Source organism: Sharpea porci (assembly GCF_009695655.1).
Taxonomy (GTDB): domain Bacteria; phylum Bacillota_I; class Bacilli_A; order Erysipelotrichales; family Coprobacillaceae; genus Sharpea; species Sharpea porci.
Map to the genome: position 1 here is coordinate 1 of NZ_VUNM01000022.1, position 43,524 is coordinate 43,524.

The 43,524-nt window shown below is 35.6% G+C and carries 36 protein-coding genes, 1 pseudogene, 1 riboswitch and 1 other annotated feature; of the genes and pseudogenes, 8 read left to right on the forward strand and 29 right to left on the reverse strand.

The annotated features are described in order from the left end of the window. Positions 1–195 precede the first annotated feature (195 nt). The 3 genes and pseudogenes from FYJ79_RS08955 to metG form a co-directional block, all read right to left on the reverse strand. Positions 196–2,565, reverse strand: a complete 2,370-nt coding sequence (locus tag FYJ79_RS08955) for a ribonucleoside triphosphate reductase (RefSeq protein ID WP_154517122.1) — start codon at positions 2,563–2,565, stop codon at positions 196–198. Between the two features lie 10 nt (positions 2,566–2,575). Then, on the reverse strand, positions 2,576–3,715 hold the full coding sequence (locus tag FYJ79_RS08960; RefSeq protein WP_154517125.1) for an anaerobic ribonucleoside-triphosphate reductase activating protein: 1,140 nt from the start codon (positions 3,713–3,715) through the stop codon (positions 2,576–2,578). Positions 3,716–3,833: 118 nt separating this feature from the next. Then, positions 3,834–5,831: pseudogene (gene metG, locus FYJ79_RS08965) on the reverse strand (methionine--tRNA ligase); the annotation flags it as partial. Next, positions 5,794–5,983, reverse strand: a binding site (T-box leader). (Overlaps the previous pseudogene by 38 nt.) Before the next feature lie 93 nt (positions 5,984–6,076). After that, positions 6,077–6,179, forward strand: a riboswitch (TPP riboswitch). A gap of 61 nt (positions 6,180–6,240) precedes the next feature. On the opposite strand from metG, the gene FYJ79_RS08970 reads away from it, so the two are divergent. The 7 genes from FYJ79_RS08970 to FYJ79_RS08995 all read left to right on the forward strand — a co-directional run bounded on the left by FYJ79_RS08970 (position 6,241) and on the right by FYJ79_RS08995 (position 11,833). Further along, positions 6,241–6,585: a hydroxyethylthiazole kinase gene (locus FYJ79_RS08970; protein ID WP_229771438.1), complete on the forward strand. Its 345-nt coding sequence runs from the start codon at positions 6,241–6,243 to the stop codon at positions 6,583–6,585. Then, entirely contained in the window at positions 6,582–6,764 is a 183-nt protein-coding gene (locus tag FYJ79_RS12620) for a hydroxyethylthiazole kinase (protein WP_229771439.1), read from the forward strand. Before FYJ79_RS08970 ends, FYJ79_RS12620 begins: the two co-directional genes overlap by 4 nt. Continuing rightward, positions 6,742–6,972 carry a thiamine phosphate synthase gene (locus tag FYJ79_RS08975; RefSeq protein WP_229771440.1) on the forward strand — a complete coding sequence of 77 codons (231 nt, stop codon included), beginning with the start codon at positions 6,742–6,744 and terminating at the stop codon, positions 6,970–6,972. The genes FYJ79_RS12620 and FYJ79_RS08975 overlap by 23 nt, the downstream gene beginning before the upstream one ends. A 31-nt stretch (positions 6,973–7,003) precedes the next feature. Next, the gene (locus FYJ79_RS08980) at positions 7,004–7,486 is read left to right on the forward strand and encodes an SLC5/6 family protein (protein WP_195837060.1); all 483 of its coding nucleotides are present in this window, start codon (positions 7,004–7,006) and stop codon (positions 7,484–7,486) included. 155 nt (positions 7,487–7,641) lie between these two features. Then, positions 7,642–9,012: an aldehyde dehydrogenase gene (locus tag FYJ79_RS08985; protein ID WP_154517134.1), complete on the forward strand. Its 1,371-nt coding sequence runs from the start codon at positions 7,642–7,644 to the stop codon at positions 9,010–9,012. Between the two features lie 53 nt (positions 9,013–9,065). Next, complete coding sequence (locus FYJ79_RS08990) at positions 9,066–9,851, forward strand: Mrp/NBP35 family ATP-binding protein (protein ID WP_154517137.1); 786 nt, start codon at positions 9,066–9,068, stop codon at positions 9,849–9,851. Between the two features lie 71 nt (positions 9,852–9,922). After that, entirely contained in the window at positions 9,923–11,833 is a 1,911-nt protein-coding gene (locus FYJ79_RS08995) for an EAL domain-containing protein (RefSeq protein WP_154517140.1), read from the forward strand. Positions 11,834–11,844: 11 nt separating this feature from the next. Here the strand turns inward: FYJ79_RS08995 and FYJ79_RS09000 are convergent, their stop codons facing one another. The 15 genes from FYJ79_RS09000 to FYJ79_RS09070 all read right to left on the reverse strand — a co-directional run bounded on the left by FYJ79_RS09000 (position 11,845) and on the right by FYJ79_RS09070 (position 22,185). Then, positions 11,845–12,231 (reverse strand): hypothetical protein, encoded by a 387-nt coding sequence (locus FYJ79_RS09000; protein ID WP_154517143.1) that lies wholly within the window; start codon positions 12,229–12,231, stop codon positions 11,845–11,847. Positions 12,232–12,299: 68 nt separating this feature from the next. After that, positions 12,300–12,704, reverse strand: a complete 405-nt coding sequence (gene atpC / locus FYJ79_RS09005; protein WP_154517146.1) for an ATP synthase F1 subunit epsilon — start codon at positions 12,702–12,704, stop codon at positions 12,300–12,302. After that, positions 12,697–14,100 (reverse strand): F0F1 ATP synthase subunit beta, encoded by a 1,404-nt coding sequence (atpD, locus tag FYJ79_RS09010; protein ID WP_033161927.1) that lies wholly within the window; start codon positions 14,098–14,100, stop codon positions 12,697–12,699. Before atpD ends, atpC begins: the two co-directional genes overlap by 8 nt. Before the next feature lie 11 nt (positions 14,101–14,111). Then, positions 14,112–14,975 (reverse strand): ATP synthase F1 subunit gamma, encoded by an 864-nt coding sequence (gene atpG / locus FYJ79_RS09015; RefSeq protein WP_154517149.1) that lies wholly within the window; start codon positions 14,973–14,975, stop codon positions 14,112–14,114. A 6-nt stretch (positions 14,976–14,981) separates the two neighbouring features. Then, positions 14,982–16,505 carry a F0F1 ATP synthase subunit alpha gene (gene atpA, locus FYJ79_RS09020; RefSeq protein WP_321043086.1) on the reverse strand — a complete coding sequence of 508 codons (1,524 nt, stop codon included), beginning with the start codon at positions 16,503–16,505 and terminating at the stop codon, positions 14,982–14,984. A gap of 5 nt (positions 16,506–16,510) precedes the next feature. Next, positions 16,511–17,047: a F0F1 ATP synthase subunit delta gene (locus FYJ79_RS09025; RefSeq protein WP_154517153.1), complete on the reverse strand. Its 537-nt coding sequence runs from the start codon at positions 17,045–17,047 to the stop codon at positions 16,511–16,513. Beyond that, positions 17,047–17,562, reverse strand: a complete 516-nt coding sequence (gene atpF / locus FYJ79_RS09030; protein WP_154517156.1) for a F0F1 ATP synthase subunit B — start codon at positions 17,560–17,562, stop codon at positions 17,047–17,049. Before atpF ends, FYJ79_RS09025 begins: the two co-directional genes overlap by 1 nt. Before the next feature lie 22 nt (positions 17,563–17,584). After that, on the reverse strand, positions 17,585–17,809 hold the full coding sequence (gene atpE, locus FYJ79_RS09035; RefSeq protein ID WP_154517159.1) for an ATP synthase F0 subunit C: 225 nt from the start codon (positions 17,807–17,809) through the stop codon (positions 17,585–17,587). A 34-nt stretch (positions 17,810–17,843) separates the two neighbouring features. Further along, a complete protein-coding gene (locus FYJ79_RS09040; protein WP_326803673.1) occupies positions 17,844–18,521 on the reverse strand; it encodes a F0F1 ATP synthase subunit A in 678 nt (225 codons plus the stop codon). Then, the gene (locus FYJ79_RS09045; protein ID WP_154517162.1) at positions 18,511–18,894 is read right to left on the reverse strand and encodes an ATP synthase subunit I; all 384 of its coding nucleotides are present in this window, start codon (positions 18,892–18,894) and stop codon (positions 18,511–18,513) included. The genes FYJ79_RS09040 and FYJ79_RS09045 overlap by 11 nt, the downstream gene beginning before the upstream one ends. After that, positions 18,894–19,517: a uracil phosphoribosyltransferase gene (gene upp / locus FYJ79_RS09050; RefSeq protein WP_033161920.1), complete on the reverse strand. Its 624-nt coding sequence runs from the start codon at positions 19,515–19,517 to the stop codon at positions 18,894–18,896. Before upp ends, FYJ79_RS09045 begins: the two co-directional genes overlap by 1 nt. 2 nt (positions 19,518–19,519) lie before the next feature. Further along, positions 19,520–20,770, reverse strand: a complete 1,251-nt coding sequence (gene glyA, locus FYJ79_RS09055; protein WP_154517165.1) for a serine hydroxymethyltransferase — start codon at positions 20,768–20,770, stop codon at positions 19,520–19,522. A 13-nt stretch (positions 20,771–20,783) separates the two neighbouring features. After that, on the reverse strand, positions 20,784–21,227 hold the full coding sequence (rpiB, locus tag FYJ79_RS09060; protein ID WP_154517168.1) for a ribose 5-phosphate isomerase B: 444 nt from the start codon (positions 21,225–21,227) through the stop codon (positions 20,784–20,786). Further along, positions 21,224–21,829 (reverse strand): L-threonylcarbamoyladenylate synthase, encoded by a 606-nt coding sequence (locus FYJ79_RS09065; protein ID WP_154517171.1) that lies wholly within the window; start codon positions 21,827–21,829, stop codon positions 21,224–21,226. Before FYJ79_RS09065 ends, rpiB begins: the two co-directional genes overlap by 4 nt. 203 nt (positions 21,830–22,032) lie before the next feature. Further along, positions 22,033–22,185 (reverse strand): hypothetical protein, encoded by a 153-nt coding sequence (locus FYJ79_RS09070; protein WP_154517174.1) that lies wholly within the window; start codon positions 22,183–22,185, stop codon positions 22,033–22,035. Positions 22,186–22,802: 617 nt separating this feature from the next. On the opposite strand from FYJ79_RS09070, the gene FYJ79_RS09075 reads away from it, so the two are divergent. Continuing rightward, positions 22,803–23,750: an alpha/beta hydrolase gene (locus FYJ79_RS09075; protein ID WP_154517177.1), complete on the forward strand. Its 948-nt coding sequence runs from the start codon at positions 22,803–22,805 to the stop codon at positions 23,748–23,750. 19 nt (positions 23,751–23,769) lie between these two features. On the opposite strand, the gene FYJ79_RS09080 is transcribed toward FYJ79_RS09075, so the two are convergent. From FYJ79_RS09080 to FYJ79_RS12440, 11 genes are all read right to left on the reverse strand, one after another. Continuing rightward, the gene (locus tag FYJ79_RS09080) at positions 23,770–25,596 is read right to left on the reverse strand and encodes a sensor histidine kinase (RefSeq protein ID WP_154517180.1); all 1,827 of its coding nucleotides are present in this window, start codon (positions 25,594–25,596) and stop codon (positions 23,770–23,772) included. After that, complete coding sequence (locus tag FYJ79_RS09085) at positions 25,593–26,303, reverse strand: LytR/AlgR family response regulator transcription factor (RefSeq protein ID WP_195837061.1); 711 nt, start codon at positions 26,301–26,303, stop codon at positions 25,593–25,595. Before FYJ79_RS09085 ends, FYJ79_RS09080 begins: the two co-directional genes overlap by 4 nt. Before the next feature lie 184 nt (positions 26,304–26,487). Continuing rightward, positions 26,488–27,483: a hypothetical protein gene (locus FYJ79_RS09090; RefSeq protein ID WP_154517186.1), complete on the reverse strand. Its 996-nt coding sequence runs from the start codon at positions 27,481–27,483 to the stop codon at positions 26,488–26,490. Positions 27,484–27,687: 204 nt separating this feature from the next. After that, positions 27,688–28,611 (reverse strand): hypothetical protein, encoded by a 924-nt coding sequence (locus tag FYJ79_RS09095; protein ID WP_154517189.1) that lies wholly within the window; start codon positions 28,609–28,611, stop codon positions 27,688–27,690. Next, positions 28,604–29,782, reverse strand: a complete 1,179-nt coding sequence (locus FYJ79_RS09100) for an AfsR/SARP family transcriptional regulator (RefSeq protein WP_154517192.1) — start codon at positions 29,780–29,782, stop codon at positions 28,604–28,606. The genes FYJ79_RS09095 and FYJ79_RS09100 overlap by 8 nt, the downstream gene beginning before the upstream one ends. Before the next feature lie 138 nt (positions 29,783–29,920). Beyond that, complete coding sequence (locus tag FYJ79_RS09105) at positions 29,921–38,287, reverse strand: BspA family leucine-rich repeat surface protein (protein ID WP_154517195.1); 8,367 nt, start codon at positions 38,285–38,287, stop codon at positions 29,921–29,923. Positions 38,288–38,311: 24 nt separating this feature from the next. Beyond that, the gene (locus tag FYJ79_RS09110; RefSeq protein ID WP_154517198.1) at positions 38,312–38,830 is read right to left on the reverse strand and encodes an LPXTG cell wall anchor domain-containing protein; all 519 of its coding nucleotides are present in this window, start codon (positions 38,828–38,830) and stop codon (positions 38,312–38,314) included. A gap of 29 nt (positions 38,831–38,859) precedes the next feature. Continuing rightward, positions 38,860–39,537, reverse strand: coding sequence for a class B sortase (locus FYJ79_RS09115; RefSeq protein ID WP_154517201.1), 678 nt, complete (start codon positions 39,535–39,537; stop codon positions 38,860–38,862). After that, positions 39,534–40,019 carry a signal peptidase I gene (lepB, locus tag FYJ79_RS09120; RefSeq protein ID WP_154517204.1) on the reverse strand — a complete coding sequence of 162 codons (486 nt, stop codon included), beginning with the start codon at positions 40,017–40,019 and terminating at the stop codon, positions 39,534–39,536. Before lepB ends, FYJ79_RS09115 begins: the two co-directional genes overlap by 4 nt. Then, a complete protein-coding gene (locus tag FYJ79_RS09125) occupies positions 40,003–41,340 on the reverse strand; it encodes a DUF7601 domain-containing protein (protein ID WP_154517207.1) in 1,338 nt (445 codons plus the stop codon). The genes lepB and FYJ79_RS09125 overlap by 17 nt, the downstream gene beginning before the upstream one ends. A 1,069-nt stretch (positions 41,341–42,409) precedes the next feature. Continuing rightward, positions 42,410–43,524, reverse strand: a 1,115-nt coding sequence (locus tag FYJ79_RS12440; protein ID WP_229771441.1) for a hypothetical protein, incomplete at its 5' end; no start/stop codon positions are given.

The window sequence follows — 43,524 nt, forward strand, 5'->3', positions numbered from 1 at the left end:
GGAGAGCATCTAGCTCTCTTATGCTTTCATTCTTCCGAATGTCAATTCTTGTTTTATCTGACGTGTTTCTGTTCAGTTATCAGTGTTCGGCTTGCGTCCCTCTCGGGACTGCTCGCCTATAGTACCATGCATATTTACATAATGCAAGCATAAAATTAAAAAAATATAAAATAATAGTTCCAGGGCATTCTGGAACTATTTAAGTGTTTCGATATACTTCTTGATATCTGATGCATTTGTGTATTTTCTATACTGTTTGTCTGTCACTGCAACAAGTGTTGGTGCTTGCATAATTGAGAATCGACGCGTTAATTCCACTTCTTCCTCAGCATCAATGCATTCATATGGAATATTTGCTTTAGCAAGCATCTTTTTCACTATACGACAGTTTGGACATGTTTTTGTAGTAAAGAGATAAAGCTTTTCCTTAACTTGTGGCATAACTTGCTCTTCTTTTATTTCTTTTTCTACTTTTAAGTCTCTCCCTTTTAAAACGGAATGCCCCATATCATATGTTTTTCTTTCATGCCATTCCTGTGTTTTACCAGCATTCCAGTTCTTTACAGGACGATAATATCCGGTAATACGACTCCATACTTCTGTAGGTTTTCCACATATAGGACACACTGGTTGTTCTCCTGCAAGATAACCATGTTCTTCACAAATAGAATAAGTAGGAGATATTGTGTAGTAAGGAAGGCGATAGTTCTCCGCAATTTTTCTTACAAGCATCATTGCTCCACGCCAATCGGGCAACTTTTCTCCTAGAAATGCATGGAAGACCGTTCCTGATGTATAGAGTGTTTGAAGTTCATCCTGGATATCTAAAGCTTCAAAAATATCATCCGTATAACCTACTGGTAAATGTGATGAATTTGTATAGTATGGTGTGTCACTTTCTGTTGCCGTAATGATATCCGGATATTTCTCTTGATCATGTTTCGCAAGACGATAAGCTGTTGATTCGGCTGGTGTTGCTTCAAGATTGTAGAGATCACCATACCGCTCCTGATACTGCACTAATCTTTCTCGCATATGATTCAAAACATTCTTGGCAAAGACTTGTGTTTCCTTATGTGTTAAGTCTGCTCTTAACCATTTCGCGTTCAATCCAGCTTCATTCATACCAACTAACCCTATTGTTGAAAAGTGATTATTGAAACTTCCAAGATAACGCTTTGTATAAGGATAAAGTCCTTCTTCTAGTAATTTTGTAATAACATCACGTTTGATTTTTAATGAACGTGCTGCTAAATCCATCATATGATCAAGACGTTTATAGAAATCCTCTTCATCTTCTGCCAGATAAGCAATTCTTGGTAAATTAATTGTCACAACACCAACAGATCCAGTCGATTCACCACTCCCAAAGAAGCCACCAGATTTCCTTCTTAATTCACGTAAATCTAAGCGTAAACGACAACACATACTGCGCACATCACTAGGTTCCATATCGCTATTAATATAGTTGGAGAAATAAGGTGTGCCATACTTTGCTGTCATCTCAAATAACAATTTATTATTCTCTGTTTCTGACCAGTCGAAGTCTTTTGTAATAGAGTAGTTTGGAATAGGGTACTGAAAGCCTCTACCATTGGCATCTCCTTCAACCATAACTTCAATAAAGGCCTTATTGATCATGTCCATTTCAGCCTGACAATCTTTATACCGAAAATCCATTTCTTTTCCACCAACAATAGCATTTAGTTCAGCTAAATCATTTGGGACAACCCAATCCAATGTAATATTGGAGAAAGGAGCTTGAGTTCCCCATCTTGATGGTGTATTCACACCATATATGAACGATTCAATACATTTCTTGACCTGATCATAAGTTAAATGATCTGTTTTCACAAATGGTGCTAAATAAGTATCAAAAGAACTAAAAGCCTGTGCCCCAGCCCATTCATTCTGCATGATGCCCAAGAAATTCACCATTTGATTACATAATGTCGCAAGATGTTTAGCTGGCTTAGACGTGATTTTGCCAGGTATCCCACCTAGCCCTTCAACAATAAGCTGTTTAAGTGACCAGCCTGCACAATAGCCTGTCAACATCGATAAATCATGAATATGAAAATCACCGGAACGATGGGCATTCGCAATCTCATCATCATAGATTTCACTCAGCCAGTAGTTAGCTGTAATAGCCCCACTATTTGAAAGAATCAACCCACCAACTGAATATGTTACTGTTGAATTTTCTTTAACCCGCCAATCAGTTGCTTTGACATAGCTATCGACAAGATCTTTATAATCAAGAATTGTTGATTTCATATTTCTGACTTTTTCTCTTTGTTTACGATAAAGAATATAGCTTTTAGCTACATCACCATATCCTGATTGTGACAACACAGCTTCTACTGAATCCTGAATATCTTCAACTGCAATCAAGTCATTCTTAATCTTCTTTTCAAAATCACTTGTCACTCTTAATGCCAACATATCAATAACAGAAGGATGCGTATGTTTGCTTAATGACTGAAAAGCTTTTTCAATTGCCCGAGATATCTTATTGATATCAAAGTCAGTCACACTGCCATCTCTCTTCACAACTTTATACATCTAATCACCCCTATTCAATTCCTCTTATTTCAACATGATCAACATATTGTAAAAGGATATTTTTATAGTCTTCTAATATTTCTTTTCTTACCGCATGTAATCTATTATCAATGACATGTTCGTTATTTTCAAAGCTTTGTAGAAAATAGGACTGGGCTCCTTTAATCCATTGTCCAATCGCTTCAATATCTTCTTTTTCATGAAATTCTTGTACGATTGTAGTACGGAATTCATAAGGAATATGATTTTCCATAAGATAATGCATACTCTCTTCAATAGCTTCAAGATTAAGCTGTTCAACACCTGCTGTTAGGGCATATTTAGCTGGCGCATTCTTGATATCCATAGCCACATAGTCCACAAGCCCTTCCTCGACAAGTTCTTTCAAATAGCCAGGATAAGTCCCATTGGTATCCAGCTTGATTTTATAACCCTTAGCTTTCATCTTTTTAATCGCATTTTTCAATCCTGGATGAATGAGTGGTTCACCTCCAGTAATACATATTCCTTCAAGCAATCCTTTGCGCTTATCAAGAAACTGATCAATATCATCCTGATTGATTTCCATCATACTTTCAGGTAAAAAAACCAATTCCGAATTATGACAAAAAGGGCATTTCATATTACATCCACCCGTAAAAAGTGTACAAGCCATTTTCCCAGGATAATCCAACAACGATAATTTCTGTAAACCAAAGAAATGCACCGCTTCACTTTCAATATCCATATAGCTCTGTGCTCGGTCTACAACTTCCTGCATCACTTTAGCGAATAATTCACTGCTTTCAACATCTAATCCACTATTAAGATGTTCCCACCACTCTTTTCTCACTAAGTAGATTTTTGTTATCAATTCTTTCGCTTGATCCGTTGTATAAAGAAGTTTTGAACGCTTATCCTTCTCATTCTCTTCTAAACGCACATAATGAAGCTTTTCAAGCTTGCTGATGGCTTTAGTGATTGTGCCCTTGTCGAAAGAGCCCATCTTGGCTAACTCTTTCATCGTAATGCCTTCATGCTCATAAATCATGATCAAATACACTACCTGACCATAACCAACATCATATTGTGCTAATTGTTGATCATAATATTTTTGTGTACAACGATAAAGAATAGAATTGTTCACCAGCAAATCCGTACTTTTATCCATGTGATGCCTCCATTAGTTGGACTTCCAACTAATATAAGTTTATCATTCACACTAACTCCCTTCAATCTTTTTCATGCAACCAAAAAAAGACCTATCACCAAAGTGATAGATCTCATCCTTAATGAATAATTGTACCAACAGGTAAATCAGCCGTAGCTACTTTTAGCTTCTTGCCTTTTCCACCCGCAAGAATCATACCCTGTGATTCCACACCTCTTAACTTAGCAGGCTTTAAGTTATTCACAACAATAACCTTTGTCCCTACAAAGTCTTCAGGCTTATAGGCATCGGCAATACCTGAAACAATCTGCTTTGTCTCCTCACCCACATTAATTTGTGAAACAAGTAGTTTATCGGCGTTAGGATGCTTTTCACATTTCACAACCTCACCAACAACCAATTCCATCTTTCCAAAGTCATCAATTGTAATCTCTGGAGTCTTTTTCTTTTCTACAACAGGTTTTGGTGGATTAAGTTTTTCCACCTTAGCCATGACTTCTTTTGGATCTAGACGGGCAAAGAGCACTTCTGGATGATCAGTGACTTTTGTACCTGACTGATAGAGACCAAAGGTATCAAGTTTGAGTAAGTCTCTTTGATCAGTATTGATCATGTCTAAGATTTTCTTGCTTGTAGAAGGCATGATGGATTCTAATGTAATAGCTGCAAAACGAATAGCTTCTGTCAAGTTATAGAGAACTGTCGCAAGACGGTCTTTCTGGCTTTCATCCTTGGCAAGTACCCATGGTGTTGTATCATCAATATACTTATTTGTACGTCTTAATAAGACAAAGATTTCATCAATTGCCTTAGCAAGCTTATATTCATCCATCAGCTTATTGAACTTAGGAACCATATTTAAGGCAGTCTGTTTAAGTTCTTCATCAACAGGTTCACTAACCCCACGATCTTCCACAATACCGCCAAAATACTTATTACTCATAGCTAACGTACGATTAACAAGGTTACCCAAAATATTAGCAAGATCACCATTTATACGTTCAATCAATAAATCCCAGGTAATTGAACCATCATTGTCATATGGAATTTCATGCAAGAGATAATATCTTACAGCATCCACACCAAACATTTCTACTAAGTCATCCGCATAAATCACATTACCAAGATGCTTACTCATCTTACTTTCACCCATCAACAACCATGGATGACCAAAGACCTGTTTAGGTAAAGGTAAATCTAAAGCCATTAAAAGAATAGGCCAATAAATTGTATGGAATCTCACAATATCCTTACCAATAACATGAACATCAGCAGGCCAGAATTCATTATAAAGTTCACCATTATGACCATCAACATCATAACCAATTCCCGTAATATAGTTAATCAACGCATCAATCCATACATAAACAACATGCTTAGGATTAAAATCAACAGGAATAGACCACTTAAATGATGTTCTTGATACACAAAGATCCTGTAAGCCTGGTTTTAAGAAGTTGTTGATCATCTCATTCTTTCTACTTTCAGGTTCAATGAATTCAGGATGATCATTATAATACTGTAATAAACGATCCTGGTATTTAGAGAGCTTGAAGAAATATGCTTCTTCTTTCGCTAAATGCACTTCACCACCACAATCCGGACACTTGCCATCCACTAACTGGCTTTCAGTAAAGAAAGATTCACAAGCATCACAATAATAACCTTCATAATAATCAAGATAAATATCACCCTGATCATAGAGTTTCTTGAAAACTTTCTGAACTTGTTTGACATGATATTCATCCGTTGTTCTGATGAAATGATCATAGCTTGTATCCATTAAATCCCAGATACGTTTAACTTCAGCCGATACCTTATCAACATAAGCTTTTGGTTCAAGACCTGCTTCTTTCGCTTTCTTTTCAATCTTGATACCATGTTCATCAGTACCTGTCTGGAAATATGTGTTATAGCCTTCTTGTCTCTTATGTCTTACAATTGCATCACTTAGGACAATCTCGTAGGTATTACCAATATGAGGTTTACCTGATGTGTATGTGATGGCTGTTGTAAGATAAAAATTCTTTTTGTCTTTCATTCTGTCATCCCCTTTTTTATATAAAAAAACGCCCTCACAAAAGGACGAATTGCTCGCGGTACCACCTTTATTTCCTTGCGGACTCTCATTCTCTTAACGCGAGTTAACGTCTACTCCTGTTAGAAGCAGCAGCTCCCAGTTCATCTTCATAAGCTTTCCCATCTATTTTCACCAGCCATAGACTCTCTAAAAGGATCCACTTACTCTCTTCTGTTCCTTGCTTTTACCTTCTCACTTTAACAAACTCATGCCCTCATGTCAATGAAATACCAATTTCAAGACACATTGACACCTATACCAATAAGATATTAAATAGAGTTGACAATTGATAGGGGAGCTATCTTGCTGAGAATAGACATATGTCTAAAAACCTTTGACCTAATTTGGATAATGCCAAAGTAGGGATAACACATGTTTTTTTAGCGTATCACTTATTTGGTGATGCGCTTTTTTTCATAAGGAGAGCTCTTGTAGGAGAAATTTTATGTTGAAAGATTGTCTAGAGAATGTCAGAAAGAAGAAACCACTTATTCACAATATCACAAACTATGTCACGGTAAATGATGTTGCGAAAGCTTTACTCGCCATTGGGGCAAGCCCAATTATGGCTGATGATGTTGATGAAGTCGCAGAAATCACAAGTATTTGTAATGGCCTCAATATCAATATTGGTACGCTCAACAAGCATACTATAGAAGCTATGAAAATAGCTGGTAAAAAGGCTAGTGAACTTCATCACGCCTTGCTTCTTAATCCCATAGGTGCTAGTACTTCTTCTTTGCGTACTAGAACAGCTGCTTTATTATATACAACGGGCGAAAAGAAATGAGTCAAATTACTATCACAGGATGTATGCTTTCAGGCATCATGACCGCCTTTCTTGCAGCTAATAATGACAATAAGCTTGAAGCTGCTGCAACAGCCATTTGTGTAATGGGCTTAGCTGGTGAAATCGGTTATCATCATTTAAATGAAGGGGAAGGTAATGCACGTTATGAATGGCGTTAAGGAATCTCTGATGCTCTATGGGGTTACAGATCATCATTGGCTTAATGGTCTTTCTTTACATGATGCAGTTGAAGAAGCAATCAAAGGGGGAACGACCTTCATTCAGTCAAGAGAAAAAGAGGATATGGCTTTAAGTCATGATGCTTTCTTACAGGAAGCCAAAGATCCCATTAAAGCCTCACTCATCAGTACCATAACCTATAAGTAGCTGAACGTTTCTTATTAGTATGATGGCAGCGATGATGACGGGTGAAAGTGATATTGCCCAGATTATGCTGAAGGCTGGTCTTGGCATTTCAGCACTCATTATCATTATTCTTTCAACCGTTACAACCACCTTCCTCGATGCCTTCTCTGCCGGTATTTCATTTCAGTCGATTATTTCTAAAGCTGATGGACTTATTATTGGTTTGTTGGTCACTTTTATTGGAACACTTTGTGCTCTTGTCTTTCCAATGGATGATATTACCAATTTCCTCTATTTCATTGGTTCAATCTTTCCTCCAATGATAGCAGTCATGATTGTTAGTTTCTTTGTCTTTCATGATCACAGTGAACATCAAGATTATCAATGGATGAATTTACTAATATGGCTTATTGGCTTTATATGTTATCGGTTGTTGATGCATTATGAATATACCTTGGGTTATACACTTGTAGATTTAATGATTACTGGCATCCTGACATATCTTGGCTATAAGCTTCATTTCAAGAAATCATAAATAAACAATCTCTTCAAAGATAGTATTTCGTTCATAAATATTTCAAAAAACTCTATTATCCTAACCTTAGATCATTTAGGCATTTTAGAAACAAACCATTTATTTCTTTTCATTTATTAATTAAAGTGTAGAATGATTGAAGGGAGTGATAATATATGTCAGAAATTAATGATTTATTCGCTAATCAAGTAAGTTATCATTGTACACATATTACCAATGATATTGAATTACGTATTTCCACACTGGATAACCTGAAAATATGGATTAAAGATCATGATGATCTTATCACAAATGCATTAAAAACTGATTTAGGGAAAACACCTACAGAAAGTTATATGACAGAAATTGGCTTAGTACTCGACGCTATCGACTATGCCAAGAAGCATATCAAGAAGTTTACGAAGAAACAGCGTGTTCATACACCATTACATGAATTCTTTTCACGCAGCTACTATATCAATGAAGCCTATGGCAATGTGCTCATTATGGCACCATGGAATTATCCATTCTTGCTTTCCGTTGAACCACTTGTAGGGGCTGTTGCAGCTGGTAACTGTGTCATTCTAAAGCCAAGTGAATTCGCCTTTGAAACAAGTGCTGTGATTAAACAAATGGTTGATACTGTCTTTGATGCTGGTCATGTTGCTGTTGTCGAAGGTGGGGCTGATGTAGCTGATGAGCTATTAAAACAAAACTTCGATTACATCTTCTTCACAGGATCAGAAGCTGTTGGCAAGAAAGTCTATGAAGCAGCTGCTAAGAACCTTACACCGGTGACACTAGAACTAGGTGGCAAGTCACCAGCTATTGTGACAGATATGATTCCAACAGATATTGCGGCTAAACGTATACTTTATGGCAAAGGACTCAATGCAGGACAGACTTGTGTAGCTCCTGATTATATCTTGGTCCATGAAAGTGTAAAAGATGCATTCATGGAAAATATCAAGAAATATATCACTGAATTCTATGGCAACAAGCCATTAAAATCCGTTAACCTTGGTAAGATTATCAATAAGAAACATTATGAACGTCTCAAAGGTTTATTAAAGAATCAAAAGATTCTTGTAGGTGGTGGTATTGATGAGCGTAGCTTAAAGATTGAACCTACATTTGTCGAAGCTGATTTTGATAATGTGTTGATGAAAGAAGAAATCTTTGGGCCGATCATGCCAGTCATTACTTATAAGACAATTGACGAAGTGATCAAATATATCAACAGTAAACCAAAACCTCTCGCTCTTTATCTTTTCTCTAATATGAAAGAGGAACAGGAAAGAGTAACAAGAGAATGTCATTTTGGTGGGGGCTGTATCAACGATACTGTTAACCATCTCTCTAACCACAATTTACCTTTTGGTGGTGTTGGCGCAAGTGGCATGGGTGCCTACCATGGCAAATATAGCCTCGAAACATTCTCTCATAAGAAAGCCATCATGCATAAGGGTACACGTATTGATACACCATATCGTTACTATCCTTTTGATGAAAAAAAGACAAAGATGATCAAAAGAAGTGTGAAATAGTTTTCATCTCCTTTCAATCTCCTTATAATAAGGAGAGCGAAAGGAGTTTTTTTATGGAGAATAAGAATGAATTTAATCCCTTCATGAAGCGTTTAAACAAAAAAGCCAAAGTGAAAAAGGTGATCGCTATCATGAGTGGTAAAGGAGGAGTAGGGAAGAGCTTTGTGACAAGTGCTCTTGCTGTCAACATGGCAAGAAAGGGCTATAATGTCGCAATCATGGATGCTGATATCACTGGTCCATCCATTCCCCAAGCCTTCAATATACACGGTCAGACATATGCCACTGAGGATCAGTTGATCATTCCTTCAAGAAGTAAGAGCGGTATTCAGGTGATGAGTTTAAATCTCTTGCTTGACGATGAAACTAAACCAGTAATCTGGCGTGGGCCTGTGCTTGCGGATATGATTGGGCAGTTCTGGAGTGATGTCTATTGGCAGGATGTGGATTATATGTTTGTCGATATGCCTCCAGGAACAGGTGATGTTCCATTAACCGTCTTCCAGTCGTTACCTGTCGATGGTGTTGTCATTGTTACAAGTCCACAGGATTTAGTCAGCATGATTGTTGGTAAAGCAGTTACGATGGTCAATGAAATGCATTTGCCGATCACTGGTATTGTTGAGAATATGAGTTATTTTAAATGTCCTGACTGTGGGCATATTCATCATATCTTTGGTGAAAGTCATATTGATGCACTCGCAAAGAAGTATGATATTGATACAATTGCTAAACTACCAATTGATCCTGAAATTGCGAAACTTGTTGATGAAGGGAAGATTGAAGCACTTAATCATGATGAACTAGATGGTTTATCTGAAAAGATCCTGAAGATGTAGTTTATCTACATCTTTTTCTTTATGTTACTTAGCGTTATAATGACAATAATGCAAAAAGGTGGTGAAGGGCATTGCAAACACTGAATTTAGGTTTTATGATTTCTTCTATTATCGTTGCATTTTTTTGTCTCTTCTTTGATGGTATTCGTTTACATCATACACAACATCATCGCATTTATAAGATGGGGACAATTATTGTTCTCATCAGTGCCATCATGGATTTTCTCGCCTCCTATATTTCCCTCACCAGCAAGAACACCTTTTGGCTCAATACAACCAATAATATCTACTTTCTCATACATTCTGCACTTCCCCCATTATTTGTCGCTTATATCTTTACTCTGAGTGGCAAAGGCTATTCTTTTACTCGCAAACAATACTATCTCTTCTTCCTTCCTTTCATTCTCTTAGAGTCATGTATTATTTGTAATATCATATCTCCTGGTAACCTTCTTTTTATGTATGATCATGATGGTAATTATATGCGTGGGCCATTGGCTTATCTCATATATGCCGATACAGTATTCTACTTCATAGCAATCATGATCACCATGTATAAAACTAAAGATCTCTTTTTAAAGAAGAATTTCAATGTATTGGTGAATGCAAGCATCATTTCGATCATTGGTTTAATCATACAGGCATTATTTGTATCCATTCGTATCGAATTACTTTCTGAAGCCATTGCCTGTATTGGTTTACTGCTCTCTATTGAGAATAGGGAAATGGATATTGATCAGGACACTGGCTTATTTAATCACAAAATTTTTCTCTACCGTATTAATAGCTTACTAAAACTTAATACCCATTTTGAACTTCTTTCTCTACGTATCAGTAATATCAAGGACTACGAAACCTTATTATCACGTGAAGAATACCAAAGCCTCATTATGCATATCGCAAGTTTCATTCAGTCTCTCTTACTTCATAATGAACTTGGCTATTACTATGATGATGGCCTCTTTGTCATCATACTCTTCCACAACAAAATTTATCGAGTAAGCGAAATCCTCCGTCTTATCCAAGAACGAATGAATAAACCTTTCTATACTGAACACAATGAAATTCTTGTCCAGTCACTCATTGGATCAGGAAGTTTCCCTAATAAAATCAAATCCCTAGAAGCCATTCAATATATCTTAGAGAACACCTATTCAACAACACATCTTGGTTGTCACTATATCAATTATAAAATCCTTCAAAATGTCTACCAGGAAGCAACACTAGCACCTTATATCGATCTCGCTCTTAAAGAACATCGCTTTGAAGTCTATTTTCAACCCATTATTGATCTGACAAAGAAACGGGCGATTGCGGGTGAAGCACTATTGCGTTTAAAAGATGAACAAGGGCATTATTTAAATACTGAACAAGTGATTAGAGTGGCGGAAAAACAAGGAAAGATTATTGCGATTGGACAACAGATCTTTGAAATCATTTGTCAGTTTATTAGTCATATTGATATGGATGCTCTTGGTCTAGAATATATTGAATTTAATCTTTCCCCAGCACAATTAACCTATGGACAATTAACACAGTCATTTTCATCCATTCTCAATAAATATCATATTGATGTGAAGTATCTTAATATGGAGATTACGGAAACTGAAAATATGGATAATAGTGAGATGCAAGAAAAGATGAATGATTTAAAGAATCTTGGTTTTAAATTCTCTCTTGATGATTTTGGTACAGGTTATTCTAATTTGACAAGAGTATTTAGTGGTTATTATAAGAATATAAAAATTGATAAAAGTCTTCTTTGGGAATCAGATGGCAATAAAGAGCAAGAGACAATACTCGTTAACCTCATCAAATCCATCTCCCAGACAGACATGTCCATTATTCAAGAAGGCGTAGAAACAACAGAACAACTTGAGCGTGTTCAACAAGCTGGTGCAAAAATGATACAGGGCTATTACTTCTCTAAACCACTAACAGCTAACGAATTCATCGACTACCTAAAAAGGAACTTGCATTAAACAAGTTCCTTTTAACGTGCTTCTAAACCAACAAGAAAAGCCAAATAAAGCCCAAAATCACCAATACGCTTTCGATAATACTTTCCATTAGCCTCATAACCAATCGCATCACGCCAGTCTGCTTCACGATTATGTGCTTCCTGATAATCCGCTAAATTATCAAAAGCCTCAATAACCGCATTATGGGCTATTGTACGTTGATCATTATCACGTTCTTCTTTGTAGATATTCCATCTTGTACGAATAGCCATATAATGAACACTTGCCTTAATAATAGCATCATACATTTCATACTCCACACCATCCATCAAGCTATCAATAAGTTCACGGTGCATCTTATTCGCTTCTTCCATCGTAAAAGACTGTTCTGCTTCTAAATAATCATCCAGTGTATACATTTTATCACCTCTAGCATTATTATACCTTAAAGTAAAAGAAAACTGTAACAAACGTTACAGCTTTCACTTTATTGACCATTCTTAACAGCAATACGAATAAGAGCTTTCTTTAATGCGATTTCTGCTCTTTTTGTATCAATGTTCTGATCTCTTTTCTTTAATCTGCTTTCAGCACGCTGTTTGGCTTCTTCAGCACGTCTCAAGTCAATCTCTTCAGGCGATTCAACAGCATTACCTATAACAGTTACAGTATTATCCGCATCCACATACATGAAGCCACCAGCAATCGCAAAGCGATATGTCTTGCCATCAACCTCATAATGCATCTCGGAAATTGTCACCCCAGTAGCAAGAGGAATATGATGAGGAAGAATACCTAGGTCACCACCTGTCGTCGAAATACCTAGATAATCGACATCAGTATCCTTGTAGGTCCCATGTGGAGTAACAATATGCAAACGCATCTTACTCATTCTTTAAAGTTTCTGCTTTCTGCACAGCTTCTTCGATTGTACCTACATTGTGGAATGCCTGTTCTGGCAAGCTATCCCATTTGCCTTCTAGAATCTCTTTGAAGCCTTTTACTGTATCTTCTACATGAACATATTTACCATCCAAGCCTGTGAACTGTGAGGCAACTGAGAATGGCTGTGAGAGGAAGTTACGAATTCTTCTTGCACGAGCAACTGTCTTCTTATCTTCATCACTTAATTCATCCATACCTAAGATAGCAATGATATCCTGTAATTCCTGGAAACGCTGTAAGATCTGCTGAACACCATGAGCTACTTCATAATGTTCCTTACCTACAACATTTGGATCCAATCCTCTTGAAGAAGAGTTCAATGGATCTACGGCAGGGTAGATACCAAGTGCAGCAATACTACGATCAAGAACGACACGGGCATCTAGATGGGCGAATGTCGTTGCTGGAGCAGGGTCAGTTAAGTCATCGGCAGGCACATAAACGGCCTGAACGGAAGTAATTGAACCTTTCTTTGTAGATGTAATTCTTTCCTGTAATTGTCCCATTTCTGTTGACAATGTTGGCTGATAACCAGCCTGTGAAGGAACACGGCCAAGTAAGGCAGATACTTCAGAACCAGCCTGAGTGAAACGGAAGATATTGTCGATGAATAGTAAGACATCTTGACCTTCCTGATCACGGAAATATTCTGCCATAGTTAAGCCTGTTAAAGCTACTCTTAGTCTTGATCCAGGTGGTTCATTCATCTGACCAAAGACAAGCGTTGTCTTATCCAAGACACCACTTTCCTTCATTTCATAATACAAGTCATTACCCTCACGAGATCTTTCACCAACCCCAGAGAATACTGATAAACCACCATGTTCAGTTGCGATATTGTTGATAAATTCCTGAATGAGGACAGTTTTACCAACACCGGCACCACCGAACAAACCAATCTTACCACCCTTAATGAATGGACAGATTAAGTCAACAACCTTAATACCTGTTTCAAGAATTTCTGTTTCTGTTCTTTGTTCTGCATAACTTGGAGCTGGTCTATGAATAGGCATATGTTCAGCTTCAGTTAATTCTTCTTTACCATCAATAGCATGTCCTAATACATTGAACATTCTGCCCAATGTACCCCTTCCTACTGGGACACTGATTGGTGCACCTGTATCTAGGGCATCCAATCCTCTTGTTAAGCCATCTGTAGAACCCATGGCAACACAACGTACAACGTCATCACCAATATGCTGGGCTACTTCGACTACGAGCTCTTCACCATGGTTATCCAATTTAATGGCATTGTTGATATCTGGAAGATCACGATCAGCATCAAACTGAATATCAACTACTGGTCCACGAGCCGCAATGACTTTACCAATATTTTTAGACATATGGCACCTCCTTAACTTTCTGCATTAGCGCCAGCGATAATTTCACTGACTTCATTCGTGATAGCACTCTGACGTGCCTGATTGTATTTCAATTGTAATTGTTCTGTTAAGTCATCCGCATTGTCAGTAGCATTTTCCATAGATGTTCTTCTTGATGCATTTTCACTTGTTACACTTTCGATAAGATAACCGTAAATAACAGCCTGAAGATACATTGGAATTAAGCTATCAAGTACTGCTTCTGGACTTGGTTCGAATAATGTCTGCTTATGTACACCTTGCTTTTCTTCACCTTTTAAGTCTTCCTGACTTACTGGAAGTAATTCAACGACTCTTGGTGTAAAAGTAAGATTGTTGACGAATTCTGTATAAATAATACGAATTGTCTTAATTTCTTTGTTTTTATAGCCATCAAGAAGATGGTTAGTTAGTCTTACAATCTGTCTAAAATCAAGTGAAGAATTTAATTCAACATAATCATTATTAAGATCATTGGATGTATGTGAACGCATATAGCTTTCACCCTTATGCCCAATGACATAAACAAGATCATTCTTCTTTACTTCTTTTTCAACAGTCTTGAAGATATTTGCATTATATCCACCACATAATCCTAAAGAACTACTGATCACAATCACAACATCACGACCACTACTATTTCTTACTAAGTATGGAGAATCAACATCTCCTTGAGCACTGGCAAGAATTTCTGCACAAGTATCTTTGACTTGTGAATAGTATGGCTTCATGTTGTCCATTTGTTTTCTTGTCTTCATCAGTTTTGATGAAGCAACAAGCATCATTGCTTTAGTGATTTTACGGGTAGAATCAATGGATTTGATACGGCGTTTAATCGCCTGCATTTGGCCTGCCATAAAATATTAGCCTGCTTTCTGGAGGTTCTCAAACTGTGTAACGTAAGCAGCAATTGTTTCTTTTAATGAAGCAATTAATTCATCTGATAATACTTTCTTTTCATTGATTTCATCAATGTATTCATGATGATTTAAGTTGATATTGTCAACTAAGCCACTCATGAATTCATTCACTCTGTTTGTCTTAATTGTCTTTGTAAAGCCATTTTCAAGAGCGAATAATGTAATAACCTGTGCAGCAACACTACGTGGAGAATACTGGGCCTGCTTTAAGACTTCACGTACTCTTTCACCATGTTCGATTGTTGCTTTTGTAGCATCATCAAGGTCACTACCAAACTGGGCAAAGGCCTGCATTTCCTGATACTGTGCTAATTCAAGCTTCAAGTTACGAGAAACCTGTTTCATAGCTTTGATCTGGGCAGCACTACCTACACGGGATACAGATAAACCTGTATCGATGGCTGGTCTAAAGCCGGCATTGAATAATTCCTGCTGTAGGAAGATCTGGCCATCTGTGATAGAAATAACGTTTGTTGGGATATATGCTGAGATATCGCCAGCCTGTGTTTCAATAATTGGTAGGGCAGTAATAGAACCCCCACCATTTTCTTCATTCAATTTACAAGCACGTTCAAGTAATCTTGAATGGAGGTAGAAGACATCACCTGGATAAGCTTCACGTCCTGGTGGTCTCTTAAGAAGTAAGGAGAGTGTACGATAAGCAACGGCATGTTTGCTTAAGTCATCATAAACAATTAATACATCCTTACCTTGTTCAAGCCATTCTTCAGCAATCGCACAACCTGCATAAGGAGCGATATACTGAACTGGTGCCATTTCACTAGCTGAAGCAGAGACAACAGTTGTATAATCCATTGCTCCACCTTGTTTTAGTTTATTTACAACCTGGGCAACTGTTGAATTCTTCTGACCAATTGCCACATAAATACAATAAATATTCTGGTCTTTCTGATTTAAAATCGTGTCGATAGCAATCGCAGTCTTACCTGTTTCTCTATCACCGATAATTAATTCACGCTGACCTCTACCAATTGGGATAATAGAATCAATTGTTGTAATACCTGTCTGTAAAGGTTCATCAACTGATTTTCTTGTCATAACACCAGGCGCAATTCTTTCAATTGGTCTTGTCTTAGCGGTATGAATTTCTCCCTGGCCATCAATAGCCTGTCCTAATGGGTTAACAACACGTCCTAATAATTCATCACCAACAGGAACTTCAATAATTCTGTTTGTTCTGCGGACTTCATCGCCTTCCCTAATTTCATCTGCGTTACCTAATAGTGTGATACCAACGCTGTCTTCATCAAGGTTCATGACCATACCATAAACACCACCAGGGAACTCAATAAGTTCACTGACCATGGCATCATCAAGACCATGAACAACAGCAACACCGTCACCAACAGTCATAACTGTACCGACGTCTTTACTCTCGATGACATCATCATAATGCTTAATCTGATCTTTGATTAAAGCACTGATTTCATCCGGTCTTAATCCCACACTCGTCACCTACTTTCTAGCAAGCTCTTCTTGAGCATGCTGACTTTGTTTTTCACTGAGCCATCATAGACTCTTGTATTCACCTGTACGCGTACACCACCAATAAGACTTTCATCCTTGATGACACGTAAGATGACTTTCTTGTTTTCTTTCTTTGAGATTGCTTCTTCAATAGCAGCAACCTGCGCATCTGATAAATCAAAGGCACTATAAATCTTACCTTCTTCAATACCTAAATGCTTATTACATAATTTAATGAAACTATCAACAATTTCCTTAATGTAACGAATTCTTCTCTTTCTTACAAGCAGCTTTAAGAAGTTTAAGACCATCAAATCAATATCTTCTTTGAAACATTTATCAAGAAGTTCAATCTTAGCTTCTGATGGTATTAATACATGTGTAAAGAATGGAATAAATGATGGATCACTCTCAAGAATACTATCCACAAACTTAACATCTTTAAGATAGTCTTCTAACTGGTTATTTTCTAATGCCAAGTCAAAGAGTGATTGAGCATAGACTTGCGCAATATCATTCATTAATGAACAACCTCATCAACAAAGTTTTTCACCATTGCATCATTTGTCGCTTCATCCATCTTCTTATCCATAATCTTTTCAGCTACCTGAGTAGCGATATCAACGATATCTTCTTTCATGCGATCTTGAGCTTGAGCTCTTTCAAGTTCAATTTCACTTCTTGCCTGTTCAAGCTTATTTCTTGCCTGCGTATTTGCTTCATCAAGAATAGCTTGTTTCTGCTTATTAGCATCTTCTTTTGCCTGATCAATGATTGTGCGATACTGTTTTGCCGCATCACGTGCCTGTTTATCAGCTTCATCTAAGTAAACCTGAGCTTTTTCTCTCATATCCTTAGAATCATTGATATTCTTTTCAATATAATCAGCACGCTTTTCAAAGAAGGCAAGCATTGGACGCCATAAATATTTCTTGAAGACAATCAGAAGAATTCCTGTAGAACAAATCTGAACAATCCATGTCCAGAAGTTAGGAAATAGTTTACTAGCTATATCAGGTACAGAACTAGCATCCATTGATTATTTCCTCCTAAAAATTCTAGTATACAAAGATTAAGATAAGAGAAACAAGTAAACCATATAAGGCAACTGTTTCTGTTAAGGCGATACCTAAGATCATAGTAGTACGCACTTTGTTTTCTGCTTCTGGGTTTCTACCAATAGCTTCAACGGCTTTTGAAGCTGCAATACCTTCACCAATACCAGTACCTAAACCTGCACATACAGCAATACCTGCACCAATCGCAATTAAACCTTTTACCATAATAATTTTTTCCTCCTCTATTTTCTATTACTATTTATTCTTCATCTGGATTTTCAATCGCAATCAAGATAGAAGACAAGGTTACAAAAACTAAAGCCTGAATAACACCAGAGAAAACATCGAAATAGAGATGTAACACAGGTGCCACAATAGGACCAATAAAATTGAATGGAATATGAACCAAGAACTTTACAAGTGCCGAAGTAGCAGCATAAAGCAATGACATAATAAATGAACCACTTAATAAGTTCGCAAATATACGAATTGATAATGATAACAATGGAGAGACCATACCAATAAGATTTGTAGGTGGCCAGATTTTATCTTTAACATATGGCCATACACCATTATGTTTGATTGAATTCCACTGAATCAATATAAAAGTGATAAATGCTAATGCAAAAGTAATTGAATAGTTTGTAGTAGGGGCTTCAAAGCCAAGCAAGCCCCAAAGATTCGATACGACAAGAAAAGCAAACAACATCGTAAAATAAGGATAATAATTCTTTTCAAACTTACGTGGCATTAAGCCTTTCATATAGTCATACATCATCTTTATTCCCGTTTCTGCTACTAAAACAATGCCTTTTGGTCGTGTTAACGGATCTGTTTCTTGGACTTTCTTACCTATATGAATAAATAAGATAGCCAGGATCAACGTTACTACAAGCGAACTTAGAAGCTCCGGTGCTAACGTAAACTTAGGCAGCACGATTCCTCTTCCTCCTTTCTACAGCCTCATTGACATAAATTGTAATCTTAACAATAAAATAACCAATAAATACCGCAATATAATTGAGATATCCAGATAGCTTTATGGCTAAGACCAATCCCGCTGCATAAATTACTAATTTACCAATAAACATCACATAAACAACAATAACAGCATACTTATGATCATGTATACTTAAAATCAGATCAGTCATAGAAACTGTCATATGAAAAATAAGTAATGAGATCAGATAACCAAGAATAATTCCGGTTGTATAACTGTAATTCTTAAAGACATAACTCACAATCAAACTGATTACAAGCGCGACTATAAAGACTTTTATGGATGTTTGTCTAATCTGTTTTTCAATCATCAATCTGTCCCGAATAAACGGTCACCAGCATCACCAAGACCTGGTACAATATAGCCATTTTCATTCAGATGATCATCAAGAGCAGCTAAAGTAATATCAACATCAGGATGCTTTTCCTGTAAGAATTTCACCCCTTCAGGTGCACCTACAAGACATACCAACATAATATCTTTACCACCGCGCTTTTTAATATCCTCAATAGCCATATCAGCAGAACCACCAGTAGCAAGCATCGGATCCACAATAATGATCTTGCTTGATTCTAATCCCTTAGGGAAACGCGCATAGTATTCCTGTGGTTCCAATGTCTCTTCATCACGATACATCCCAATATGACCAATCTTGGCATTAGGCATAATCATTCTAAAGCCATCAACGAGACCAATCCCTGCTCTTAAGATAGGGACAAGAATAATCTGTTCAGCTAATTCAAAGCCTGTTGTCTTACAGATAGGTGTCTCGATATCCTTCAGTCTGAGAGGGAAGTCTTTTGAGACTTCATAAGCCATCAACATCGCAATCTCGTCTAAGTTTTGTTTGAAGAGATATGTTGATGTGTCTTTATCACGCATGATTGAAAGCTTGTGTTTAATCAGGGCATGATCAATAATCTTTACACTCAAGTTTATTCCTCCTTTAAATAATCAATATCTGCATACATCGTTACTTTATCTGTTAAAGCTTTCACACGACGTAAACATTCATTCTTTACTTCATCCGTTTCTTCATTCTTTAAGCGATAAGCAATAATCTTACCAACTTCTCTGAAGTCTTCTTCTTTGAAGCCTTTCGTTGTCATGGCTGGAGTACCTACACGAATACCAGAAGCCTTAAATGGCTTTTCTGTATCAAATGGAATAGCATTCTTATTCGCTGTAATATTAACTTCATCAAGTAAACGCTGTGCTTTCTTACCTGAAATACCACAACTAGCCTTAACATCCACTAACATTAAATGGTTATCCGTACCACCACTGACAATTCTAAAGCCTTCTTCTTTTAATGAAGCTTCTAAAGCCTTGGCATTAAGAATAATCTGATGAGCATATTCTTTAAATTCAGGCTGTAAAGCTTCATAGAAACATGCTGCTTTAGCCGCAATAATATGCATTAATGGTCCACCTTGCATACCTGGGAAAACTGCTGAATTAATCTTTTTCGCAAGTTCTTCATTATTTGTCATGATGACACCACCACGAGGACCTCTTAATGTCTTATGTGTTGTTGTTGTAACGATATCTGCCCATGGGAATGGTGATGGATGTTCACCTGCTGCAACTAAGCCCGCAATATGGGCCATATCCACCATGAACATAGCTCCATTAGCATGCGCAATTTCAGCCATTGTCTTAAAGTCGATAATACGTGAATAAGCTGAGGCACCTGCTACGACAAGCTTAGGCTTCACTGTTTCAACTTCTTTCTTATATTCATCCATATCCAGCATTTCTGTTTCACGGTTGACACCATAAGAATGGAATTCATATGTCTTACCTGAATAGTTAACAGGAGAACCATGAGTCAAGTGACCCCCATCCGCAAGACTCATACCTAAAACTTTATCACCAGGATTTAATACTGCGAAATAAACAGCTGTATTAGCCTGAGCGCCTGAATGAGGCTGTACATTCGCATATTGACAATTAAAGAGTTTCTTTAATCTTTCAATCGCAAGTGTTTCTACTTCATCAACATACTGACAGCCACCATAGTAGCGCTTTCCAGGATAACCTTCAGCATATTTATTAGTAAGAACACTCCCTGCTAATTCTAGAATTTCATCAGATACAAAGTTTTCTGAAGCAATTAATTCAATGTTGTTTCTTTGTCTATTTAATTCTCTCTCAACACTTTCAAATACTGCTGTATCTCTCATAGCCTCTCTCCTTTTATTGCTGCTTTTCTAAAGCCATCATTTTATCAATACGACGCTGATGTCTGCCACCTTCGTAGTCAGTTTCCAAGAAGGCTTTAAGTACTTCTAAAGCGACTCCTGTGCCGACTACACGCTGACCCATTGCAAGCATGTTCGCATCATTATGCTGGCGTGTTGCTTTAGCTGAGAATGTGTCATGGCATACAGCACAACGAATACCATGTACTTTATTCGCTGTCATGGAAACACCTAATCCTGTTCCACATACAACGACACCACGATCAAATTCACCATTGGCAACTGCTTTTGCCGTAGGAATAACATAATCAGGATAATCACAAGATTCTTCAGTATAAGTACCAAAGTCCTTAACCTCATGACCTGCTTTCTGCATTTCCTCAATCAATACATTTTTCAACTGTAACCCAGCATGATCACATGCTACTGCAATCTTCATTTAGAAAGTACCTCCTCTATGTCTCTCAAACTTATTTCGCCTTCTCTTAGAATCTTGAGCTGGCCATCGCTCATATTCACAACCGTACTTGCCGTTGTGTTATGTGTCTCACCAGCCACCACTAAAGCAATACGTCCATCTAGCTGGGCAAGCACTTCTTGTTCATTAGTCGTATTACTACCACCTGAAATATTGGCACTTGTAACCAGTAGGGGACCTGCTTTATCGATCAGATCTAATACAAATGGACTATCAGGAATCCTGATGCCAATTGTAGGAAGATTGTTGGTCATAGCAGGATCAACAGAGTCTTTACGTTTTAAGACAAGTGTAATCTTGCCTGGCATAAAAGCTTTTGCGACCTTTTCTACCCTTTCGTCCATTTCCGCATATTTTCCAATATCTTCGCGCTGAGAAAGCATTAAGGTGACTGCTTTAGAGTAATCACGGTTCTTCGCTTCCATCAATTTGTCAAGTGCTGCCCTGTCATTGAATTTCACCGCAACACCATAAACAGTTTCTGTTGGAAACGAAACAACCTCACCTTGCCTTAGCGCCTCAATAAGAACACTTTTTTCTTCAGGCTGAATTACTTTCGTCATGCAATCACCTCATTTCGAAGATATGATACCATAAAAACATAAGAATACATAGATTTTAAGGTTATTAATTTACACAAATGACCATTGGTCATTTTTAAATTATTATACACATAATTATTCATTAGTCAAATTCTTTTTCATACATGAAAAAGAACGGAAAATACATATATTTATGCAAATTCCGTTCTTGACATATATTTTCTTTATTCAACAAGCCAATCCACAATATCTTTAATGACAATACCTTCAATATCATCATCAATTAACTTATGTAGAGTAAGAACAATCTTTTGAAATGCGATCAGTTGATTTAAATAGATATCACGATGTTTCAATTCACTTCTATTTTTCATCATAATCACCCCTTCGACAACATTACACTTTAAGGCATTTTAATAATAAAGTTTAGGTATTTGATTACTTAATTTTGACACATAATATATACCCACACCATGATGACACCTTATAGTAATTTTAAAAATGAAGCCATTTCATAGTCCTTTCTTCTTATTTTTCAATACATAGTTTTCACAATGACCACACCAAAAATACTTCCCTTGATATCCTGGCTATGAAAATAGTCATTAGCTCTTACCAATGATTATAAGTAAGAATTCAAATAAATTTTTCTTTTCAAATTCTATCTATTATTCCCTTTTAAGTATATTTCATAACTTATCTCTACAAGATTGGAAAGAACTAGCTATGCATAGATTCATACATGTTTGTATGTTTTATTCATGAAAATAGAACTATTTTTATCATCTTTATAAATGTAATTGCATGCTTACATATAGGAGAGATATCATAGAAATATGAATATTTAGGTGAAGCAGGAATATACTCTATTAAATCAACTTCTTTAATTGTAATAAATCCTACATTCTAACGAATGATTACTGTTTAAACTCCTAACATTTGATCCTGCTTCCCATATTCACTTTTTGTGCTATACTTCTTTTGAGGTAAACATATGAAGAATAAAAAGAAGACGTGGCTGACTGTTGCTAGTGTGGGGTTAGGTGTAACAGCTGGCTATTTATTAACAGGTTATCTGAGTTTAAGATATGCCTTTAAACGTAAGAATTATAAACAGAAACATGCAACAGCAGTAACACATCCCTTAAGTGAAGAAGAGAAAAACTATATTGCTTCGCTTAAACAAGAAACACTTACTACAACATCCTTTGATAATCTTGCCCTTAAGGCAACATTCTTTCCAGCCGATATAGCTTCCAACAAGGTTGTCATCTGTATCCATGGCTATCATTCCTATGGTATGTTGGATAATCAATACTTTATCCGTTTCTATCATGAACATGGTTTTCATGTTCTTATTCCTGATGATCGTGCACATGGTGATAGTGAAGGGGAGTATATTGGATTTGGGTATTATGACCGTCTTGATATCATGCAATGGATTATGAGAATCCAGGAATATTTTGACTATCAGCCACTTAATATAATGTTACATGGTGTATCCATGGGAGCGAGCGCTGTCCTGATGGCAAGTGGTGAAGACTTGAGTAGCGATGTCAAGTGTATTGTTGCGGATTGTGGCTATGCTTCAGCAAGAGAACAACTCTCAAGTGTTCTTAAAGCACATCATATCCCTACACACATAATTATGTCATCGGCAAGCCTGCTTTCAAAAAAAGTTATTGGTTATGACTTCAACAATATTGATGTCATCAAACAAGTAGAGAAGAGTCATATACCTACATTATTCATCCATGGTGATCAAGATAGCTTTGTCGACTATCAAAATGTCAAAAAGCTCTATGAAGCATGTCATGCCCCAAAGGAACTCTTCATTGTTCCTGGTGCTGAACACTGCGATAGCTATATTACTGATCCAAAGGGCTATGAGTCCCATGTTCTTCAATTCACAAATAAATACTTTACAGACGAAAAACAGTGAGGATATTGTCCTCACTGTTTTAACGTTCAAGATAAACAGATGAATGGAAGATTGTACCTTCTGCTTTAAACTCACCATCACCATTATACTGATGCGCGATTTCCATGACTGAGCGTAAGCCAATACCTATACGCGATCCATCCGCCACTTTAGCCGATACAAAACGATCATCCTTCATACGAATATTACCATCAAATGTATTATCCATTGTAAAGATTAGAAATTGTCCTTGAATCATGGATTTAAAGATAATATATTTATCCCCATTTTGTATTCTTTGACATGCTTCCATGGCATTCTCTAAAAGATTACCAATAATAATACATATGACATTATCTGCAATATGTTCATTATGGGAAGAAATTTGTACTTGAATATCAATCTTGATACCATTTTTATGTGCTTCTTCATAGTAGTAAGAAAGCAAGGCATTAGCAACCTGGTTATCACAGAAGTCTTTGATATTATTGCTTGGGATTGTTTGAGAAAGGTTGTTGATATAGGATTGTATTTCTTCAATCTTACCTTCATCCGCAAGCTGTTTAATAGAGACAATATGATGTCTTAAATCATGTCTTTGTCTTCTGACTTCATTTTCATGGGCAATTAAGATATCATTATGCTTTCTCTGGGCATCTATGGAAATCTCTAACTGATGTAAGTCATTAGCTAAACTAATGGCTTTTTGATTATCTTTAATCATGTTGTTTGAGACATGCTGGAGATAGAGGAAGAGAAGGACAAGTATTATGTTTGTCCCAATTGTAATAAGGGAAAGACTATATGTTGGATCATAGATACGAAGGACTAAGTCAATAACTGCAAATGTCCACAAGTTAAAGGTCAATAACGCAAACAAACCATCATCTTTTCTTCGATCTGTAAACGTATAATAAATAACGACAAAGACAATAAATGTAAGTGTTAAGAACTCTAAAATGACAAAGTAGTAATAGATAGTATGAAAGCTTAATATGCCTAAGAGCTGTAAGATGATGGCTGTAATAGCCGACAAAGCATTTATATACTTCAGTGTGATCAAGATATCATGCCCACGTTCCTGAAACTGTACCATCATGAAACTAATAAAAGGCACCATAAAGAAGAAAAGGGCTGAATAGCTCAACAAGTACATCAGATTCATATTTTGCCTAATATAGAGCGTTAAGTCATTTTGTCCATATTGCCATAAAGACATCAAAAAGATAAATACTCCTGAATAGAATATACGTTTCTCAGGTACATTATATTTGATAAACAACGAGAAAACGACTAAGAGTATGCCGACTGTTAATGCATAAATAGATAATCCTCTCGATAATCCTGCATGAATAGCTAAATAATGAGCTAATGCATCTCTTTTACCGACAAAGAAATGTTCTAATTTCAGACTATCTCTACCATTCAATGTTTGATATTCAACTCTAACTTGCAGTTGAGTTTGGTTTGCATAAAAAGGAAGGACAACACTATTGACAAGTTTTGCTGGGTCTTTCATAAATGGTGGTCTCTCATCACGGCTGCCATAGCTATAGATAAGCTTTTTATCGGCATATATTTTGATTGGTGAATAATTGCTTTTAAACAAAAGCATATCTCCTAATTTACCATGTACAGTAAAGGTCACAATGACCTTTTCATCTTGATCAGTATCTTGGAGGATATAGGGCAATTGTACATTATGTTTTTTTCCACGATAGTACATTTGTGCATTACTGATTAAGTGATGATGATTTTTATGAAAATCAATATTTTGATATCCATAAAATCCAAGTATCAGTTCTACGAAAAACAATGCTATGATTAAGCCTATAAATAAACGTTTTGTCCATTTTTCTTTCATCATGACCTTGACTTCCTAAACAAATATGCCTGTAATGCTTTTTTAGCTTCAAAAATACTTGGTCGGCGAATATAGACATCATGACCACCTTTCATCACAAACAAACGATTGTCTTTATCAAATGAACTCACATGTGCTAAGTTCACAAGATAGCTCTGATGACAACGATAAAAAGAATCAAGCGTCAATAACTTTTCAAAACTATCGAGCTTAGAAAGAACTTTATATTGATCTTCATTCACCATATGAATATATACATAATGACCATCCTGTTCTATATAGGAAATCTCACATTCAATAAGAGAAATCATTTTACCTTCACATTTAACATCAATATGTGGTTTTAAAGCTAGCTCCTTCTTTGCCTTTAACATCACTTCTTTGACATCATCAGCACTAAATGGCTTAACAAGATATCTATTCACATGTAATCGATAGCCATCTGCAAAGTGCTCTGTACTTGTCGTAATAAAAGCAATAATAGCCTGTTCATCAAGTTCCCTGATCTTACTAACCACATCAACACCATTACTTTGTTTCATATAAATATCCATAAATATCAAATCATATTCCCCTGGATAATACTGTGCGATAAAATCTTCACCATCCATGAAATACTGATAAGTAAACTCTACCTGACTCTCATTCATACAAGATAATAGATGTTGAAATTCCGTTTGATCATCTTCACATATCGCAATATTTAACACATTCCCACTCCCTATTCTATGATTAAACAATTGATATATGTTTGTAGGCCTCACATCAAAAAAAGGTCAAATACCCACACGTATATTTTCACATCATCATGTATTGTTGTCAATTAAATTGCTTGTTTTACTGAATTATTTACTAATACTTGACACAAAAATATCAAAAAAGACCCACTTTGTTTTAATCAAAATGAGTCATTTCATTAATATTATGATATTCACAAGAGAATCCTTCAGCTATATCAGCTAGCTTATTAATAGCATTGATTACCCCTACAGTTTGATGAGAAAGGAGAATATAGAATTCCCCATTCTTAAACTGCGTTATACATGCATCATTTCTGATCGCATGTAATATCCGATCTTTCAGTTCTACATTAGATAAATAGCTTTGTTTATATCGTACACATAAGACATATTGTTCTCTTGAACGATGTCTTTTTCGATGAGCAAGCTGACATAATCTTGCAAAGTAATAAGGTGTTGTTTCTAAAGCAAAATCTTCGTTGTGCTGATTTTTATTAAAGAGGGAGAGAACTTTATTTTGTAAGTGATATTGATGTTGCTGGCCTAATTTATGAAGTACTCCATTTTGAATCAATTGTTCGTCATCATGCTTAATAATATGTTCAATCGAAGAGCTTATGTTGTGGAGATGATGCTCATGATGCCTAATAAGTACATATAGTGCATCAATTACAGCCCTTATAATCCTATGGTTCATTTCAATAGTAATATGATCACTTTCCATCATTGGTAAAAAAAATCCCTTATACAACAAGATAATCTCTCTAGCCAACATGTCCTTTTCCATACTTTCCTGCATTTGTTTATGAAAGGTGAAAAGCTGATCATAGTCTGTAATAATTTCAATAGACTGATTGACATAGTAACTATCTGCTTCATGACAGATCAGTGTATAATCCACAAAAAATTCATTAATGAGTTTTTCAGTACGCCAGATTAGAGTCTTTATACTATTGGCTTGACTTTGTTTAGTTCCACCAAATAAATATTCTGAAAGTGTCCATTTATCTAGGTCTTCTTGGCGATGTAAAATAAGCTGGCTTAATAGCTTAATAGCCATTGTTGAATGAATGTCATTATAATTTAGTATACGTTGATTATATTCTATTTCAAATGTTCCTAACATACGTACATTTATTATAGCACTCATATTTTTCCCCTTTTACTAAACAGGAACAAAAGCTTTTAATAGATTCATATAGGTAATGATGAAATGTTTTATTAAGAGCTTAGAGATTACTTTTTCTTGTTCCTGATATTATTTTAGTGTTAATACTAGTCTTTGTTTAGGGCGAGTTATGCATGATTTTATGCATAATTGGGCATTTCTATAAAACCTTTTTTAAACATTCAATCATGTCTTTTTTCTTTGTTTGATACGTAGATTGTAGAGAGATAGTGCCTGTTCATAATTGTTATATCTTGGATCACCACGATGATCGACAAGATCATATTCAAGAGAAAGATGCTTTCCAAAAAATAATGATGTTTTTTTAGCCCCATTGTAATTCAAATGATCACCACCATCACGACTATCCTTATTCCAATTTATTTGAAGTGGCAAAGTATTGAAATCAATAAAGTTATATCCTTGGGACCTAAAATACTTTGACAGAGTCATATTTCTTTCTTGACTCCAGTTTTTAGCACTAGGCAGACTCATAAAGACAAGCTTAGTATGATATTCTTTTGTCAGCTTCATGATCTTCTTTAAATAAGATAGGGCATAGGGTTGGAGATTTATATGAGGCTTCTTATGTTTTACTAAAGGCACAACGTTGTCATAATAACGAAAGCCTTTCAAGTAATCTTTTTCACTTAACGTAAATCTTGTCGAAAAATCTTTACGACTCAGATTCTTCCAGCGATTATGAAAAAGGATGAGGGGGATTTTTATACCATATCTATTTTGTATATCTTCTTCAAAATTCATCTTTCTAAACAAAGACTCTGCTTCAAGGAATACATACTTGGGATGTTGTGTTTTATAGACACGTTTTAGGATTTCATAGGACTCATAGATACTTTGTGCTGGCGTTGATGCTGAGTATATTGTGTAGCCATATTGTTCATAGATCAACATAGGTGAAAGTGAGGAATAAACAAGAGAATCCCCTAAAGCAATCACATCAACAGTATTTATTGTTTCCGAGAATATCTTATTACTTGTAACATAATCAACACCAAATGCTTTTTCATTAGTTTTTGGAGTAAAAATAATTGATCCAATAATAATCAATATAACCAATATAAAATGAAAGAGAATTGCTTTAACCATATGAGACTTCCCGTAAGGTAATATGAAAAGCAATATCTTTAGCTATAAGGTTTCTATGAATTCTTGTTGTCATTTTCTTGATATCTTCTTTTGCTTTTTCATATGTTGTGATATTCTTTAAAACCACAAATTGATTATTTGAAAAGCGACTAAAGACATCACTATATTCCAATAAACTCATCAAAGTATTCTTCATATCATTCATCGTCTTCTCAAGATATCTCTTCACTTTCACATCATTTTCATGGGACTCAACAGTAATTAAGGCAATATAGGAATTCGCACCATCGATATCATTAAGATGTTTTTGATGTACAACCAAACGCTTAAAAGAGCCATATTCCACATATAAAGGCTGATTATTTGTACTTTCTCCAAACATATCCATCACTTCCAACAATGTAGTATCCTGAGGATGTTCCTCTACTTGTATTTTTTCATAAATCTTTTGTAAGGCTTTATTGGGATTGGGATTGACATTAGAATACATATATAGAGCATCAGAGGCAGTTGTATAGGCAGCTCTCGCATTTTCATATTCACCATTCAAATATAAGCCTTTAATCCATAGGGCGTAGAAATCGACATCACTTTGATCCAGCGCAATACCTTGCTTCGCAACATCAATCATCTGCCTATAATCTTCCCGTTTCTCAAGATAACGAATATAGTCATAATAAATCTTTAAAATCTCTTTTTGAAATTTCTTAGCTTGTCTCGCTATTCTTGGATCATTGTCTAGATCACTTAAATAAGCACCTTGATATAAACTCAGCGCTCTTTTAAAGAATAATGTCTTTTCATAATATTGCCTCTTTTTCAATAACTCCTCAAACATCAATGCATCTACTTCAAATACATATGCAGGATTCAATTGATATTTTCCATTCCCTGTAATCAATAAATCATGAATTCCTAGTTCTTTCTTTAAGAGCGTTCTTAAACGATAAATAAGATTCTTTAAGACATTCGCATAATTCTCAATCTTCTCATACTTCCAGACATATTTCGCAATTTCTTCATTGTTCTTTTGTCTATCTTGATTACAAATAAAACATGAGAGGAGAAGAATAAGCTTAGGTGACTTGATCTCTTGGCTTGTTATAGTTTGATTTTTATATGTGATTGAGAATTCACCAAACATCCTTACATTGATTATGTGTTTTTCCATTCAACTCACCTCTTTATTCAATTGAAGGTATGGATGATCATCCATACCTTTCTTTGTATTCACTGATTATGATTGAGTTCTTCTTTTTAGAAGGAATATCATATGACAAATAACAGAAGAACTCATCATAGATAACCTTTAATGTAGTGTACGTCTCTTAAATAACAAGATTATAAGAATTAACGCCATAATCATAATTATGCTTATAAAGATATAAATCAGTACTTTACTTTTCCATAAACCTATAGGCATAGAACCACTTGCATCATTAATATAAACAACCATATCCTGAGCAACAGGATGATTATTGATATCTTTTGATACAACAGGGGTTTCATTATTAATCTGGTGAGATACATGATAGCCTTCAACCATTTCTACAATACTGTAAGTTGCTTGCTTAGGCACATTCCTAATAACAACTTCTTCACCATGTTTTAAATAGATGTCTGCTTGTATTACACCTTGCCTGTCGGATTTAATAAAGAGGGGGTTCTTATGTCCATCTGCATTTTCACTCGCATGTCCTAAATCAACACTAAGTTGTGTAGATTCAGGGGCGTTAGTGAGTGTGAAATGGAACTTAAAGTACTTATTACGATCACCAAAGATACCTGTCACTTTCTTCTTTAACGTAATTTCTGCAAGATCAGGTATGTTATTTGTGAAGACTACTGTTGCATCTTCACCTTCATCCACTGTTTCTACATCAGTTGATAAATCCTTGTTTACACCTTGGTTTTCACCATGATTGTTTACATAATGACCATTTTGTGGTGCTGTAATCGTATAGGAAGCTTGCCCAATATTGGCTTTCTCCATTATTTGGTATTTTGTCGTAACAGGGATATTCTCAAATGTCATTGTTTCACCTGCAGCCAACAATACAGTAACATCGGCTTCACCATTATCATCAGGAATAACCTTACCAGCATCGGACATAAAACCATCATTAGGAACATTCGAGAAATGTACATTGAACTTAAACTTCTCGTCCGTCTTACCACCTGTTGTTTCTTTCTTGAGCATGAGATTTTGGTATTTATTAACTGTATTTGTGAATGAAATTATGATTTGTTCTTGATCGTCAACTGTTTCCCAGGATGTTGAAAGTGGTGTATTTGTTTCATCCTTGTTATCTGCAGACTGGGCAATATGACCTGTTGATGCTTTGTTTTCAATCTTGTAAGAAGGTAAATAGTCACCTGCTTCTTCTGAGATCTTATAGAGTGTTCCAACAGGTAAATTATCAAACTGTACACTTTCATCCTTGGTAAGATTGAATGCTAAATCCGCATAACCATCTTCATGAGAAGTAAAGCTTGTCTTGCCATAACCATAGGTTGTTGATGGAACGAGGTTCTTAAAGATGATATGGAATTTATAGGCAGTATCATCATTTTGGTGGAAACCATTGACTTCTTTCTTTAAAGTAAAGCCATTCGTCTTTTTAGGTACGAGTGTTTCTTCTTGATAATGATTCACAAATGAAACAGTTGGGTTGTTTTGAGAAGCGTTGAGTATTCCTGAGTCATTTTCACTTGTTGCGATAAGTCCTTTATATTCATCTTCTTTGACTTTATATGTTGTATTCTCTGGGAGGTCAGTAAAGTGGAGACTTTCACCAGGCTTAAGTGAGACCTTCGCAATACCATCTTCAAAGACCGTATCCCCAAAAATCTGTGTTCCAGAAATCTTGTTTCCATTCAGTGTCACAGTAAATACATAGGATTTATCCTGGTATTCTTGAGGTACTGAACTGCTAGCTTCACCGCTCTCTGCCTTAATAGTCTTCGTTACAACATTTCCATTGGCATCATAACCTGTTACTGTTGCATAATAGCCATAACCATCACCGAATCCACTACTATCAGAACGGAAGGAGAATGTCACACTGTTACCATCAACATCATATTGTTTTGTGTTAGAAGCATTTAAATGGTAACCACCACCTATCTTGCCAATGAGTGATGTGTTACTGTTTTTAGAGGCTTTAAAGTCAGGATGAACTCCTTGCCACATACATAACCAGTCATAATTTGATGTTTCACCACCATAAGTGATTTGTACTTTAAGTTTTGATGCACCAGGAATTGTGATAACATCATTCGTATTCAAGTTACCATCATAGTTTGTAAGCTGATTGCCTTGATCACCCACATTAGGTGTATGGGCATATCTGACATCAGGAACAACTTTATCAACCATTTTCTTTCCATCTATACTCTTAGTCAGAGTAAAGTCATAAGTCTTTGGTTCACTATAATTATTAGCTGTATTGGTGATTTGAGCAGGTTGCTCTTTTGTTGTTTCAGTAGGTGAAGAAGCATAGGCTGTCGATATATAGCCATCAAGATCTTCTTCCCAGGCATAATAAGTAGCCTTATCATCAGCAACACTAAATTCATAAGTCCATTCATCACCATCTTTAGTAATCGTCGCATCAGTATCTGATGAATACGTACCATCTTCTGCATGAACAACAGTAACTAACTGAAGTTTTTCCAACAAGTTCATAGCAGCATGCCCTATTGATCTAGCCGTAGCTACAAGAGAAGAAGCAAGAGTAGGCTTACTATAAGCTTTATATGTCAGATAGCCATTTCCATCACCATCATAATAAGCACGATTCTTATCAGTAAACGTAGCACTAAAGTTTGGTAATAAATATGTTTTCCAGAACATATCATAACTCGTTTTTACATTACTAGTATCCCACTGATCTGACACATAGATATTGGTTAGCTGGCTACATGAACTAAACATACCTTGCATTTGCGTAACCTGAGATGTATTAAAATGAGATAAATCCAAACTTAATAGTGCACTATCACTGTAGAACATGTTTGCCATATTCGTTACTTTTGACGTATCAAATGAATCTAGATTTATTTCTTTTAAATTTGTACAAGAACTAAACATGTAACTAAAATTCGTTACAAGAGAAGTATTAAAGTTAGAAAGGTCAATGGATTGGAGTTGGGAACAATTATAAAAGAGGTATGACATATTTGTGATTTTTGAAGTATCTATGTTCTCGATATTGAGTTTCGTAAGACTACTACAACCATAAAACATCTTTTCCATATTAGTAAGCTTAGGTGTATAAAAGTTGGAAAGATCTAAAGTCTCTAGTGATTTACAGTTATAGAACATATAACTCATTGTCGTAACTTGCGATGTATCAAAGTTACTCACATCAAGCTTTTTTAACTTTTCACAGTTATAAAACATATAACCCATCGCTTTAACTAGAGATGTATTAAAGGTAGATAAGTCTAAACTCTCTATATTACTGCAGCCAAAAAACATATTGCTCATATCATTAACCTTTGACGTATCAAAGTTCTTAACATCCAACACGTTAAAACTTTTACAGTTATAAAACATATATTGCATAGATTGCACTTTCGATGTATCAAAGTGAGATAAATCTATATCTTCAAGTTTTTGACAATCCTGAAACATTGCACTCATAGTTTTTACATTCGAAGTATTAAAGTTTGTAAGATCTAAAGAGCGTAAATTAATACAGGCATTAAACATGCCAGACATGTATTCCACCTTTGATGTATCAAATCCTGTCACATCTAATTCCGTTAAATTTTTACAGCCATAAAACATCGAATTCATAGATTTGACTTTAGCTGTATTGAAATGGGAAACATCAAGCTCAGTTAAAGATTGACATGTATCAAACATAAAGGACATATATTCTACATTAGATGTATCAAAATGTGATACATCTAAATTTGTAAGATTTAAACAATGATAGAACATTGAAGCCATATTAACGACATGAGATGTATTGAAGGATGATAACTCCAAATTCGTTAGACTAACACAATTATCAAACATATTACTCATGTTTGTTACTTTCGAAGTATCAAAACTTGAAATATTAAGATTTTTCAAGTTATCACATCGCCAGAACATATAATTCATATCCTTAACATTTGACGTATTAAAGTGTGAAAGATCTAAACTTTGTAAATTTTTACATCCTTGAAAAATAGTAGCCATTGTTGTTACTTTAGATGTATCAAACTTAGACAGATCTATAGCACTAACATTTTGCATAGCACTAAACATTTTTATACTTGTATCCGTCATACGAATGGATTGAGCATTTGTATAATAATGGAGTTCTGTGCCATCTTTCCATCCATAGATCTTATATAAGGCATCAGGGTTATCGAAATTGCGATCAAGACGAATGGCGTTGGATGGTACTTTTGAAGCATCTGTTTCTTCAATAACTTTTGTGATCTTATCAGCTAACTCATTACTTGATGCTAGTGCAAAAAAAGCACTATTACCTGGGCCAACATTCGCATCTCTTGTTTTATCTTCTCTCCACATAACGTAGGAAGGGACTTTGTTGATGTCGGTTGTGATATGAATAACAGGAGTAGGGCGGTTATTATTTGTTTTGTTGTCTTTCCAGAACTTCTTGACAACGATTTTTCCATCTTTTTGTTTTTCATTGTTGATACGATAATAACCTGAGTCATTCTTTTTTAAGCCTGAGATTGTGTATGTGCCATCATTCTTTAAGACAACAGTATATTTATTGGTATCAAGGTTATAGCCTGCTGGTGCACTTGTTTCCTGAAGTATATAATTGCCTGCTTCAAGCTTATTGAAAGTGACAAGTCCATTATCCTGTGACGTAGCAGTCAGATTGACTGTTGCCCCGGTATTTGATGAACCCTTAAGTGAGAAGACTGCCCCTGGAAGTAAGCTATCATCGTAGGATGATTGTTTTGATATTTGGATAGTATGATAAGGCTCATTGTAAATAATCACATTGCCCTGTTTATCCATCGTACTATTTTCAATACCTACATTTCCATGATCATCCACAATAACCGTATATTCCTTATTGTTTGGAATATAGTTTTCTGGTGTTCCCACTTCCTTTAAATGATAAATACCATATTCAATATCCTTAAATTCAACAACACCATAATCATTTGAAGAAGCATAAAGAAGAATATCATTACCATATGCCGAAGTACCTTCAATTCTAAACTTAGCACCTTCTATACCCTTAGTTTTATCAACAGAATCTCTTTTAAAGAACTTTAAATCACCATGTATTCTTGGAGCATCTTTTAATATATAAGCATTATTCTTTTGATTAAGAGTTTTTGTATCATTTTTCTTACGAATAGTTACTTGTCCTTTAGCATCTATAATAACCTGGTATTCGGTTTGATCTAATAACCAATCTGAAGGGGAAGAGACTTCTTTAAGTGTATAAGTCCCTTTTTCTATTTCTTCAAATGTCGCATCCCCATTCTGACCTGTTACTTCAGTTATATTTACTTTTGTTCCATAATCAGAAGTACCTGTAAGAGAGTATTTAGCACCTTCAATGCTTTGATCTTCATCTTCAGTAGATTGTTTATGGATTTTGATATTCGCCGTAATTCTTAGTGTTATTTTTGTATAATCTTGATGAATAAAATATGTTTGTTCATTATTATTAGAATCAACAAGTGTATCACTTAAATAGACATTATTGTAGGCTGATAAATAACGATTTGTATCACCAGTTACTTCATCAGGAGCCTGCATATATATGAAGGCACTTAATGAGTCACCTTCAGGCAGAATGAAATCAGAGCCATCTGCTTTCTTCGAGCAATCAATCGCTATGGCTTTTACTGTTGAAGGATCCGTATTCTCATCAAGGACTTTCCAAATATTCGTATTTGTAAGATCATGATTATTTTCAATAACAAGATTCTCTTTTGTACTGTAGTAGACAGTAGGGGAGATTCCTTTATCTCGTAGCTGGGAAAGATCAAGTGATTTGAATATACCATGCCAATCTGATTTCTTTCCATCACCAACATAGTTTTCTAATGAATCAAAGAAAACAAGATGCTTAGCTGTTGTTGTATAGGTATTCTCATATCTAAGCTGATAGGCATAAGTGCTATTATGTGATGTTGTTGTATCATATGTATATTGTTGATCTCTTGCTTCCTTGACCTGCTTCTTAAGTCCAGCAATGGCTGAAGTAAGGCTATCTATTGCATAAGGTTCTTGGTCATAAAGGAACTTCTTCGCATTAGTTGTATCATCTAGATTCATCATGTAAGCCTTATTTTCACCAGTCAGTGTTCTAGCGTCATCAGGATAGCCATTAGTTATAGTATCATTACCTGTTTCATAAGCTACTGGATTAATAATATCCGTACCATAATCCTTAATCGCATTCCAATCCATAACTGCATTAAGATACAGGTTATAATATTTCGCTTGAACAGGTATCTCAACAGTAATTAAATCTCTACCACTCTGCATATAGTTTTCAATAATCTTATATGTGAATGAGTTTTTTGAGAGATAGCCTTTTTCAGTTTGAATCGCCACACTGCCTTTTTGAAGATGTGTTCCTTTAGGCAATAAGTCATAGAAACGACCCGATTCTTGTACAACGTAATCTTCTTTTGTATCGGTTCTTATGGTTTCTTGTTGGCTTATACGCCATCTTAAGACAAATGCCTTCCTGGCTGTATCATTACCTGTTGAAACAACATACTTATTAAGACTCGATGATTTCTTAGGGCGGATAGCACGATCAAAGGCGTATCTGCGGACATTATAGATTTCTTCGCCTTTTTCATCAGTCAATCTCATATCTGCAAAGTTATGCAGCTTGATGTTATTCTTGTCTTTGATTTGTTTCATGACATAGTCTGAATTCTTAAGACTAATCATTGGATAGGCATAAAGTGTTGTAGAATAATATGCATTTGATGTCGTTATTCTTAAGCCTGTGACAAGTGAGTGATCTTTAAAAGTAATTTTACTTCTATCCAATTTATCCACGATATCAGCTTTTTTAATTTCTGATGTATTCGTTCCTATATTGTATGAAGCAACTTCTATCCATTGATTATCAATCTTACCAAAGAAATGAATGATATCATCTTGAGATGGATGAGCATTTGGATCTTTTTCAAACTTTTGTGTTTCTTGATCAAATTGTCTCATTTCATATTGAACACCCCATTGAGCACCTAAATAACGATAGTCATCTTTTGTTAGCTTTTTAGCTTGTTCAGGAATTGAATATTTATCTTCCTTACTATCGGATTGAAGAAGTTTGATATCATCATCTAGATATAAAGTATCATCCGTAAGTTCATAATTTACTTTCTTCTTTCCATAACTATTAGGATCATCAGCAGGACCATCTACAGTCTTAGGATAAGGGTAAGCTAAAAGTTCAATATAATATTTAAATTTATCAAGACTATTCACTTTACCATCCTGGAGCTGATCTAAATCATAAGAAGCATAATCCCAATAAGTCTTAAACTTCTCATACCAGTTATTATTCCCAAATTTTCTTCCTAGATAACTTCCAACTAAAGGTGTGAACTTAGGATTCTCCCAAGTAAATGTCTTTGTGGAAGTAGCTGAGGTAGGAGCATCAACTCCATCAATAGGAATCACTGTTGCTTTAATATCATTCTTAATATCATAGGTATCCATATTGGCATACTTTCCAGGATCATAAGCAGTAAGAACATAATTTGTTACTTTCATTTCACTAGAAGGTGCCAAACGCAAATTCTCAAATGTATTCTTTGTATTATATTCTTCTGACGACATACGATAGCCAACAACCTGTACGCCTTCAGTAGCTGGTGTGTCATCAAGCTGCAATGTGAATGGCTGTGTTTGATTGCCTCGTATTCTTGTCACAATTTCCCAGATTAGGAAATACTTGCCTTTTGTATTTTCTGGCTGTGTGCCCCATGAAGGATCCCACTGTCTGATAACTTCAGGCTTATTGCCAACGAAGCCTTTTGATGTCGATTGAATCTGTGCCGTCGTATTAATATAAACAGGAATCTTCTCACTATCCGCACTAGCTACATGGCCATCATTTGTGACTTCTAGATGTGCACTAAATGGTTCACTTCCACCCATATCAACATATTCATAGGTTGTTTCTGTAGTGCTAAAGGAAACTTCAATTGATCCCTGTTCTCCTGAAGTTCTCTTAACACGATTGTAAATGATAATACTTTGGCCATCATCGCTTTCTTTCCAAGCATATTCATTAATCGTATTTGTATCACCATCACTTTCAGCTTTCTGAGCATCTTCTTCTGTTGGCACCGAAAGTTCTATACTATCCGCCACATTGCCATTACGGTCCTTGAGAATTGTTTTTGGAATAGTAATTTGGATATCTCCTGGAGCGATATCACCAATACCTGAAAGTGCAAAATTTATACGATAAACAAAACGATGGTTAGGATATGTTGTAGAAGCATTCCAGACATATTTCCCATCATCCTGTTTACTTGCGCCCTTTGCCATTTGAATAGAGAAGGCTTCTATTGTATTCTTGCCATTTGTATTCTCTTGAGCATAGGCATATATCCCTGTAGGTACAACTAACGTTATAATCATGAACAAAGAAATCATGATTACAAACATTTTTTTATTGAAGTGCTTTATATACTTTGCCATGATATCTCCTTCCTTTCCATGAGCTTATTTATTCTTTTTCCTTGTATGTACAATCATTCCAATAACAACAAAAGAAATAATTAATAAATATCCATAAATATTGATATTTGTTTGGTCACCCGTTTTTGGTTGTTTATAAGGGGGTGTACTTTGATTCTTTTTTGGCTCTTCAAAAGTAATATCTGCCTTATGTTCACCATCTTGTGTTGCTGAGATTGTTGCCTGAAGACGATTCTCGCTATCAACCCAAACAAAAATGACAGTAGTGAACCGCTGTCCATTCCTGTCTATCAATGTATAATGATATGTTTTTGGCTCATAAAGCTTTACAGTAAAAGACTTTGTTTCATTCTTTAAAACCTGTGTACGATTGGCAGGAAGGGGAGCATCAAGTGAAGTAATTGTGATTACATGCTCATTAGCATCAACATGTACAGGTATTTCTACTTCTATAGGCTTTGTTTGCCCATATACTGGCTTCATGAGTACGATTGTCATGATAAGAACAAAAGCTATTATGAGCTGTTTCTTTATTTTATTCATGTCTTTGCCTTTCCTATAATAATGATAATTTAATCAATTGAAGCAAATACGATAATACGCTTTGTAGAAGTAACATCATTACATGTAGCTAATGCAATAATCTTTTTCGTGCGATCAAAAGGCATCACACCATTCTTCTTATTTGCATCAATAACATGAAGAATAGCTTGTGTATCTTGGTGAGAACTACCATCAAAGATATTCTGATCTGTACCATCAGCTTCAATACATGTAATAATATGAACTGTTAAAGTTTTTTTTCTTGTTTTCAGATGTCCCTTGGCATGTTTCTTCAAATACTGAAAGTCCTTATATGCATCCAAAGCTCCAAACATCTTACCCTTATCCATATGATGTCCATAAATAACAGAATAGGGATCAGAGAAATCAGAAGAAGCTGATGCATCAAGAAAGATACTTCCTGACAAAGAAAACTGTCCTAAAGGATTCTTGTTTAAATATTCACCATTATTTTTACCTTGCATAATAGGATGATTAATATTGGTATGATCAATATCAATCCAGCCAACAGCACCAAGTTCATCTAACGTATAACCAAGATATCCAGCACCTGCCTGATCAAGCTGACGCTCTTGCATATAGAAGCAATAACCACCTAATAAGAACATAATCACAATGGATGATGTAATAATAATGTTGATCGTCTTGTTGATGAGGAAATAGGCAACACTTTCATACTTACTCATGCGCTATGACCACCTGTTCTAACTGATGCAAAATAGACACCTTCAATATGATCAATAGGCATCTCCCCAAACTTACGTGAATCATTTTGATCAGTACGATAATCATTCATAATAAAGACGGATTGAATTCCTACAATATGTTCAGCCACCTGTCCACTTACTTCATAAAATGATTCCTTTTCATAACCATTTACATAAAGCTTTCCATGATCAACACTAACCTTATCTCCAGCAATCGCTACAACCCTACCCATATATAATTTTTGATTATATATATAGGACACGATATCTTCTCTTTCTGGTGTATCAAGCCTAAAGAACAAACATATTTCACCATCACTAATTGTAGGATACATCGATGCTCCATTTGCCATATGAATACTGAAAACAAACATAAATATGATTGATGTAGCCACCAAGAAAAGGGCAATCTTTTCTAGTGGCCACATCCATCGATACATCGATTTACTCATTTTCTTCATGTCTTGCTTCGTTCTGTTTTCTACGCTTTGTCACAACAATAGCGATAGCGGCAGAAGCTAAAGCAATACCACCAATTGTCAGCTGTGTACGATTGTTATGGAATACACCAGTTGGTACAACACCTTCACGATCATTGATGAATACAATATCATCATTGTCAGTAAGAGTTTGTTCTTCTGTGCCATCTGTATGATTCTGATCTTCATGTGTTAAGTTAAGCTCTTTATTGTCTTTTTTAGCTGTTGCCTTATAGTCCTCTGATGTTTCAGTGATTGTATATTTTGCATCAGCTGTTAAGCCATTTAGCTTTACTGTTTCACCATTCTTTAGATAGACATCAAATGTTGCTGCACCTTGATCATTCACATTCAATGCAAGTCCTTTCATGTCATCTGATGTACCTTCTGTAATATCTGCAAAAGAGCCTACTGCAGCAACAAATCTCTTCTGGCCATCAGTTCTTGTTCCGTTTTCAGCATTATAGCTATAAGCCACTGTGTCTGTCGCATGATAAGTTTTATTGCCAGCGTTATCTGTCACAAACAATCTTGCATTGGCATCTAGGTTTGAAACAGTTACTGTGAACTTAAAGTACTGATCTCTGAAGCCCTGGTTACCTGTAACATTCTTTGTAAGAGTAAGATCTGATGTTGTATAATTATTTGTAAAGCCTTTATTCTTGTTTGCTGGATTTGTGCCATCCTGTGCTGGATTTTCATCAGCTGTATGTAGAACATATCCCATAATAGCAAGATTGCCACTATCATCACTTGATACATAAACATCTAAGTATCTTGGATTCTTATCTGTTGAAACACCTTTTTCATTTGTTTCATTTTCAGTAACTTTATAACGATAAACACCTGGTTCTGAGAATGTCACATTTGAAAAATCAACTGTTGAAGCCTTCTTGGCATATTTCTTTGTAGCTGCTAATCCTTCTACCTGATCATCTTGAAAATCAGTAGCTGATGTGCTTGTTGTAGCTGTACGTGTCTTTTGTGGTGTACCAAATGTTTCATCACCAGGTGCAAATGTAGTAGGGGATGCTATTGGCGCACCAATACCTTTTCTTACTGTAAGCTGTGTATTAGTAGGATTGGCTACACTTTGCATTTCATCATCTGTTGGTGTAGAGATATTAAATGTGAATGTTGCATTTGGAACATTGGCATTCTTTTCCATTACCAAATACTTATCAAAAGTAGCTGTTGTCCCCTTAACAGTACCTTGCGCATAAACATTCATCATAGGTCCTGCTAATAATGCGATTGATGTCATTGCACTTACTGTGCTTAATTTCATAAATTTCTTCTTCATAAATTCCCTTGCGACGAAAGCTAATCGCTCCTCCTTACTTTATAAAATGCTTTCTTTATTCCTAAAGACCTATAGCTATACAATCCAAGAAACACACACACATTTCTTTCAATTCATACAACAACACAGATCTAATAGATCAATTTCCCTCTACAATAAACAAAAGATTCAGCAAAACATTTATTGAAAAGGATTAATAAAACCTAACATCTTCAATCTTTCAAATTATTAAGAATAATGTGGGAAAAGATGATGATTGGAACTCTAATTAAATCTAGTGTACTAATTGGGAAAATTTGAATATTGCTCAAGAGACAAATTCTCAGCCATCATCTTTAAACAGAAAGTGTGATATGTTTACCCACAACAACATATCTTTGTTCACGCTTACTTTAAATGATATTGAGTATTGCTTCTAGTGCCGAATATGTGGCTAATTATACGTAACTTGTACTTGACAAAAATAAAAAAGCAAGTTGCTTTACTTGCTTAAATTCTACGCTTATAATGCACATTTTTCTATTTGAACATCATACTAAATATACAAAAATAAAAGATAATATACGCATTAGTATAATTATTTCAATCCATATTTATAAAGTATTCAAAATATGAAAAAAGTAAGTCATGAAAGAACACTCATTCTAACTCTTAGAGAGTTAATAATTGGAAGGAGTAACGTATTCGTCATAACTTACTATTAATTTGCTCTCATCAGCTACTTTCTAGTTAGGCGAAGATCGTAACTGAAAACGCTCTTTAATTATTGAATAGGACGTGGGAAATAAAAAAAGAACGTTGAGCCTCAGGATATTATCGTATGCTTTATTATACTAGGGATCATTTATAAAAGAATACTAAACATGAAAGAACGATGTTTCTCCAGACAATTTCTCTTTCATGTAAACATATTTTAAATTCTATTCATAAGAATAAAAAGTACGAAAAATTCATAAATATTTTCATAATTCGTACTTGTACTTTTATCTTTATGATATTTATTAGATTATCAATAATTTCTATCAAAAAAAAACATCAATCATTTTCAGATTGATGTTTTCTTATTTTATTAACGAGTAGCTTTATTTCTTTTTAATACAAGAATACCACCTAAAATAGAAATACCTGCAAGAAGAACATAAATCCATAAGACTGTATCATCACCAGTTTTTACTGCTTTAGATTTTGTTTGTTTTGTCTTTGGAGCAGGGGTTGTAGTTTTCTTTTCTTCTAACTTAGGAGTATTGTTTTTAGGTTCATCATTATGAGGCTTTTCAGGTGTTTTTGGTGTTTCCTCAACAAGCTTGTATTCATAAATGATGTATTGTGTATCAGCTTTAACACTGCCATCCTTAGGATCTGAGTCAGCACGTACTTCCTTAGCTGTAAGCTGGTATGTCTTGCCGTCTTTATCCTTCAGGAATTCAGGTTTGAGTGTATCGTTGTCTGTTGCATACTTTTCGCCAATAGTTGTATTTGGGTCCTTGACTGTATACCAGCCTTCGTCTGTTTCACCAGTCTTCACTCTGTCACCGGCTTCTGGGTTATCCAATTCAGTATCAGTGCCTTCGATGAAGTACTTCACTCTGACAGCACCGCCGCTGATGAGCTTGTATTCATAAATGATGTATTGCGTATCAGCTTTAACACTGCCATCCTTAGGATCTGAGTCAGCACGTACTTCCTTAGCTGTAAGCTGGTATGTCTTGCCGTCTTTATCCTTCAGGAATTCAGGTTTGAGTGTATCGTTATCTGTTGCATACTTTTCACCAATAGTTGTATTTGGGTCCTTGACTGTATACCAGCCTTCGTCTGTTTCGCCTGTCTTCACTCTGTCACCGGCTTCTGGGTTGTCCAATTCAGTATCAGTGCCTTCGATGAAGTATTTCACTCTGACAGCACCGCCGCTGATGAGCTTGTATTCGTACTTGATGTACTGTGTATCCTTCTTGACGCTACCATCCTTAGGATCTGAGTCAGCACGTACTTCCTTAGCTGTAAGCTGGTATGTCTTACCGTCTTTATCCTTCAAGAATTTAGGTTTGAGTGTATCGTTGTCTGTTGCATACTTTTCACCAATAGTTGTATTTGGGTCCTTGACTGTATACCAGCCTTCGTCTGTTTCGCCTGTCTTCACTCTGTCACCGGCTTCTGGGTTGTCCAATTCAGTATCAGTGCCTTCGA

What these genes read in the sequence shown, in the direction of transcription:
- FYJ79_RS09095 (WP_154517189.1), bottom strand. Translation starts at nt 28,611, where the DNA reads ATGGTTAAAGCAATTCTCTTTCATTTTATATTGGTTATATTGATTATT.
- FYJ79_RS08955 (WP_154517122.1), bottom strand. Translation starts at nt 2,565, where the DNA reads ATGTATAAAGTTGTGAAGAGAGATGGCAGTGTGACTGACTTTGATATC.
- FYJ79_RS09110 (WP_154517198.1), bottom strand. Translation starts at nt 38,830, where the DNA reads ATGAATAAAATAAAGAAACAGCTCATAATAGCTTTTGTTCTTATCATG.
- FYJ79_RS12620 (WP_229771439.1), top strand. Translation starts at nt 6,582, where the DNA reads ATGAGTCAAATTACTATCACAGGATGTATGCTTTCAGGCATCATGACC.
- FYJ79_RS09070 (WP_154517174.1), bottom strand. Translation starts at nt 22,185, where the DNA reads ATGATGAAAAATAGAAGTGAATTGAAACATCGTGATATCTATTTAAAT.
- FYJ79_RS09075 (WP_154517177.1), top strand. Translation starts at nt 22,803, where the DNA reads ATGAAGAATAAAAAGAAGACGTGGCTGACTGTTGCTAGTGTGGGGTTA.
- FYJ79_RS09000 (WP_154517143.1), bottom strand. Translation starts at nt 12,231, where the DNA reads ATGTATACACTGGATGATTATTTAGAAGCAGAACAGTCTTTTACGATG.
- FYJ79_RS09125 (WP_154517207.1), bottom strand. Translation starts at nt 41,340, where the DNA reads ATGAAGAAGAAATTTATGAAATTAAGCACAGTAAGTGCAATGACATCA.
- FYJ79_RS09025 (WP_154517153.1), bottom strand. Translation starts at nt 17,047, where the DNA reads ATGAATGATATTGCGCAAGTCTATGCTCAATCACTCTTTGACTTGGCA.
- FYJ79_RS09065 (WP_154517171.1), bottom strand. Translation starts at nt 21,829, where the DNA reads ATGACGAAAGTAATTCAGCCTGAAGAAAAAAGTGTTCTTATTGAGGCG.
- FYJ79_RS08970 (WP_229771438.1), top strand. Translation starts at nt 6,241, where the DNA reads ATGTTGAAAGATTGTCTAGAGAATGTCAGAAAGAAGAAACCACTTATT.
- rpiB (WP_154517168.1), bottom strand. Translation starts at nt 21,227, where the DNA reads ATGAAGATTGCAGTAGCATGTGATCATGCTGGGTTACAGTTGAAAAAT.
- FYJ79_RS09115 (WP_154517201.1), bottom strand. Translation starts at nt 39,537, where the DNA reads ATGAGTAAGTATGAAAGTGTTGCCTATTTCCTCATCAACAAGACGATC.
- FYJ79_RS08960 (WP_154517125.1), bottom strand. Translation starts at nt 3,715, where the DNA reads ATGGATAAAAGTACGGATTTGCTGGTGAACAATTCTATTCTTTATCGT.
- FYJ79_RS09090 (WP_154517186.1), bottom strand. Translation starts at nt 27,483, where the DNA reads ATGAGTGCTATAATAAATGTACGTATGTTAGGAACATTTGAAATAGAA.
- glyA (WP_154517165.1), bottom strand. Translation starts at nt 20,770, where the DNA reads ATGAGAGATACAGCAGTATTTGAAAGTGTTGAGAGAGAATTAAATAGA.
- atpD (WP_033161927.1), bottom strand. Translation starts at nt 14,100, where the DNA reads ATGTCTAAAAATATTGGTAAAGTCATTGCGGCTCGTGGACCAGTAGTT.
- atpE (WP_154517159.1), bottom strand. Translation starts at nt 17,809, where the DNA reads ATGGTAAAAGGTTTAATTGCGATTGGTGCAGGTATTGCTGTATGTGCA.
- atpC (WP_154517146.1), bottom strand. Translation starts at nt 12,704, where the DNA reads ATGAGTAAGATGCGTTTGCATATTGTTACTCCACATGGGACCTACAAG.
- FYJ79_RS09105 (WP_154517195.1), bottom strand. Translation starts at nt 38,287, where the DNA reads ATGGCAAAGTATATAAAGCACTTCAATAAAAAAATGTTTGTAATCATG.
- FYJ79_RS08985 (WP_154517134.1), top strand. Translation starts at nt 7,642, where the DNA reads ATGTCAGAAATTAATGATTTATTCGCTAATCAAGTAAGTTATCATTGT.
- FYJ79_RS08975 (WP_229771440.1), top strand. Translation starts at nt 6,742, where the DNA reads ATGCACGTTATGAATGGCGTTAAGGAATCTCTGATGCTCTATGGGGTT.
- FYJ79_RS09100 (WP_154517192.1), bottom strand. Translation starts at nt 29,782, where the DNA reads ATGGAAAAACACATAATCAATGTAAGGATGTTTGGTGAATTCTCAATC.
- FYJ79_RS09080 (WP_154517180.1), bottom strand. Translation starts at nt 25,596, where the DNA reads ATGATGAAAGAAAAATGGACAAAACGTTTATTTATAGGCTTAATCATA.
- atpF (WP_154517156.1), bottom strand. Translation starts at nt 17,562, where the DNA reads ATGGATGCTAGTTCTGTACCTGATATAGCTAGTAAACTATTTCCTAAC.
- FYJ79_RS08990 (WP_154517137.1), top strand. Translation starts at nt 9,066, where the DNA reads ATGGAGAATAAGAATGAATTTAATCCCTTCATGAAGCGTTTAAACAAA.
- atpG (WP_154517149.1), bottom strand. Translation starts at nt 14,975, where the DNA reads ATGGCAGGCCAAATGCAGGCGATTAAACGCCGTATCAAATCCATTGAT.
- lepB (WP_154517204.1), bottom strand. Translation starts at nt 40,019, where the DNA reads ATGAAGAAAATGAGTAAATCGATGTATCGATGGATGTGGCCACTAGAA.
- FYJ79_RS08980 (WP_195837060.1), top strand. Translation starts at nt 7,004, where the DNA reads ATGATGACGGGTGAAAGTGATATTGCCCAGATTATGCTGAAGGCTGGT.
- FYJ79_RS09045 (WP_154517162.1), bottom strand. Translation starts at nt 18,894, where the DNA reads ATGATTGAAAAACAGATTAGACAAACATCCATAAAAGTCTTTATAGTC.